Raw genomic sequence first — 56,662 nt, 5'->3', positions numbered from 1 at the left:
TTGCCAACGGCGTCTGGTGGACAGACGACGCTGTGACCCGCATCGCTCGCGGCGCGTAAGCGGCGCAGCACTTCTCCTCCCTGAAAACTCCCTGAAGACAAGGACCAAGACCATGACCAAACTGACCTTTGCCGCCGCCGTCTCTGCATCTTTGATCGCGCTGGCCTCGGCCGCCTTTGCCGCCGACGAGTACAATGTCTCGAACGGGCTGACGCTGACCGGCCATCCGCTGGGCATGCACGGCTTTGACCCGGTGTCGATGTTCAAGGCTGACGCGCCGAAAATCGGTGACGCCGAATTCACCTCGGAACACGACGGCGTCGACTACTATTTTGCCAATGCCGAATCCAAGGCCGCCTTCGACGCAGACCCGGCGGCCATGCTGCCCCAGTTCGGCGGGTTCTGCGCCTTTGGCGTCTACGCCGGCAAGAAGCTGGACGGTGACGTGCGTTATGCCGACATCGTCGATGGAAAGCTGTACCTCTTTGTGAACAAGGCCATCTTCGACAAGTACCTGGAAGACCGTGACACCGTGATCTCCGGCGCCTTTGCCAAGTGGCCCGAGATCATGGAAACACCGATCGACGAACTCTGATCGCTGCAGTTCGGCAAACAGGCCGGGTCGCGGGACATCCCGCGGCCCGATCCAGTACACCCTAGCCTTTGACGCCGGCAGAAATCATCACCGCCTCGGTCACGCGTTTCTGAAAGACCAGATAGCCGATGATGACCGGCGCCGCCGCCAGAAGGGCCAATGCCATCATGCGGGCATAGGCGACCCCGAAGCTGTCGTTGACCTGCGTAATGCCGACCGGGATCGTCATCATGTTTTCGCTGGTGGCGATCAGGAACGGCCAGAAAAAATTGTTCCAGGCCGAGATGAAGGTGATGATCGCCAGCGCCGCCGTGATGCCCCAGTTCAGCGGCAGGTAGAGCTTGAACAGCAGGGTGAACTCTCCACCCCCATCCAGCAGCACGGCCTCACGCATCTCGCGCGGGATGGCGTCAAAGAACTGCTTGTAGACGATCACCACCACCGGAACGATCAGCTGCGGCAGGATGATCCCCCACCAAGTGTTGACCAGGTCCAGATCGCTCATCAGCACGAATTGTGCCACGTATAGCGCCGGGACCGGCACCATGAAGCTGGCCACCACCACGAGATACAGCATCTTTCGCCCGGGAAACCGCAGTTGCGACAGCGCATAGGCGCACATCATGCCCGTCACCAGAACAATGATCGTGATGATGAGAGAGGTCCCCACCGAGTTGAGATACCAGATCGGCAGCTTGGAATTGGACAGCACCGACAGGTAGGCGGAAAAGTTCAGCTCGTCGATGAGAACACCGGCATCCGACACGATCCGGTTCTCGCTGCGAAGGGACGTGGTCAGCGCCCAGTAGAGCGGAAAGATCCAGATCGCGGCGGCGATCAGCACAATGCCCGAAAAGGCAAGATCCCTGGCGCGTTTGACGGTCATTTGCGGCCTCCGATGCGCAAGAGTTGGAACTGCAGGACAGAGACGATCACGATGAAGAGGAACAACACCATCGCGATGGCAGAGGCGTAGCCACCGTTGTTCAGCTGGAACGCCTCTCGGTACATCTGCATCAGGACGACGTAGGACTGGTTGAAGGGGCCACCGTTCGACAGCAGGTACACCTGGTCAAAAAGCTTGAGTTGCAGGATCAGTTGCAGCGTCAACACCAGCGCGGTGATCGGCCAGAGCAGCGGCCAGGTCACCCGCCAGAAGCGCTGCCAGGAGGTCGCGCCATCCAGCGCCGCAGCCTCGTAGAGGTCGGGCGGAATATTGCGCAGACCGGCAATCAGCAGCAGCACGTTGAACCCGTTGGTCCACCAGATCGTGACAACGGCGATCATGGGCATCACCCAGTGGGGGTTCTTGAACACCGGCACGGGCTTGCCCGTGATGGCCGCGATCAGCGGCTGCAGGATGCCGAACTGGAAATCCAGCATCCAGGTCCAGATCATAGTCACGACAGAAACCGGCAGGACGTAGGGCAGGAAAAACAGCGTCAGCACCAGCGCCTGCATCCGCCCTTTCAGCTTGCTGACGGCCAGCGCGATCAGCAGGGCGATCACCGTCGTCGGGATGACCGTCAGCAGCACGAAATAGAGGTTGTTCCAGAGCGAGGTATAAAACAGCCGGTCGTTCAGCAGCTTGGCGTAGTTGTCCACACCGATCCACTGTCCCTCACCGATCAGCGGCGCGTCGGTAAAGCTGAGCGCAATCACGCTGAAGGTGGGGTAGAGAAAGAAAACGATGAAGATGAACAGGAACGGCGCGGTCATCAGGAACGACGCCCGCAGTTCGCGGCGTCGGCGCTTTGGTATCGACATCAGGGCCTCCCTTTCCCCTCCCATGTGGGGCCGGGGACCGGCATGGCAGGTCCCCGGCTGTCAGTCTCAGTCAAGCAGGGACTGCAACTGTGCCTTCATCTGCTCGGCGGCATCCTCGGCGCTGAGGAACCCGTGCACGGCCGGGGCGATCAGGTTGTCCACTGCGTCATAGACCGGCGAAGCAACCCCCGCGATCTTGGACCGCGGATCAAAGGCCGCGTTGTCCGCCAGCGAAGCATAGGTCGCATTGGGCTGCAGCGCCGCGTAGTCGTCGCTTTCGACGGTGGGCTTGTAGGCCGGGATATGGCCGGCACCGGCCCAGGCCAGCGAATGCTCCTGCATCCAGCCGATGACCGTCAACACGGCGGTGCGCTTTTCGTCGGTCATGTCCGGGTCGTTGGGAATGGCGAAGGCGTGGGAATCCGCCCAGGTCGCCGGCATGCCCATCATCTGCGGCACTTCGTTGGCGAACCAGTCAAAGCCCAGCGAACCATCGTCGGTCGAGTCCTTGAAGGTCGGAACCTCCCAGACACCATTGATGTGCAGCACCGATTTCCCGCCCGAGAACAACGCCACCGACGCCTCGTAGGCGGCCTGCTCGGGGATCAGCCCTTCGGCGCGCCAATCCGCAAGGGTCTGGATCGCGGTCACGGCCTTGTCCATGTTGTCACCGGCCAGCACCTCGCCATCGGTCAGCATCTCGCCGCCCTGCTGGCGCAGCAGCGTGTAGAACATGCGCCAGGTGCCGCCACCGCCTTCGGACTGAAAGCTCAACGGATCGGAAAAGCCCTCTTCCTTGGCCCAGGTCAACAGTTCGGTCATCTCCGCGATGGAGGAAATGCCCGTCAGATTGCCGTCAGCGTCCAGCCACTTGGTGCCGTCCAGCGCCGTGCGGTTGTAGTGAACAACGACGGCGTGAATGTCGAATGGCACGGCCATCAACTGCCCGTCATCGGTCGACGCGGCGGTGATTGACGCCTCGAAGAAATCGTCTTTGGACAGCCCCGCCGTCTCGAGGTCGGCATCGCTGATCGGGGACAGCACGTCCTCTTCCAGTGCCAGCGGCAACCGCGACAAGTGGTAGGTCATGATATCGGGACCCTGGCCAACCGCAACCGCGGTGCGCACCTTGGTATAGAAGGGCAGACCCCATTCCAGCGTCGTACCGCTGATCTGGATATCGGGGTGTTCCGCGTTGAACTGGTCGATCAGCGCCTTCATGCGCACGCCATCCCCACCGGCCAGAAAGTCCCACCACTCGACTTCGACCTGGGCCCAGGCCGGACCGGAGAGTCCCAGCGCCACCGCGGTTGCCGCGGCCAGCTTGCCAAACTTCATAGTCATTTCAGTCCTCCTCCTGACTGTCGTTGTCTCATCGAATGCGATCGCCTTTGCCGTCGAAGACGAAAATGCGCCCGATCTCGGGCGTCACCGTCTGGACCGTTCCGTGCATCCCGTGCCGGGCGCCGGTCTGCTGAAAGATCACCGGCTCGCCACCTTCCAGGGTGCCGTGCTGGTAGGACACGCCGCCCAGTTCCTCTGCCACGTCGACCGTGACCCGAAGACCCCGCCCCTCAGTCACCTGCAGGTGTTCGGGGCGCATCCCCAGCGCGATCCGCGCACCCTGCGCGGGCTTGTCGGCCAGCGGTATGTCAAAGCTGATGTCCGGCTGGCCGGTCAGCGTCGCGCTCACACCGTCGTCCCTGTGCCCCGACACCGTCGCATCTAGGAAATTCATCGACGGCGACCCGATGAAACCCGCAACAAAGCGGTTCGACGGGTCGTCATACAGGTCCAGTGGCGCGCCGCTCTGCTGCACATGCCCGCCCTGGAGAACAAAGATCGTATCGGCCAGCGTCATCGCCTCGACCTGGTCGTGCGTGACGTAGATCATCGTCGCGCCCAGCGCCTTGTGCAGCCGCGCCAGTTCCAGGCGCATCTGCACCCGCAATTCGGCATCCAGATTGGACAGGGGTTCGTCGAAAAGGAACACCTCTGGCGCGCGCACAATAGCCCGCCCGATGGCCACCCGCTGACGCTGGCCACCAGAGAGTTGCGCCGGCTTCTTGTCCAAGTGTTCGACGAGTTGCAGGATACCGGCGGCCTCGCGGACCTTTTCATCCACCTCGGCCTTGGGCCGCTTGGCCAGCCGCAGGCTGAATGCCATGTTTTCATAGACCGAAAGGTGCGGATACAGCGCATAGGACTGAAAGACCATCGCCACGCCGCGATCCGCCGGATCCTCATGCGTCACGTCACGGTCACCGATGGCGATCTGGCCGCCGCTGGTTTCTTCCAAACCTGCGATCATCCGCAACAGCGTGGACTTGCCGCATCCCGACGGGCCGACGAAGACCGCGAACTGACCGCGCTGGATGTCCATGTCGACGCCACGGATCACGTCGATCGCACCAAAGCTCTTCTCGATCCCTCTCAGATGAACGCCTGTGTCCTTCATCGCGCCTCCCCCTCTTTCGTTGCTCCCGGGCCGGGCACCCCTGCCTCAGCCGACCGAAAGCCGGATCATGCTGTAGGAAAAGGCCGGCAGCTCGCCCTTGAGACCTCCCTCGCCCACGGCCAGCCTGTCCCCCTTGCGCGGGGTGACCTTGTTCGGCTCGGCGCAGGTGTTGGCGACGCGCGCCAGGCTGCTGTCGCCGCCCATCACCTGGTGGTCGATCAGCTTGAGATCGTCAAAACCGTGCAACGCAAGATCAAGCTCCATCGCCTCGTCCGGGCTTCGGTTGATGGCGAACACCGTGATCGATCTGCCGTCCGGCGCCAGCACCGCGGCCACGTCAAGGTAGTTCACATCCTGCGCCACCGCCTCGTCGTAGCGCGGGCAGTCCACGGCGACATTCAGCGCCGTGCCGCGACCGTAAAGGCTTGCAAACTGGTAGGGATAGTAGATCGAGGTCGCCCAGGCCTTGCCCCCGCGTTCGGTACGGATCGGGGCGATCACGTTCACAAGTTGCGCGATACAGGCGATCTTGACCCGGTCGGACCGGCGGATGAACTCGTTCAGCAACCCGCCGACAAAAATCGCGTCCTCGAGGTTGTAGTCCTCTTCCAGCAGCGCCGGCGCCTCGGGCCAGTCCCAGCTGTGCCAGTTTTTGCTGTCCTGTTCGCGGTTGTGATACCAGACGTTCCACTCATCAAAGCAGATGTAGATGTCGTTCTTGGCCCGCTTCTTGGCCTTGACGTAGTCGATCACCCCGGCAATCGACTGGATGTAGCGCCCGGTTTCCTCGACCTTGGCAAAGTAGTTCAGGCTGTTGCGGCTGTTGTTGCCGAAATACTTGTGCAACGAGATGTAGTCGACATTCTCGTAACACTCTTCCAGCACCTGCCGCTCCCAGTCCGGGTAGGTTGGCATCTGGTCGTTGGAAGAGCCGCAGACCACCGTCTCGATCCCCTTGCCGAAGGCCTTGACCGCCTTCGATGTCTCGTCAGCCAGGCGTCCGTATTCCTTGGCCTCCATGTGCCCGATCTGCCAGGGGCCGTCCATTTCATTGCCCAGGCACCACATGTTGACGCCATAGGGGTCTTCGACGCCGTGGCTGCGGCGCAGGTCGCTCCAGTAGGTGCCGGAGGGGTGGTTGCAGTATTCGACAAAGTTGCGCGCCTCTTCGATTCCGCGGGTGCCGAGGTTCACGGCCAGCATCATCTCGATCTCGGCATCCCTTGCCCAGCGGGCAAATTCGTTGATACCCACCTGGTTGGTTTCCTTGGACCGCCAGGCCAGGTCCAGCCGGACCGGGCGATCCTCTTTCGGGCCGACGCCGTCCTCCCACTTGTAGGCCGAGACGAAGTTGCCGCCCGGATAACGGATCGCCGGGATCTTCAACGCACGCACGAGATCTAGCACATCGCTGCGGAACCCATTGGCGTTTGCGGTGGGGTGATCGGGTTCGTAGATGCCGCTGTAGATGGCCCGCCCCATGTGCTCGATGAACGCCGAATAAAGACGGTCATCGATCTGCGCGATGCTGAAATCCCGATGTATCGAAGCGCGGCCCTTCATGTCCCCTCCCAGGTACGAATGTCGTGTTGGGGGCACAGTAGGGTCGCCGCGCGTTTACATTCAATTTACATCTCAGTCTATCGCGTTGACAGAATTGGTAATGATTGTCGGGTCCGAATTTCCTTTGCCCAGCCGCTTTTCGACAAGCCCAAGCAGCCGCCGGGCGGCCGCCGACATCAGGCGATCCCGTGGACAGAGGATGTGGTAGGGTTCGATCGGGATGGGCCTGATCGTGTCCAGAAGGACCAGATCGGCGCAATAGGGCGGCGACAGCAGCAGGTCGGCCACCTCCTGCGTGACCACCGCGATGACATCGGAATCGCGCAGCAGGGCCATGATGGCCACCACGGAGGCGGTCTTGATCAGGTTGTCGGGCAGGTCCGTGCCTTCCTCGTGAAAGGCGATTTCGAGGGCATGCCGGATCGGCGCGCCCCGGTCCTGCATCGTCCAGAGGCTGTCGGACAGATCCGCCAGCGATACCTGCCCCACGGCGGCCTTCGGATGGCCGCGCCGGACCATCAAGAGAACTTCCTCGTCATGGGCGGGCCGGATGTCGAAGTCGCGAGAGTAATCGTGCGGGCCGACCCGACTCAGCGTGAAATCGTAGTCGCCGCGTTCCAGCCCCCGCATCAACTGCGACGACGATGAGACATCAAGCGACACGTCGATGCCCGGCGCCACGGACTTCAGCTCGAGGATCGCCGGGATCATGGCGGCAAGCGCCCCTCCGGTCACGGCCCCCACCCGCACCGAGCCTCCCATGCCGCCCAGGTGCGCGGAGAAATCCTGTGACATCCGGTCGATATCGTGGACCAGCTTGCGCGCATGGGTCACAAGCACCGTCCCCTCGGGCGTGGCGCGCATCCCCTTGGGTGTCCGTTCGAACAGGACCGAACCGATGTTCTCTTCCATGTCAGCCAGCATCCGCGAGGCGGCGGGCGTGGTCATCCCGCAGACATCCGCCGCAAGCCGCAGTTTGCCATGACTGGCAATCGCACTGATGAGGCGCAGCTGAACCGGCCGAAGAGAGCGAAGATAATGTGACACGGCCGCGGCCCCCAATACGCACCCGACCGCCGCGCCGGGCAACTTGCGCCAGACTCGCGCTGCGCCCAATGTTTAGCAACCCCGCAAAGGAAAAGGCGCGCCATAAGGCACGCCTCCCCTTTGTCGGATCCGTGCCGGGATCACTCGGACAGAGTGAAGGGCGCGGTGTACTTGTCGACGTTGTCCGGCGTGATCAGGGCGCAGTCGAACAGCTGCTTTTCCTGGGCCACTTTCGGTTCGCCGTTCTTGATGTAGTAATCCGCCTGGATCACCGCCTCGCGCGAGAAGACGGCGACCGGCTGCAACACGGTATAGGCCATCTCGCCGGCGCGCACCGCCTCGACCGCATCGGGCGAACCGTCGAAACCGCCGACGATGGTGCCTTCAAGCTTGCCGGCTTCCTTCAGCGCGACGATGGCCCCCAGCGCCATTTCGTCGTTACCCGAGATGACGGCGTCGATGATCGGGTTCGCCTGGATGATCGACTGCATCTTGGTATAGCCTTGGGTCCGGTCCCAGTTGGCCACTTCCTGTGCGACCTTCTCGAGGCCCGGGTACTGGCTCAACACGGTGTTGTACCCGTTGGAGCGTGTGGCCGCGTTGTTGTCGGCCGGGTTGCCGAAGAACTCGACGTATTTGGCCTCGTCTCCGACCAGCTCCTGCCATGCCACGGCGCCCAGCGCGGCACCCTGCGCGTTGTTCGACACCAGCTGCGCGATGGCGATGCCGGACTCGTTGATCTCGGCGTTCACCAGGAAGACCGGGATGCCGGCCTCGGTTGCCTTGCGCACCACGCCCACGGACCCGTCCGCATTGGCCGGGTCAAGGATGATAGCCTTGGCACCATTGGTGATGGCCGCGTCGATCAGATTGGATTCGACGTTGGTGTCGCCCTTGTGCGCGGCAACGGTGGCTTCGTAGCCCAGCTCTTCGGCGGTTTCCTTGGCGACCTGACCTTCGGTGAACCAGTAGGGGTTCGCCGGGTCGGTCACGATGATGGAGATCAGGCCCTCGGCCCAGGCCGAGCCTGCCATCAGGGGCAGCGACGCGGCGGCGGCCAGCAGGGCGCGTTTGGTGAACTTGATCATGAGAATTCTCTCCCTTGGGTTGATTGTTGCCGGGGTCCGGCTTGACTTCGCGTCGGGTCTCCTCTTGCCCGAGAAACCGCGAAACTTGGGTGGGGCGGGCCTAGCCTTTCTTGGCCTTGCCCCCGTATTGGATGGAGTTCAGCATCACGGCGAGCACGATGACCGCGCCGGTAAAGACCGTCTGCCAGTAGGACGAGACGCCGATGATCACGAGGCCGTCCGACAGGAAACCGATGACGAAGGCGCCCAGCAGCGTGCCGCGTACGGTGCCGCGTCCACCCATCAGGCTGGCGCCGCCCACCACGACCGCCGCGATGGCCGTCAATTCGTAGGTGGTGCCCGCGGTGGGCCCGGCAGAGGTCAGCTGAGAACTGAGGACGAGCCCCGCGATCGCCGCGCACATGCCCGACAGGACGTAGACGGTGATCTGCACCTTCTTGACCGGCACGCCGGACAGTTCGGCGGCACGTTCGTTGCCGCCAGAGGAATAAAGCCAGCGGCCAAAGGCGGTCCGCGACAGCAGCAGTCCGGCGGCAATCGCGACCACGGCCAGGATGATGACCCCGATCGGCACGCCGCCGATACGGTTGAAGCCAAGCCAGTCAAAGCCGGTATTGCCCAGGCTCTCGTTGCCGGACAGGTTGTTGAACGTCAGGCCGTTGGTCATCAGCAGCGCGACACCGCGCGCTACGTAGAGCGAACCAAGCGTCGCCACGAAGGCCGGCACCCGGAAATAGGCAACCAGCACGCCGTTGACCGCGCCGACGAAGGCGCCCAGGCCCAGCGTCAGGACCACGACAGCCCAGACCGGCGGGTACAGGATCACCCCGGCGGCTTCCAGTTCGACGCCCTGCATCAGGAAACCGGCGAAGACCCCGGTCAGGCCCAGGACAGAGCCGACCGACAGGTCGATCCCGCCGTTCAGGATCACCAGCATCATGCCGATGGACAGCAGCCCGAAAATGGCGACGTGATTGGCCATGATAAGGAAGTTCGACACCGTCGCGTAGTTCGGCGACAGGATCGAAAAGATGATGATGATCGCGATCAGGGCAAAGAAGGCGCGACCTTCCAGCAGGATCTGAACGAGATTGGCATCCTCGCCAAAGATCGAGGCGATCAGCCCGCCTGACCCCTGTTTCTTGTTGGTGGTGACATCGGTCATTTCCGCGATCTCCAGTTCAGTGCTGCGCCGTGTCGGGCTTGTCCATGTCGACAATTGCCCGGGCTGTATGTTCGTCGATGATCAATCCGCTGAGCAGTCCGCTTTCGAGAACGGCCTTGATCGCCTGTGTCTTGATTTCACCCCCGGCCACGGCGACGATGCGGCGGCCCTTCAGCCGCTCCAGCGGCTGGGTCAGGATGCGGTCGGTGATCTCGCGGCCCACGGGTTTGCCACGCTTGTCAAAGAAATGCCCCAGCATCTCGCCGACGCCGCCGGCCTCGGCAATGGCAGCCATTTCCGCTTGCTCGATCATGCCGGTCGTGACCAATTCCGCCTGCGTCCCGGTTGTGCCGATCCCCACGACCATCAGATCGGCCTCAGCGGCCAGGTCCGCGGCCTGCTGCGCCGCCTTCTGGCCCAGCAACACGTCGCGGTCCGCGGTGGAATTGGCGATGAAGGGAACGGGCATCGAGGCGGCATCGGCCCCGGTCTTGTCCGCAAGTCGGCTGACGACCGCGTGCGGGTTCACGTCCGCCCCGGCGGTCAGCGCACCCATCAGCGAAACGACTCGCAGGTTCGGTGACGATTGCGGCGCCAGGTTCTCGACACAGGACAACAGGGTCCGCCCGTGGCCGACCCCGATGACTTTCACGCTGCCCTCTCCGATGACATCGGCCAGGAAACGCCCCCCCGCCGCGCCCAGGGGGCCAAGCGCCAGGTCTTCCTGGTGCAGGTCGGTGACAACCTCGCAATGATCCAGGCCAAAGGCCGCGGTCAGGCTTTGCTGCAGGTCCACCTCGCCCGAGGCGGCCATGATCTGTTCCTTGGTGGCATCCGGGCCGAAGGTGGCCGAGATCTTGCCCTTGTGCATGACGATGATGCGATGGGCGATGGACAGGCACTCGCTGACCTCGGATGTGGAATAGACCACGGCGAGGCCCTCTTTCGCCCCTTCGGACAACAGGCGGAACACCTCGGCCTTGGCGCCGATGTCGATGCCTCGGCTGGGTTCGTCCAGCAGCACGACAGAGGGTTTGGTGGCCAGCATCTTGCCGATCACGACCTTCTGCTGGTTCCCCCCCGAGAGCGAGCCGATGGCCGCGCCGCCGCCATCGGTCTTGATCGTGACCTCGCGGATGGATCGTTCGATGATTTCCTGCTCATCCGCCTTCGACGTCAGCAGGCGCCGGGTAAAGGCCCCGATCGACGCCAGAGAGAGGTTCTGACCCACGGTCATGGTCTGCACCAGCCCATCCCGCTGACGATCTTCGGGTGTCAGGACCAGGCCCGCCTCGATCCGTTGGGCAATGGTCATTCCGGCCAGGTCCTGCCCATGAAGCCGGATCTTGCCGCCAGAGGCAGGCAGGCGGCCCGCGATACATTCCATCAACTCGGTGCGCCCTGCGCCCATCAGTCCGTAGATGCAGACGATTTCGCCCTGCCGCACGTTCAGCGACAGGCGATCCACGACCGAATAGCCGGACCCGCCGGGCGCAGGCACGCTCAGCCCCTCGATCGACAGGGCCGTTTCGCCGAACGCGTAACCCGTCGGCGGCGAGCCAAGGTCAAAGTTCTCGCCCACCATGTTGCGGACGATCCATTCCAGGTCGATTTCCGCGCGGGGCGCATAGGCGGTCATGACACCGTCGCGCAGGACGACCGCGTGATCGGTGATGGTCAGCGCCTCTTCGAGGTGGTGCGAAATGTAGACGATCGAGACGCCGCGCGCCTTGAGGTCATGGATCACCTTGAACAGCACCTCGACTTCGGCCGCCGACAAGGCCGAGGTCGGCTCGTCCATGATCAGGATGCGGGAATTGACGCTCAGCGCGCGGGCGATCTCGACGATCTGCTGCTGGCCCAGGCGCAGATCCTCGACCGGGGTCAGCGGGTCGATGTCCTCTTCCAGCTCTTCCATCAGGATGCGGCACTGGCGCTCTTCCTCGGCAAAGTTGACGCCGCGCGGCCCCATGATCTCGCGCCCCAGAAAGATGTTGTCGCGCACGTTCATGTTGGGGGCGAGCGAGAGTTCCTGGTGAATGATGGAAATGCCCAGTTCGCGCGCCTCGACGGTCGAGCGGATCTCGACCGGCGCGCCGTCCAGGATCAATTCGCCCGTCGTGGGCATGTGCACGCCGGACAGGATCTTCATCAACGTGGACTTGCCGGCGCCGTTTTCGCCAAAGAGCGTCGTCACCTGGCCGCGGTGAACGTCAAAGTTCACCCCCTTCAACGCATGAACCGCCCCAAAGCTCTTGGTCACGTCGCGCGCGGCCAGAACCACCTCGGCCTTGTCCGGCGTGGCGGTCGGCGTTTCGTCGTGCTCTGGCGCCTTCATCACTGCACCTCAAGCGCGACTGGCGTGACCAGCCAGTTCTTCGGGTTGATCATGGTGAAGGCACCGGTAACCGAGATGGTCTTGCCCTGCAGGCTGTCGCGGTCGAGATCGGCCAGCACATCCGCCGACATCGCCCGGTTGATGCCCGCCCCCGCGTCCTGGTACTCGATCTGGTTCTTGAAAGCGCCGAATTCGATGTCGCCGACGATGTCCCGCAGTTCAGTCCCGTTGATCGCCGGGCCGGTCTGAACGCGGATCCCTGTCCCCTCCGGCATGTCCGGCACGTCGATGTTGAAGATGCCGGATTTCCCTTCGCCCACGGTGCCGGTGAATTTCACCGTCATGACCGGAAAAGCCCCCGCCATCGTGCCGTAGGCCGCCGTTGCCGCCGCCTTGTCCTCGGCCAGTTCGCGGGCAAGATCGGCCGCCTCGGGGGCACGGTCCATCACGAACTCGCGGATTCGGGGAAACTCGTCGACGCCAAAGCGATCCGGGTCAAAGGCCTGCTGTCTCAGGTCTTCCTCGCCTCCGATGGCCACGACCTTGGTGTCGAGCGCGATCGCGCCCAGCAACACAACCCCTGCGATCGCGATGATTACATTCCTGCGCTTGGCCTTGCTGGCGCTGGCAGATGCTGTGCCGGTGGTAGCCATGTCAGGCGTGCCCCCTCTTGCGATTCTGCCCGGCGGACCGGGCGGTTCCGTTTCTTCCTGCCAAACGACAGAAACCTGTCTGTAAAGGGAACTGCAACCAATTGAAGTTGCTTCGCTCCTCCCCTTTCGCCGTGCCCGGAACTCCTCAATTCCCTGGATGGGCCGACGATTCGTCGCCGTGAAACCACTGCGACCGTTTGAACCAACCATAAGTGAAAAAAATTACGTTGTCTGCAAAAAAAATCACTGCGTCGTGATTCTTTGTGTTACACCAATTGCAACCGGGCGGAGTGCGGACGGGCGTCAGACCGCCCTGAAAACGCGCGGCGCATGGCTGCCCCGAGGGCAGAAAAATACAAGTGTCACAAGGGGGAGGCCGAGGTGACCGAACGTGAAAAGGGAGGCGGTGATGTCCGATTCGTCTGACGTGATCATCGGCGTCGATGCGGGCACCTCCGTGATCAAGGCCGTCGCCTTCGATCTTGCAGGGCGCCAACTGGCCGCCTCATCGGTGCGCAACAGGTACACAATGGGCGCCGATGGCTCTGCGACCCAGTCCCTGCCTCAGACATGGGCCGATTGTGCCGCCGCCCTTCGTGGCCTGGCCGAAAAGATGCCCGGGTTGGCACCGCGAACCGCCGCACTCGCCCTGACCGGCCAGGGTGACGGCACCTGGCTGGCAGGCAAGGGCAACGCAGCAGTGACTGACGCCTGGCTCTGGCTGGACGCGCGGGCCGCGCCCACGGTCCGGCGGCTGTCAGCAAGTACAGACGAACGCGCGCGGTTCGAGGCGACGGGAACCGGGCTTAACACCTGTCAGCAGGGCAGCCAGCTTGCGCATATGGCTGCGACCTGCCCTGAGCTGCTGGACCGGGCCGAGGTGGCCCTGCACTGCAAGGACTGGCTGTTCCTCAACCTGACCGGCGTGCGCGCGACCGACCCTTCGGAAGCAAGCTTTACCTTCGGGGACTTCCGCAACCGGCGCTACAGCGACACGGTGATTTCTGCCCTCGGGCTGCAGGCGTACCGCCATCTTCTGCCAGAGATCATCGACGGCGCGCAGGAAACCCGCCCGCTGACCCCCGAGGCGGCAGAGGCCACGGGGCTGCTGGCCGGAACGCCGGTTTCGCTGGGCTATGTCGATATGGTCATGACCGCACTTGGCGCGGGTGTGCACACGGGCGACGCAGGCGCGGCCTGCTCCACGGTCGGGTCCACCGGCGTGCACATGCGCGCCGTGAACTCGGACCAGGTGCACCTGAACGCCGAAGGCACCGGGTATGTGATCTGTCTTCCGGTGCCCGACATGGTGACACAGGTGCAGACCAACATGGCCGCAACGCTGAACATCGACTGGGCGCTGGCCCTGGCCGAAGACCTGATCGGCGAGTTCGGCGAAAAGCCGACACATGCCGATCTTGTCGCCCGAATTGACGGCTGGATGGACAGGTCGCGCCCAGGCGCGCTGGTCTATCACCCCTATATCTCCGAGGCCGGAGAGCGCGGCCCCTTCGTCAATGCCGATGCGCGGGCAAGCCTTGTCGGGCTCAACGCCGCACACAGGTTTCCGGACGTGATCCGCGCCGTCGTCGAGGGGCTCGGGATGGCCGCGCGGGATTGCTATGCCGCGATGGGCGAGATGCCCAGCGAACTACGCCTGACCGGCGGCGCGGCACGATCTGCCGCCCTGCGCCGTGTCCTGGCGGCCTCGTTGAACACGCCCGTCCGCGTCTCTGCCCGCGAGGAAGCTGGCGCCGCGGGCTGTGCGATGATGGCTGCCGTGGCGATCGGCGCCTATGCCGACATGGACGCCTGCATCGCGCAATGGACAACCCCCCTGCTGGGCGGCTCCGAGGCGCCCGATCCGGGCCTCGTGCCCGTCTACGACACCCTGTTCACCACCTATCGCCAGGCACGCGACGGCCTTGCCCCCGTTTGGGACGGGCTGGCCGCGGCGCGTGCGGCTGAAGGAGCTTGAGAGATGACTGATATGTCCAAGGTCGACCTCTTCGTGATCGGCGGCGGTATCAACGGCGCGGGCATTGCCCGCGACGCCGCCGGCCGGGGCCTGAGCGTCGTGCTCTGTGAAAAGGACGACCTGGCCGAGGGCACCTCGTCCCGGTCCGGCAAACTGGTCCACGGTGGGTTGCGCTACCTTGAATACTACGAGTTCCGGCTGGTGCGCGAGGCACTGATCGAACGCGAAGTGCTGATGAAAAATGCGCCGCATATCATCTGGCCGATGCGCTTTGTCCTGCCGCACAGTCCCCAGGACCGGCCGGCCTGGCTGGTCCGGCTGGGTCTGTTTCTTTACGATCATCTGGGCGGGCGCAAGAAACTCCCGGGCACCCGGACGCTGGACTTGCGTCGCGACCCCGAAGGTGCGGCGATCAAGGACAAGTACACGCGCGGCTTCGAATACTCGGACTGCTGGGTCGATGACGCGCGGCTCGTGGTTTTGAACGCGGTCGATGCGGCGGAGCGCGGGGCCGAGGTACTGACACGCTCTCCCTGTATCTCGGCGCGGCGCGAAAACGGCGCCTGGCGGGTGACGACGAAAAACTCCGTCACCGGCGAGACACGGGAATTCGAGGCCAAGCTGCTGGTCAATGCCGCCGGACCCTGGGTGACGGACGTGGTGACCCGTGTGGCCGGATCGAACAGCGCGCGCAACGTGCGGCTGGTCAAGGGCAGCCACATCATCGTGCCAAAGTTCTGGAAAGGAGAGAATGCCTACCTGGTCCAGAACCACGACAAGCGCGTGATCTTCATCAACCCTTACGAGCGCGACAAGGCGCTGATCGGCACCACCGACATCGCCTACGATGGCCGCGCCGAAGATGTGACCGCCGACGAGAGCGAGGTGCAGTACCTGATCGACGCGGTGAACCGCTACTTCAAGGAAGAGCTGACCCGCGACGACGTCGAAACCACCTTTTCCGGGGTGCGGCCGCTGTTCGACGATGGACAGGGCAACCCCTCGGCCGTGACGCGCGACTATGTCTTTGACGTGGACGAGACCGGCGGCGCGCCCCTGCTGAACATCTTTGGCGGCAAGATCACCACCTTCCGCGAGCTGGCGGAGCGCGGGATGCACAAGATCGAGAAGTTCTTTCCCAAGATGGGCAAGGACTGGACCGAAAACGCCCCCCTGCCCGGCGGCGATCTTCAGGGCGCCGACTACGAGCTGTTCCGCAACACGATGAAACAGGAATACCCCTGGATGCCGCGCGAATTGCGCCGTCACTACGGGCGCTGCTACGGCAGCCGGGTGCGCCAGATCGCGGGCGATGCGACCTCGCTGGAGGGGCTGGGGCGGCACTTTGGCGGCCAACTCTACGAGGCCGAGGTGACTTATCTGGTGAACCACGAATGGGCGCAGACCGCCGAGGACATCCTGTGGCGGCGGACAAAACACCGCCTGCACATGACCGAGGCGGAACAAGCGGCCTTTGCCAAGTGGTTCGATGCCCGGCAGGAGGCCGCGTGACATGGCGCTGACCCTTTCGCTGAACACCAACCCGCTGGTGAACCGCTTTGCCGAGCCGGACGACCTGATCGACGCCATCGCGCGCGACATCCGGATCCGCGACATCCAGCTGACGCATGAATTCATCAATCCCGGCTGGCCCGCGCCGGTGATCCGGCGGCTGACCCGGCAGATGGGCGCCGCACTGACGCGCACCGGCGCCCGCGTGACCAGCGGCATGACCGGCCCTTACGGACGGCTCAACCATTTTGGCCATCCCGACCGCGACGTGCGGCGCTACTACGTCGACTGGTTCAAGACATTTGCCGACATCATCGGTGATCTGGGCGGCACCTCTGTCGGGACACAATTCGCGATCTTCACCTTTCGGGACTACGACGACCCCGCCCGGCGCGAAGAGCTGTTGCAGATCGCCATCGACTGCTGGGCCGAGGTGGCGGAGCACGCGAAGGCCGCCGGTCTGGACTACGTCTTCTGGGAGCCGATGAGCGTTGGCCGCGAATTCGGCGAGACCATCGCAGAATGCATCAAGCTGCAGGACCGACTGAGTGCGGCGAACATGGCTGTCCCGATGTGGATGATGGCCGACATCGACCACGGCGACGTGACCTCGCCCAATCCGGATGACACAGATCCCTACGCCTGGGCACGCGCGGTGCCGAAGGTCAGCCCGATCATCCACATCAAGCAGTCGATGATGGACAAGTCCGGCCACCGCCCCTTTACCTCCGAATTCAACGCGAAAGGGGCGATTCAGCCCGACCCGCTGCTCAAGGCCCTTGCCGAAGGCGGCGCCGTGGACAACGAGATCTGCCTTGAACTGTCCTTCAAGGAACGCGAGCCGAACGACCGCCAGGTGATCCCCCAGATTGCCGAAAGCGTGGCCTTTTGGGCGCCACATATCGACAGCGGGGTGAATGACCTGAATGTCTGATCGGGGTCGCCGATATCGCGAACCTGTCGCAAAGGCGCTTGCCTTTTCCGCCGCTTGGCGCCAAACCTTGCCGCGTTCTCAGGGCGGGGTGCAATTCCCCACCGGCGGTGATAGCCCGCGAGCGCCTTTCGGCGAAATCCGGAAGGGTCCAGCAGACACCGGTGAAATTCCGGGGCCGACGGTAACAGTCCGGATGAAAGAGAACCAGCCGACGGGCCGTCCGGCCTGCGCGGATGGCATCGCCTTGGGACCATTTGTGAAACGCAAAGGATGGTTCCATGTCTGAAACATTGAAAATCGCCTTCATCAAGGCCCGCTGGCACGCCGATATCGTCGACAATGCGCTGGTCGGGTTCGAAAAACGGATCGCCGAGGCCGGCGCGTCCGCCGAGGTCACGCCCTTTGACGTGCCCGGCGCCTTCGAGATGCCGCTCCTGGCCAAGAAGCTGGGGCAGAGCGACAAGTACGACGCCGTTGTCTGCGCCGCGCTCGTGGTCGATGGCGGGATCTACCGCCATGACTTCGTCGCCCAGGCCGTGGTTGACGGGTTGATGCAGGCGCAGCTTGAAACCGGCGTCCCGACCTTCTCGGTCTCGCTGACACCGCATCACTTCCAACCGACCGAGGAACATGTCGGCTTCTTCCGCGACCACTTCGTCAAGAAGGGCGCCGAGGCGGCGGATGCGGTCCTGATGATTGCCAAGCTGGAGGTCTGAGCCATGTCCCTGCCCGCTTTCTCCTTTGCCACGGCCACGCAAATCCGCTTTGGCCGGGGAGAGGCCGGGCGGGCAGTGCCCGACCTGGCCGCCCGCGGACAGCGCGTGCTGCTGGTTCAGGGCGGCACCCCGGCGCGGGCCGACTGGCTGTGCGCCGCGCTCGAGGCCGAGGGATGTTCCGTCGACCGCCTGAGTGTCTCGGCGGAACCCGATCTGGCGATGATCAAGGCCGGCGTGGCCGCAGCCCGCGACGGCGGGGCCCAGATGGTCGTCGCCCTTGGCGGCGGCGCGGTCATCGACGCGGGCAAGGCCATCGCCGCGCTTGTTCCCGCGACGCGTCCGCTGCTGGATCACCTGGAGGTGGTCGGCAGGGGCCTGCCGTTGGACGCCGCTCCCCTGCCCTTTGCCGCCATTCCGACCACTGCCGGAACCGGCGCCGAGGTCACCCGCAACGCGGTGATCGCCGTGCCCGAGGCGCAGCGCAAGGTCAGCCTGAGGGACGCACGCATGTTGCCCTGGATGGCGATTGTCGACCCCTCGCTGACGGACAACTGCCCGCGCGGCGTGACCCTGGCCTCGGGGCTGGATGCGGTGACGCAGGTGATCGAACCCTATGTCTGCACCCGGGCCAACCCGATGACCGATGCCCTGTGCCGCCCCGCGATCTCCTCGGGACTGTCGGCATTGGTGACGCTGATGCAGGAGGAGGACCCCGACGCGCGGGACCAGATCGCCTTGACCAGCCTGTTTGGCGGACTTGCGCTGGCCAACGCGGGACTGGGGGCCGTGCATGGCCTGGCCGGTCCGCTAGGCGGCCTGTCCGGCGCCGCACACGGCGCGATCTGCGGCATCCTGCTGCCCCATGTGCTTGAAGAAAACGCGGCCCGCGCGACAGGCGATGCCGCCCGTCGCCTTGCCGCCCTGCGCGATGACCTGGGCCAGGTTCTGGGCACAGAGCCCGCGCAGGCCTTTGCCGGGCTGGCGGAATGGTCACGACGGGCCGGGCTGCCGGGTCTCGACGCCCAGGGTGTGAACCGGGAACATAGGGCCGAGGCCGCCCGGATGGCAGCCAGCTCATCGTCGATGAAAGCCAACCCCGTTCCCCTTGATGCCGAGGCGCTGACCGGGATCATGGAGCGAGCGCGGTAGACGCCGCAGTGTGGAGGACATGAGATGGCGAAAGATCGGATGTCGGGCGATGCCGAGCATTCCTTGGCGATCCGCGCCGCATGGCTGCACTATGTCGGCGGCATGCGGCAGGCCGAAGTGGCCAAGCGGCTGGGCGTGCAATCGGTCAAGGCGCATCGCCTGATCGCCCGCGCGGTGGCCGAGGGCGCCGTCAAGGTCAGCATCGAAGGCAACATCATCGACTGCTTCGAACTCGAGCAAGCGCTTTGCCTGCGCTACGGGCTCTCCACTTGCGAGGTCGCGCCCGATCTGGACGAGGAGGACATACCGCTGCGAGCGCTTGGCGCCGCCGGGGCTTCCTGGCTGCGGCGTTGCCTGGAAAATGGCGAGGATCAGACCATCGCGCTCAGCCACGGCCGCACGTTGACCGCTGCCGTCCGGACCATGCCGCACATGTCTCTGCCAAATCAGCGTTTCGTCTCTCTTCTGGGGGGCCTCACGCGAAACTTCGCCGCCAATCCCCACGATGTCATGCACCTTTTGGCCGAAAAGACCGGGGCGCAGGCCTACGTGATGCCGGTGCCCTTCTTCGCCAATTCCGCAGAGGATCGAACGGTTCTGCTGGCACAACGCGGGATATCGGAGGTTCTGCAAATGGCCGAGGCGGCACCTCTCAAGCTCGTCGGGGTCGGCACTGCATCCTATGACGCGCAACTTGTCGTCGCCGGGTTGATCCAGTCGAGCGAGATAGAAGCGATATCGGCGGAGGGCGGTTGCGGTGAAATCCTGGGGCATTTCTTCGATGCCGAGGGCAATATCCTCGACACGCCCCTGACCAAGCGAACCATTGCAGCGTCGCTGGGCGACGGAAAGGACCGCAAGGATCGCATCATCGCGCTGGCGGGCGGGCCGCACAAGGTTGGCGCGATCCGCGCCGTACTGAACAGCGGTCGGCTGTCCGGCCTCATCACCGACGAACGCACCGCCAGAACCCTGATGGAGGGATAGGCAGGCCCGCCGCGACTGCGCCGGACCCGCCAAAAGGACTCACAGGATCGACTGTCCGGTCGCGGCCCAGTCCTTGGCGAACTGGTCCAGGCCCTTGTCGGTCAGCGCATGTGCCGCCAGCCCCTTGATGACGCCCGGCGGGATCGTCGCCACGTCCGCGCCCGCGATGGCAGCCTCCTTGACGTGATTGGCCGAACGGATCGAGGCGGCCAGGATTTCCGTCTTGAAGCCGTAGTTGTCAAAGATGGTACGGATCTCGTGGATCAGTTCCATCCCGTCGATGTTCAGGTCGTCCAGCCGTCCGACAAAGGGCGAGATATAGGTCGCGCCCGCCTTGGCCGCCAGCAGCGCCTGGTTGGCCGCAAAGCAAAGCGTGACATTGGTCTTGATGCCCTTAGACGTGAAGTGACGGCAGGCCTTCAGCCCGTCCAAGGTCAGCGGCAGCTTGATCACCACGTTATCGGCGATCTTTGCCAGGTGCTCGCCCTCGGCGACCATCCCGTCGAAGTCCATTGCCGCGACCTCGGCCGAAACCGGTCCGGCCACGACGTTGCAGATTTCCGCGATGACTTCTTTGAAGTCGCGCCCCGACTTGGCGATCAGCGAGGGGTTCGTCGTCACGCCATCCAAGAGCCCGTAGTCGTTCAGCTCCTTGATGTCGTCGGTATTGGCTGTGTCCACGAAGAATTTCATAGCTCGGTCTCCTTTCGGGGGATCAATAGGCCATGGCCATGTCGGACAGCGAGCGCGTGCGGATGCGCTCGGCCTGACCTGCGGTGCCGAAGGCCTCGAATTTCTCGATGCATTGCGCCTTCATGCCGTCCATGGCCGGTTTCAGGTACTTGCGGGGGTCGAACTCGGCGGGGGCGCTCATCAGGGTCTTGCGGATCGCCGCCGTGGCCGCCAGCCGCAGGTCGGTGTCGATGTTGACCTTGCGCACGCCGTGGCGGATGCCGCGCCGGATCTCGTCCAGGGGCACGCCCCAGGTCGGCTTGATCTCGCCGCCGTACTCGTTGATCAGCAGGCGCAACTCCTCGGGCACCGAGGAGGATCCATGCATCACCAGGTGAGTGTTGGGCAGGCGCTGGTGGATTGCCTCGATCACCTCCATCGCCAGCACGTCCCCATCGGGTTGGCGGGTGAACTTGTAGGCGCCGTGACTGGTGCCCATCGCCACCGCCAGCGCGTCGACGCCGGTATCGGCCACGAAACGTTCTGCTTCTTCGGGATCAGTCAGCAGCTGGTCCTGCGACAGGGTGCCCGTCGCGCCATGCCCGTCTTCCTGGTCGCCCTGCCCGGTCTCCAGCGAGCCCAGAACTCCCAGCTCCCCCTCGACCGACACACCGGCGGCATGGGCCATCTCAACCACCGCGCGGGTGATCCCCACGTTGTAGGCATAATCGGCAGGCGTGGTGCCGTCTTCCTTCAGCGACCCGTCCATCATGACAGAGGTGAACCCGTGCTGAATGGCGGTGACGCAGGTCGCCAAGGTATTGCCGTGGTCGAGGTGCATGCAGACCGGGATATGCGGGTAGATTTCCACCAGCGCGTCGATCAGCTTGGCCAGCACCGTGTCGTTGGCATAGCTGCGTGCGCCGCGACTGGCCTGCAGGATCACCGGCGACCCGGTTTCATTGGCCGCGGCCATGATCGCCAGCCCCTGTTCCATGTTGGACATGTTGAAGGCGGGCACGGCATAGCCGTTGTCCGCCGCGTGATCGAGCAGCTGGCGCAGGGTGATACGGGGCATCTGGGGCTCCTGTCAGTCGGAGGGGGAAAGGTAGTCGCAGAGCTTTGCCACCTCATCGCGGCTGCCAAAGATCAGCGGCACGCGATCATGCAGGTGGGCGGGCGACAGGTCGAGGATGGCTGTCCGCCCGTCAGTCGCCGTGCCGCCCGCCTGTTCGATCAGGTAGGCAATCGGGAAGGCCTCGTAGGCAAGCCGCAGAAAGCCGTCTTCGTTGCCCGGGCGGGTATCGCCAGGATACATGAACAGCCCGCCCCGGCGCAGGATACGGTGCAAGTCACCGACTGCGGCGGCGATCCAGCGCATGTTGAAATCCCGCCCGCGCGGCCCCTCGGCCCCGTGCAGCAGGTCCTCGGTATAGCGTTGCAGCCCCTCGGACCAGCGTCGCCGGTTCGAGGCATTGAAGGCCACGGTCGAGGTCTCGGGCTTGATCGTGACGGCGGTGGTATCGACGTGAAAGACCCCGGTCACCGGGTCCAGCGTGGCGATGTCGACACCCGCCCCGGTGCTGAAGCCGAAGTCGACCGAATGTCCAAAGGAGACATAGCAGGCAGCAATCATCTCGCGCCCCTTGCGCAGGAAACTGTCGCCCGCCGGGAAAATCGCAAAAAGCGCGCCAAGCGGTGCACCGATGCCAATGCTGCCGGAGCCGTCGATCGGGTCCATCGCCAGGTCGAATGCGCCGTCCGGGTCGATGGTCTCGACCTCCTCGGCCTCTTCGGACAGGACCCGCGCCACCGACATGCCGCGCAGCATCTCGATGAAATGGTCATGCGCGCCCATGTCCAGCGCCTTTTGCTTGTCGCCGGAATCGTTGGTGCCGATCACATGCGTCGGGTCGCCGGTCAGATGCCCCTGCGCCAGGCGTCTGGCCAGCGGCACGCTGGCCTCCGCGAGACGGTTCAGAAGTGCCGCCAGCGCGCCGCGCGCAGGGTCGTCGCCCGCCCAATCCGCCAGATGCGCGGTCAATGTGGGGGCGGTGACGGCCGTATCGCCGTCCAGTTTCAGGGGCGCCTGCATGGCCTCAGCCCTTCCCATTCAGCAATGCATCCGCCTTGGCGACGATGGCCTCGCGCGTGATGCCGAAACTGCGGTACAGATCTTCTGCCGGGCCGGAGGCCCCAAAGCCCCGCATGCCGATCACGTCCTCCTCGGAGGCGACATACCGGGTCCAGCCATAGGTGCTGGCTGCCTCGACGGCGATACTGGGCGCGGTGCCCAGAACCTCGGCGCGGTACTCTGCCGGTTGCGCCTCGAACAGCTCCCAGGACGGCATCGAGACGACGGCCACCCCCAAATCCCGTTCCGCCAGCGTCTCGGCAGCCTCGACCGCTAGGCTGACCTCCGTGCCCGTGGCCAGCAGGGTCAGGTCGCGCCCTGCACCGTAGCTGCGCAGGACATAGGCGCCCTTCGCGCTCAGGTTCTCGTCGCCGGCCTCCAGCCGCAATTGCGGCACGCCCTGCCGGCTGAGCGCCAGCAGCGAGGGGGTGCCGCGTGACCGGATGGCGATGTCCCAGCATTCCAGCGTCTCGACCGCGTCGGCGGGCCGGAAAGTATGGAGGTTCGGGATCGCGCGCAGCGAGGTCAGGTGCTCCACCGGCTGATGGGTCGGACCATCCTCACCCAGGCCGATGCTGTCGTGAGTCATGACATAGATCGTGCCAACCCCCATCAGCGCAGACAGCCGGATCGCGTTCCGGGCATAGTCCGAAAAGACAAGGAAGGTGCCGCCGTAGGGGATCAGACCACCGTGGGTGTTCATCCCGTTCATGGCCGCCGCCATGCCGAATTCTCGCACACCGTATCCAACGTAACGGCCGGGCTGCTGGCGCGAGAACTGACTGTCCACCGCCGGGACCCGGGTCAGGTTGGAACCGGTCAGGTCGGCCGAACCGCCGATCAGCTCTGGCAATGCGGGCGCCAGCGCCTCCAGCGCGACCTGGCTGGCCTTGCGGGTGGCGTTCTTTTGCGGTTCCGCAAAAAGCGCCGCGCGGGCCTGTGCCACCGCCGCGTCATATCCTCCGGGCAGCTCGCGCGTCATGCGGCGCGAGAACTCTGCCCGGTCGGGCGAGGCGGCAAGCCGGGCTTCCCACTCCTCGCGGGCAGCACTGCCCCGTGCCCCGATGGCCCGCCATTCGGCGACCAGCTCTGCGGGCACCTCGAAGGGGGCGGCCTCCCAGCCCAGTGCTGCCTTCGTGGCGGCGGCCTCTTCGGCGCCCAGCGGCGCACCGTGCGCCGAGGCCGTGCCCGCCTTTGACGGCGCGCCAAAACCGATGGTCGTCGTCATGGCGATCAGGGTCGGCTTGCCCGTTTCCGCCTTGGCATCTGCGATAGCGGTCGAAACGGCAGAAATATCATGCCCGTCACATTCCAGCACATGCCAGCCGCAAGCCCGCAGGCGCGCTGGCACATCCTCGGAAAACGACACCGAGGTCGGCCCGTCGATGGTAATCCGGTTGTCGTCGTAGAGAACGATCAGCTTGCCCAGCCCCAGGTGCCCGGCCAACGAGATCGCCTCCTGCCCGATGCCCTCTTGCAGACAGCCATCACCGAGGAACACATAGGTGTGGTGATCGACAAGGTCGGCACCGAACTCGGCGCCCAATGCGCGTTCGGCCATCGCCATGCCGACGGCACTGGCAATACCCTGCCCCAATGGCCCGGTCGTCGTCTCGATCCCCTTGGCATGGCCGTATTCCGGATGGCCCGCGGTGCGGGCGCCAAGCTGGCGGAAGTTGCGCAGCTCTTCGATGGTCATGTCGGCATAGCCGGTCAGGTGCAGCAGCGAATACAACAGCATCGACGCGTGGCCGTTGGACAGCACCACCCGGTCACGGTCCGGCCAGTCGGGGGCGGAGGCATCGAACTTCAGGTGATCGCGGAACAGCGCAGTGGCCGCATCCGCCATGCCCATCGGCGCGCCAGGATGACCCGATTTCGCAGCTTCGACCGCGTCGATCGAAAGCGCACGGATACAGTTCGCCAGGGCAAAGCCCCCGGGGTCCAGCGCAGCTTTGGCAGCAATCGCCTGCGGCATCGAATCTTTGGGCATCATGTCCTCCTGCGTTGCCCCGGTGTTACGCGAACCTGATAAAAATCACAACATGAAATCCCAAAATAACATAATTGACGGTAAATCTGTGATGTGAGATGTTACGTTCAGGAGGTGACCGGTGAAGAGAGACGACAGGCAACAGGCGATCATGGACCTGCTGGTCACGGACGGAGAGGTTGAGCTTGATGCGCTTGCCGATCGTTTCGCCGTGTCCCGCATGACCATCCATCGCGACCTCGACGACCTCGAAAGCGCGGGGCTCTTGCGCAAGATCCGCGGTGGCGCCACGATCCGCTCCGGCACCCAGTTCGAAAGCGATTTCCGCTTTCGCGAACGGCAGGGCGCACCGGCCAAGATGGCGATGGCCCGGGCCGCTCTGCGCCTGGTCGAGCCGGGCATGACGGTCATGATCAATGACGGTTCGATGGCCGCGATCCTGGGCCAGCAGCTTGCCGCGTGCCGTCCGCTGACCGTGATCACCAACAACGCGGCGGTGATGGACGCGCTGAGAGCAGAAGCCGGGGTCACGCTGATCGCCCTCGGCGGCGTCTATTCCGCCAAGTTCAACGCCTATCTCGGCAAGGTGACAGAGGATGCGCTGGCGCATCTGCGCGCCGACGTGGCCTTTATCTCCTCTCCCGCCGTATCGGGGCTGGAGGTGTTTCACATGGATGAAACCGTGGTCCGGTCAAAGCTGGCGATGATGCGGCAGGCGGCGTGCCGGGTGCTGCTGGTCAACCACAGCCGCTTTGGCAATGCCGCCCTGCACCGACTGGCCGCCCTGTCCGAGTTCGACCACATCATCACCGACCAGCCCCCCGCCCCCGAGGCCCGCGCGGCCCTGGAGCAGGCCGGGCTGCCCCTGACATTCGCAGACACCCAAGAGGCCGAGGCATGACACACCCGCAGTTCTGGATCGGAACCAGTTGGAAGATGAACAAGACGCTGGCAGAGGCACAGGCCTTTGCCTCCGCGCTGGCAGGGGCGGACGCGGATCGCGACCCGCGCATCCAACGCTTCGTCATCCCGCCCTTCACCGCCGTGCGCGAGGTCAAGCAGATCCTTGCGGACAGTTCGGTCAAGGTCGGCGCCCAGAACATGCACTGGGCCGACCAGGGCGCCTGGACCGGGGAGGTCTCTCCGCTCATGCTCACCGATTGCGGGCTGGACATCGTCGAACTGGGCCATTCCGAACGACGTGAACATTTCGGCGAGACCGACGAGACCGTGGGCCTCAAGACCGAGGCCGCCGTGCGCCATGGATTGATCCCGCTTATCTGCATTGGCGAGACCTTGGCCGAGCGCGAAGGGGGCCGTGCGCAAGAGGTGCTGGAAGCGCAGGTGCGCGGCGCCCTGGGCAAGCTGGACGACACCGGGAAAACCGCGCCGATCCTGCTGGCCTATGAACCCGTCTGGGCCATCGGAGAGAACGGCATCCCCGCCACATCGGACTATGCCGACGACCGGCAGGGTGAGATCATCGCAGTTGCCGAAGAGGTTCTGGGACGCCGCGTGTCCTGTCTCTACGGCGGGTCGGTCAACCCCGGCAATTGCGAGGAACTCATCCAGTGCCCGCATATCGACGGGCTTTTCATCGGGCGCTCTGCCTGGAATGTCGAGGGTTACCTCGACATCCTTGCCAGGTGCTCCACCGCCATCTGAACGAAAGGACACGATCCCATGAAGATTGCAGTTGCAGGCGACAGCGCAGGCGAAGAACTGGCAAAGGTCCTCGCCGACCACCTCAAGGACAAGCACGACGTCGCGGAAATCTCGCGCACCAGCGAAGGGCCGGACCCGTTCTATGCCAATCTCTCGGACCGCGTGGCCAGCGCCGTCATGGCAGGCGAATACGACCGCGCGATCCTGATCTGCGGCACCGGCATCGGTGTTGCCATGTCGGCCAACAAGATCCCCGGCATCCGCGCCGCGCAGTGCCATGACACCTATTCGGCGGGCAAGGCCTCGACCTCGAACAACGCGCAGATCATCACCATGGGCGCACGCGTGATCGGGGCGGAACTGGCCAAGGACATCGCCGATGCCTTCCTGTCGACCTCCTTCGACCCCGAGGGCCGCTCGGCCGGAAACGTGAAGGCGATCAACGAGGTCGACGCGAAATACAACAAGGCGTGATGCCGGCGCGCCCACGGGCGCCAAGCATGCACGCCACATCCGGAGCCCGGCCTTCCTCCCCCGGGCTCCGTCCTTTTCCCGGACAAACCCGAGGGGCATGACATGGACCGGATCCTGGCCATCGACAGCGGCCTTACCGTGACCAAGGCGGTGATCTTCGACCTGAAGGGAACGCAGCTGGCCGTCGTACGCCGCAACGTGACCCAGCTGAAACCCGCCCCACGCCGGGTCGAGCGGGACATGGACGACTTTTGGCGGCAGACCGCCTCGGCCATCCGCGACGTGCTCGAATCCAGCGGGACCGACCCGGCGCGCATCGTCGCCGTGGCTGCCACCGCACATGGCGACGGGATCTACCTGCTGGACAAGGCGGGCGCCCCGCTGGGGACCGGCATCCTGTCGCTGGACAGCCGCGCCTTTCGGATCGTAGAGGACTGGCAGGCCGACGGAACGGATCAGCGCGCGCTGGCCCTGACCGGACAGGTGCCGCATGTCTCGGCCCACTCCGCCCTGCTTGGCTGGATTCAACGGCACGAACCGGACCGCTATGCGCAGATCGGTCATGTCCTCGCCTGCAAAGACTGGCTGTGCTATTGCCTCAGCGGTCGCATCGGCACCGATCACACCGAGGCCAGTACCTCCTTCACCGACGTGCAATCACAGGTCTGGTCGCAAGAAGCCCTGGATCTCTTCGGCCTGGGCAAATTGCAGGATGCCCTGCCCCGCGCCGACCATTCCGCCAGCCTCGTCGGAGAGATCACGCAAGAGGCGGCAGAGGCAACCGGTCTGCGCCCCGGAACCCCCGTGGCGGCAGGTCTGCATGACGTGACCGCCTCGGCGCTGGGGGTCGGCGCGCATCGGCCCGGAGTCGTTGGGATCGTTGCGGGCACCTATTCGATCAACGAAAGCGTCTCGACCCAGCCGATCGTGGATGCGCGATGGTTCTGCCGCAATGCCATCGACGGGGGCCAGTGGAACAACATGTCGATCTCGCCCGCCTCGACCACGAATTACGATTGGTTCCTGGATACCTTCTGCGCCGTGGAGCGCGCGCAAGCCCGAGCCGAGGGCCAGGATATCCACGCCCTGCTGCGCCCCGAGATCGACGCGGCGCTGAGCCGCCCCTCCTCGATCCTCTATCACCCCTATCTCTTTGGCTCACCGATGGGTGCGGCGCCCAGCGCCGGTTTTCTGGGCCTGCGGGGCTGGCACGAACGTGGCGACCTGCTGGCCGCGCTGCTCGAAGGCGTGGCTTTCAACCACCGCGATCACGTCGATGCACTGCGGGACAGTTTCGGCGGCAGCGAGGCCCGGTTGACCGGCGGCGCCTCGCGCAACCCGTCGGTGGCACAGCTTTTTGCCGATGTTCTGGACATGCCCGTGACCGTCACCGACACGGACGAGGCCGCCGCCTGGGGCGCCGCACTTTGTGCCGGGGCCGCGGTGGGCGCCTTCGCGGGCTGGAACGCGGATCCGCGTGACCTGGCCGCGCTGGAAACCACCTATCTGCCCGCGCCCGAACGCGTCGCGCATTATGCACGGCGCTACGCCGTCTACCACGAGATTGCCGAAGACATGGGGGCGGCCTGGGATCGCCTGAACAGCCTCGAAACCCTTGCCCGGGGCAACACCGATGACTGACCCCGAGGCAGAAGAGTTTGACGTTCTGATCATCGGCGCCGGGGTGAATGGCGCCGGCGTGTTCCGCGATCTCTGCGCGCAGGGGCTGAAATGCATGATCGTCGACAAGGGCGATTTCGGGTCAGGCACCAGTGCGGCCCCGTCACGCCTGATCCACGGCGGGCTGAAATACCTCGAGACCGGGGAATTTCGCCTGGTCGCGGAATCCACCTATGAACGGAACCTGCTGCTGAAGAACGCGGCACACCTCGTCCGGCCCCTGCCCACCGTGATCCCGATCCAGTCCTGGACAAAGGGCGTCTGGGCCGCGCTACGCACCTTTTTCGGCTCCAAGACCGCGCCACGCAGCCGTGGGGCGCTGCTGATCAAGGCCGGGCTGGCGATCTACGACTTCTACGGTGCGAAAGCGCGCCAGATGCCCCGGCACAGCATGTTGGGCCGGGCGCGCGCCCTTGCCCAGATCCCGGCGTTGACACCCCGGATCGTCGCCGTGGGCACCTACTACGACGCCACCGTGACCGCCCCGGAACGGCTGGTGATGGAGCTGGCCTCTGACGGGGTCGCCCTGTCGCCCGCGTCAGAGGCACTGAACTGGACCGCCGTCGAGGGACACCGTGACGGCGCCGTGTCCCTGCGCGGGCCGCAGGGACAATCCCGTGTCGTTCGCCCGCGTTTCGTGGTCAATGCCGCGGGGCCCTGGATCGATCGCGCGAACGCAATTCTGGGGCTGGAGACCCGGCTGATCGGCGGCACAAAGGGTTCGCATATCCTGCTGGATCACCCCGACCTGCTGGATCAACTGGACGGGCGGATGATCTATTTCGAAGGGGACGACGGGCGCATCCTGCTGGTCTTTCCCTTTCACGGCAAGGCACTGGTCGGATCCACCGACATCCCGGCGAAAGACCCCGATGCCGCAGTCTGTACCGAGGCCGAGACCGACTATTTCATCCAGAGCCTGCGCGACCTGCTGCCCGGGCTTCACTTCGATCACGACCAGATCGTTTATGCCTACGCGGGCATTCGCCCCCTGCCCAACTCCGAGGGCGTGGCCCCGGGGCTCATCAGCCGCGACCATTCCGCTCCGCTGGAGCCGGCGACATCACGGCGCGCCTTTCCGGTCATGTCCCTGGTGGGCGGCAAATGGACCACCTTCCGCGCTTTTTCGGCAGAGGTCAGCGACCGGATCCTAGCCGAGCTTGGCAAGCCGCGACAGCAAACGACCGACGACCTGCCCATCGGCGGCGGGCGGGACATGCCCCGGACAGAGGACGCGCGCCGGGACTGGATCGCAGACGTAGCGGCAGAAACCGCCGTTGCACCGGACCGGTTGGCCGTGCTGCTGGAACGCTACGGGACCACCGCACGCCAGATCGCCGCGCATGAGGGCGTCGAGGCCACCGCCCTGCCCGACGCGCCGGACCACTCCGACCGCGAGATCGACTGGATCGCACGGCACGAGTCGGTCCAGCACCTGTCCGACATCCTGTTGCGCCGCACATCGCTGGCCATCAGTGGTCGCCTGACACCCGCCCTGTGCCGCGCGGTCGCAGAGATTGCGGGCGGCGCCCTGGGCTGGGGCCCTGACCGGACGCAGCAGGAACTGGCGGATCTGGCGACCCTCCTGTCCGAAAGGCATGGCGTTCACCTCGACTTGCGCTAGCCTGCGCCGACAGGGAGGCCGCATCATGTCGCAGAAGCACCGCAAGCTGATCAACGATCCCGACCACCTGATCGAGGACCTCGTGGCCGGCATGGTCTCGGCCCATCCCGACCTCATCTGCGTCGAAGGCGATACCGGCCGGGCCATCGTCGCGCTGAACGGCCCGCGCGACGGCAAGGTCGGTATCGTCATCGGGGGTGGCTCGGGTCACGAACCTGCCTTCGCGGGCTATGTGGGCAAGGGGCTGGCCGATGCGGCCCCCCTTGGCAACATCTTTGCCTCTCCCTCACCGAAGCAGATCATGGACGCGGGATTTGCCGCCGATGGCGGCGCGGGGGTGCTGTTCCTCTACGGCAATTACACCGGGGACGTGATGAATTTCGGCATGGCCGAAGAGGGACTGGCAGAACACGGGATCACCGCGCGCTCTTTCCTCGTGACCGATGACATCGCCTCTGCCCCGCCGGACCGGGCAGAAGAGCGTCGCGGGATCGCCGGGGATTTCTTTGTCTTCAAGGTCGCCGGGGCGGCGGCGGATCTTGGCCTGCCATTTGATGCCGTCGAACGGGCCGCCGCGCGCGCGAACGCGGCCACGCGAACGATGGGCGTGGCGCTCTCTGCCTGCATCCTGCCCCAGACCGGGCGCCCCAATTTCGACCTGCCCGTGGGCGAGATGGAGATCGGCATGGGCATCCACGGCGAGCCGGGCATCGAACGCGGTCCTGCCGAGGGGGCAGACGCCGTCGTGGACCGCCTGCTGCCGCCGATCCTTGATGAATTGGCCTGCACGGCGGGCGACCGGGTTGCCGTGCTGGTCAACGGGCTGGGCTCGACCAGCCTGATGGAGCTTTACCTGCTGCATCGGCGTGTCGCGCACCTGCTGGACGACCGACAGATAACCATTCACCACAGCTGGGTCGGCGAATACTGCACCTCGCTGGACATGGAAGGCGCCTCGATCACGCTGATGAAGCTGGACGCAGAGCTGCAGGAATGGCTTGACCATCCCTGCGAGACACCCGCCCTGCGCGTCGGCAAACCCGATGTGACCCGCACCGCCCGCCCGCGCAGGCATAGACACAGGGCCGATCGCGTGGCGGACGCCAGAGATCGTGCCAACCTGCGCACCGATGGCGACGTCACCCCGGCAGAGTTTCGCGCCATGATGCGGGCGGGGGCCGAGGCGATCTTTGCGGCGGTTGACCGGCTTTGCGCGCTCGACGGAGAAATCGGCGATGGCGATCACGGCATCACGATGGAACTCGGCTGGAAGGCCGTGCTGGACGCGATGGACGACGCCGATCGCGACATGACCATCACCGGCCTCTGCGAAGTGATCGCCAACAGCTTTCTTTCTGCCGTCGGCGCCTCAGCCGGGCCGCTCTATGCCTCGGGCTTTGGCGCGGCCGGACGGGCTGTCTCCGACCGCTGGGCGCTGGATGCCGGGGCGCTGGCCGCCTGGCTGGATGGCATGGCGCAGGGCATCGCGGGACGTGGTGGCGCGACACTTGGCGACAAGACCATGCTGGACGCCTGGCTGCCCGCCACAGAGGCGGCAAAGCTTGCGACCAACGAGGGGGCCTCATTGCGCGAAACGCTGGAACGCGCCCGCGACGCAGCCCGACGTGGCGCAGAGGCCACCGCGCAGATGCAAAGCGCCAAGGGCCGGTCCCGGAAACTGGGCGAGCGGTCCATCGGCCATGTCGACCCGGGCGCGGACTCGGCCGCTTTGCTGCTGGCCGCCTGGGCGGATGCGCTGTAGCACCGGACCGACCGTTGAAAGACTGTCACATTGCTCTGATAGCCCGTCGCCGATGTAACCAAATCATGGAGACCCTCATGCGTTTCGCCCTTACCGCGCTTGCTGCCGCGCTGCTTTCGACTTCGGCGATGGCCGAGGTGTCGGGCAAGCTGGTGCTGTATACCTCGCAGCCCAATGCCGATGCACAACAAACGGTCGACGCCTTCCAGGCCAAGTACCCGGAGGTCGAGGTCGAATGGATTCGCGACGGCACCACCAAGGTCATGGCAAAGCTGCGCGCCGAATTTGCCGCCGGCGCCCCGCAGCCCGACGTCCTGCTGATCGCCGACATGGTCACGATGGAAGGGCTCGAGGCCGAAGGTCGCCTGATGGCCTACCCCGAGGCCGACACCAGCGCCTATGACCCCGCGCTGATGGATGCCGAAGGGCATTATTTCTCGACCAAGCTGATCACCACCGGCATCGTCTACAACACCGGCGCCGAGATGGTCCCGACCTCTTATGCCGACCTGCTGAAAGAGGCGGCCAAGGACAAGCTGGCGATGCCTTCGCCGCTGACATCCGGCGCGGCGACCATCCACATGGCCGCCATCACCGCGCATCCCGACCTGGGCTGGGATTTCTACGAAGGCCTGGCCGCACAGGGCGCCATCCCCGAAGGCGGCAATGGCGGCACCTACAAGGCCGTCGCCGGGGGCGAAAAACTCTATGGGTTCGTGGTCGACTTCCTGCCGATCCGCAACAAGCTGGACGGCGCCCCGGTTGAGTTCGTCTTCCCCGAGGAAGGCGTCTCGGCCGTGACAGAGCCGGTCGCGATCCTGTCGACCGCGCAGAACCCGGACGCCGCCAAGGCCTTTGTCGACTTCCTGATCTCGGAAGAAGGCCAGCAACTGGCCGCCGACATGGGATACCTGCCCGCGCATCCCGCCATCACCCCGCCCGAGGGGTTCCCGGCGCTGAACGACATCAAGCTGCTGGACTTCGACCCGGCCAAGGCCCTGGAAAACGACCAGGCCAACAAGATGAAGTTCACCGAGATCTTCGGCGGCTGACCTCTTGCGGCTGTTGAACTTCCTGCGCAGCGGCGAGGGCCTGACCCTTGCCGCTGTCACCTTTTTCGCGCTGGCCCTGCTGGTCTTTCCGCTGGGCCTGCTGGCGCGTGTCGGTGTGACACAGGACGACGTCCTTTCGCTGGCGCCCCTGTCGGATGCACTGTCCTCGCGCTCGGTCTGGCGCGCCTTCACGCATTCACTGGAAAGCGCCCTTTTCTCGTCGCTTATCTCGCTGGTCGCGGGCACCGGGATCGCGCTGGCCATCGGTCTGACCGATATCCGCTGGAAAGGTATCTTCACCTTTCTCCTGCTGATCCCGATGATGATTCCGCCGCATGTCACGGCGATTGCCTGGATCCAGGCGATGGGCCCGTCCTCTCCGATCCTGCGCAGCCTGGGGATCGCGCCGGAACTGGGCACCACGCACCCCCTCTATTCCCCCGGCGGGCTGATCTTTCTGCTGGGCGTCCAGCATACGCCGCTGGTCTTTCTTGTTGTCCTGGCCGCGCTCCGCGCCCTGCCGCGCGAGATGAGCGATGCCGCACGGATCGCCGGCGCCGGTGGCGGCAGACTGCTCCGGCGCATAATCCTGCCGCTGCTGGCCCCGACACTGATCGCCGGATATGCGCTGGCCTTCGTCTCGGCGCTGGGGAATTTCGGCATTCAGGCGCTGCTGGGCATTCCCGCGCGCTACATCACCCTGCCGGTGCTGATCTGGCAACGGCTGGCCAGCTTCGGCCCCTCTGTGCTGACCGACGTGGCGGTGATCGCCTCGATCCTGGCGCTCCTGGCGGTGATGGTGATCCTGCTGCAGATGCTGCTGCTGCGGAATGCCCGCAGCACACTGATCGGCCCGCCTCAGCCGCCGCTGCACATCCGCCTGGGACGCATGCGCGGCTGGACCGAGGCCGGGCTGTCCCTGCTGGTGCTGGGCACGCTGGTTCTGCCCATCGCGGCGCTGGTGGCGACGGCCCTGGTGCGCACCTACGGCCTGCCGCTGAACGGCAACACGATCACGCTGGACAATTTTGCCGAGATCCTGTTCCGGCAATCCGTCACCGCGCGCGCCTTTCTGAATTCTTCGCTGACGGCCGCCACGGCTGCGGGAATCATCGCCCTGGGCAGCATCCTTGTCGCGCATTTCATGTCCTCGCCCCGGCGTCCCGTGCGGGGCACCGGCCTGGGCATCGCGACGCTGAGCGAGATGACCTACGCCATTCCGGGCCTCGTGATCTCGATCGCCTTCATCCTCGCCTTTCTCAAGCCCCTGCCGCTGTTCAACGTCTCGCTCTACAACACGCTGGGGATCATCCTTGTCGCCTATCTCTGCGCCTTCTTCTCCATCGCGCTGAAACCCGTCAGCGCCGCCTTCGTGCAACTGGACCCCGCGCTGGACGAGGCCGCCCGGATCTCTGGCGCGTGCTACGGACTTCGGATGCGACGGATCTTTCTGCCGCTCATCGCACCGGCGGCAGCCTCGGGGGCGATCCTTGTCTTTCTGACCGCCTACAACGAGGTCACGGTTTCGGCCCTGCTGTGGTCCAGCGGTAACGAGACCATCGGCACGACGATCTACAATTACGAGGATGGCGGTTACACGACCCTTGCTGCCGCGATGGCCAGCGTGACGGTGGTGGCCACGATCCTTTTGATGGCCGCATTGGATCGGCTGGGACGACAGGCGCCGCGCGGCGTGGTGCCCTGGCGGATGTGACCCGCCTCAGGACAGGAGCGGCGCGAATTCGACGTCGATCCGCTCGAACAGGGGCAAGTGGTCAGCGGTCGTTTCCAGCAGCGCGGGATTGCCCGCGTGTCTTTGGCGTATGTCCGCGATCCGCTGGGACAGGGTCAGGGCCTCTCCGTTCGGGCCGGACCGGTTGTCGCAAAAGGTCAGCGCCCGGCTGAGCGCCGTATCCATCATCCGGCAGGTCGGCCCGTAGTGCTCGGCGAGATCCGGCCGCGTCCGCAGGCAGAGCCCGCGCGCGCCGGAATGGTGCAGCACCGCATCGACAACCTCGGCATCGCAGCCGTCGGACCGGGCCAGAATGGCCCCGTCGACCGGGTGAAAGCCTGTCTTGGCAAAGGTCTCGGCATAGCCGATGTCATGGTAGGCGGCAGCAATGACCAGCCGCCCGCCGAAATCCTGCCGCGCCTCGACCCTTCGGGCCAGTTCCATAACCCGCCTGATATGGGCCAGTCGGGGCGCGTCCGGTGGAAACCAGTCTTCGGGCGCCTTCATCCCGGCAGGACCCAGGCCCGCTTGATCCGCAGGGCCAGCCGGTCCCCGACCCGCATCGGCGCATGATAGGCCACCGTCAGGCTGGCGCCCGCATCGAGGTCCAGAGCCGCTTCCCAGATTCCGCCGCGATAGAGGACATTGCGCACCGTTCCTGCCAAATGCCCTTCGTCGCCGTCCTCCAGGATCTCGATCCCCTCGGGGCGCACCAGCGCCTGTGCCGGCCCCTCCGGCTGTCCGGGTGCGGTGGTGACATCAAACCGGCAGCCGGACAGTTCTGCCATGCCGTCGCGATAGAGGACGTCGACGACGCTGCCATGACCGATGAATTCCGCCACCTCGACGGACCCGGGCCGTTCGTAGATCTCCTGCGGCGTTCCCACCTGCAGAAAGCGCCCGCCTTTCATCACCGCCATGCGGTCCGCCAGGGCCATCGCCTCGCGTTGGTCGTGGGTGATGTACAACGTGGTCGCCCCGGACGAGCGATGGAAATGCAGCAATTCGCGTTCCATCGTCCCGCGCAGGTGTGGATCGAGATTGGCCAGCGGTTCGTCCATGAGGATCGTCCGCGCCCCGCCCGCCAGGCAGCGCGCCAGCGCCACGCGTTGACGCTGGCCGCCGGACAAGGCCTCGGGCTTGCGCCCCGCCATGTCCTGCAAGGAAACGGTTTCAAGGTGCGTCTCGACCGAGCGCGCCGCCGCCTTGCGCGACATGCCTCCCGCTTCCAGCGGAAAGGCCACGTTGTCCCGGACGGTCATGTGCGGCCAGAGCGCATAGGACTGAAAGACAAACCCGGTTCCGCGCTGTTCGGGCGGCACCATCGTGCCCTGCCCTGCCACCCTGTCGCCGTGGAGGAGGATCTCGCCGCGATCCGGCGTTTCAAGACCCGCGATCAGGCGTAACAGCGTGCTCTTGCCACAGCCGGATTCCCCGACGATGACAAAGAGTTCGCGGTCGGCCACCGTGAATGAAACCTCGGCGACGGCCGGTTTCCCCGCATAGTCCTTGCCGATGTTTCGGACCTCGATACCCGTCGTCATGCGCCCCTACCTCGCTGCGCGCAGGCCCCGGTGATTCCGGCGGATCCCGGCGTCTGGTGGCGGACACCCGGCGTCCGCCTTGCTGGCCGATGCTTACGACCGGCACCGGCGCAACCGCAACCCGATGCCGCGGAAATGCCTGCCCCGCAGCCGAAAAACCCCAGCTGCATGCCATTTTGCTCCGGGTACCGGGCAGTCATCGCCTTGGGGTTGGACCACGATGCGGCACGATGGGTAAACTGGGCCGCATGGGCTATGTGACATCCCTTTTCCCGCGCAAGGTGATCGCGGCCGTCGGACCGGCGGTCGACGGCCCCGGCTTGCTGCGCGGGCTGGGACTGGACCACGACACGCCCTGGGATCCCAAGATCATGGTGCCCGTGACCGTCTATTACGACATGCTGGAACGGATCGCCGAAACGGTCGACCCGACCGACCTGCCGCTGAAGGTCGGCGCCTCCATGCGTTGTGACGAATACGGGGCACTGGGCCTGGCCTGGAAGGCCGCGCCCGACCTCATGGGATCGCTTTCGCGGATCGAACGCTATGCGCGTGTCTGGACCAGCGTGGTGGAATACGAACTGCGTCCCGATCCGCGCGGCGTCCTGCTGGTCCTGCAACGGGCCGGGATGCGGCGGCTCGGTCTCAGGCTCTCGAACGAGACGTCGCTGGCCAGCGCGGTCTCGATTGCCCGGCAGGTCAGCCCGGTGCCCTTTGCCCCGCTCGAAGTCCGGTTTCAACATCCGCCGCCGCGCACCCTGTCCCACCACGAAAGCTGGTTCGGCTGCCCTGTCCGTTTCGACAGTGATCAGGACGCGCTGCTGATTTCCCACGAGTCGGTCAGACAGCCGAATATCCTGGGTGATGAGGGCATCACGCGCTTCCTGATCTCACATCTGGACGAGGAACTGTCCGAGATTGTCGGGGCGGATACGCTGGAATCCCGGTCCAAGGCCGCCATCGCCCGCGCACTGAGCGAGGGCTTGCCCAGAATGGGCGATATCGCCCGGGGCCTTGGCCTCAGCGCGCGCAGCTTTCACCGGCGGCTGTCCGAACAAGGGCTGAGCTTTCAGACCCTGACCGACGAGACCCGCCGCGAACTGGCCGAGGGGTTGCTGCGCGACGAGGGGTATTCGCTGGCAGAGGTCGCCTTCCTGACCGGGTTTTCCGAGCAGAGTTCCTTTACCCGCGCGTTCAAGCGCTGGGTCGGGCGCACCCCGGCAAGCTACCGCAAGGCTCACGGCGCGGGCTGACGCCCCATTGGCAACAACGGTCAAAATGCTGGCGATGGCGGTCAATACTCGCTGCCCGCCGCCGGTCTATTCCCTTGTCATCACTTCCAGACAAGGAGACAGACCATGCACCCCATTCACGTCATCGGCGCAACCGGCAAGACAGGTTCGCGCGTCGCAAGCAAACTTCAGGCGCTTGGCCATGCCGTGCGTCTTGGATCGCGCAATGCGCCGATCCCCTTCGATTGGGAGGCGCCGGAAACCTGGGCCCCTGCCCTGTCCGGTGTCCGCGCCGCCTATGTCACCTATTTCCCCGACCTGGCCTTTCCCGGCGCCGTCGACAAGCTGGACGCGCTGTGCCGCACCGCCCGCGCCGCCGGCGTCGAACACCTCGTGTTGCTTTCGGGGCGGGGCGAACACCACGCCCGTCTGGGTGAAGAGGTTGTGCGCAATGCCGGTCCGGATTTCACCATCGTGCGCGCCGCCTGGTTCGCGCAGAACTTCAGCGAAGGCTACCTGCGCGATCCGGTGCTGGCCGGCGTCCTGCCGATGCCTGGCGGTGACGTCGTGGAACCGATCATCGACGTGGAAGACATTGCCGCCGTCGTGGTCGCCGCACTGACCGAAGGCGGCCACGAAGGCGAGTTGTACGAGGTGACGGGCCCCCGCCTGATGAGCTTTGCCGACATGGCCGGGGAATTGTCCACCGCCATCGGTCGCCCGATCCGGCACCTCCCGATTTCATTCGAGGAGTTCCACGCCAACGTGGCCAGCGCCGGGGGCGAGTTCGTCGCTGACGTCTTTACCGCCATCGCGCGCGAAACGCTGGACGGCCGCAACGCCAGTCTCGGTGATGGCGTGCAGCGCGCTCTTGGCCGGGCGCCCCGGGACTTCGCCGACTTTGCGCGCGCGGCAGCCCAGGCCGGCAAATGGCCGCTCGCGGCCTGACCTTCACCCTGTCGCAGGAAAGGATCTCAAATGGCTTTTTCACCTTTTCAGAAGATCACGCTCGGGATCGCGGGCATCACGGCGCTGGCCATCGGTCTCTGCATCCTTGCCATCCCGCACCGGTTCTATGCCGGCTACGGCATCACCTTGCCACATGACGCGAGCCTGCTGAGCGAGCTGCGTGCGCCCGGGGCCGGGCTGGCCGTGCTGGGCGGTCTGATGCTGTGGGGCATGGTGAACAGTGCCATGCGCCGGGTTGCACAGGTGGCCGCGCTGACCGTGTACATCGGCTTCCCGGCGGGCCGGTTGATGGGTCTGCTGGCCGACGGAGTGCCCTCTGGCAGCATCCTCGGGGCGCTGGCCTTCGAGATCGGCATCGCCGTGCTTTGCCTTCTGGCCTTTCGCCGGGGGCTTTGGACCTCTGTACCACGAGGCGCCGTCCAGACGACCTGACACCGCCTTGGCGGGACGGTGTCTGCCGTCCCGCCCCGAGATTGCCTGAAAAAGGACCCCTGACATGACGACGATCTTCCTGGCCCTCCTGCAGGGCGCCATTCTTGCCTATGCCCTGTTGGCCGGCGTTTTCCTGGCCTTCTCCGATTTCATCATGCGCTCGCTTTCCCGGACCAGCGGGTCCGGCGGCGTCGAGGCCATGCAGGTCATCAACCGCGAGGTCTTCCGCTGGGTCTTCATGATCCTCTTCATGGGGATGGCCCCCGTGTCGCTGCTGCTGTCGGGATTTGCCGTGCTGAGCCTGGACACCCCTGCCGACAGGCTGATCCTGCTTGCCGGGCTGGTCTACCTGGTCGGGTGTTTCGGTGTCACCGTGATCCGCAACGTGCCGATGAACGAGCGGTTGGCGGCAATGGATCCGACCGGCGCAACGGCGCAGGAGTATTGGACCGGGACCTACCTGACCCGCTGGACCTTCTGGAACACGGTACGGACAATTGCCTGTGCGCTGTCCTCTGTCCTGTTGATGACCGCCCTGATCTGGATGGCCGGGGCGCCCTAGCGGCCCGATGGGCGGGTCAGACGGCCGTAAACCGCATAGCCCCGGTACAGGCTGCATGCGCTCAGGGCTGCGGTGCCTTCTGACATCTCCTGCAACGCCGCCCCCAATGTATCGCGCGGCGTGACATGGAACCGCGCCAACCAGCCGCGCAAACCACGTTTGAACCAGTCCGGCAGGCGCCCCTGGTCGCCGAAATCCACGACATGCAGGGTGCCGCCCGGGGCCAGGTGGCGCATGGCCTCGTCCAGCGCGCCTTGCCAGTCGGGGATCATCGACAGGCTGTAGGAGAACACGATGTGGTCGAATTGCGCCTCACCGAACAGCGCCTCGGGGTCGAAAGAACAGGCGTCGGCCTGTGCCAGACGCGCCGCGCCGTCCAGTTTGCGGCGCGCGGAGATCAGCATCTGGTCCGAGATATCCAGCCCGAAGAGCAGTGCGCGCGGATGCCGCTTGCGGATCGCGGCCAGGTTGCGCCCGGTGCCACAGGCCACTTCCAGCACCCGGTCACCCGGCTGGACCTGCATGTTGGCGATCAGGTGGTCACGGCCCAGCAGATAGTACTTGCGGCTGATGTCGTAGAAAAGACGCTGGTAGCGATAGACATCGTCCATCAGCCGCCCGTGATCCGCGACCTCGCTCATCCGCTCACGCCTTCCGACGATAGAGGTGGACGCCGCCGTAGATTGCCGAGCGATCCTCGGCACAGGCGCGCTCTGACGCGGTGGCGTCGTAGGCCCACTGATCCAGCAGCTCTGCCGGGACCCGCCCGGGCAGGATGTCCGGACCACCGCCGGTGCGGAAAAGGACCCGCGCCCCGGGCATGGCCGTGCGGGTGATTTCGCGCCACAGGGCGGCCAGCTGGTCGTCCGTCATCCAGTCCTGCGCATCCAGCAGGACATAGACCGATTTCGACGCTGCCGGGGCCTCTGCCAGCACATCGGTGATGGAGCGGTTCAGCACCGTCGCGCGGCCCGCCGTGGCGCGCAGCGCCTCGAAATTCCGCTTTTCCAGGTATGGGGGCACAGGGCCGGTGCCGTCTTCCTTGTAGCCGCGATTGGCGGCCTGCCAGGCAAAGTAGTTCTCGCCGATCGGGAAGTCGCAAAACAGCTTGCGCGTGCGTTCCTCAAGCACCTTGACGATGTCGCCATCGGCGTCGGCGGCCAGCTTGTCGTATTGCGCTGGGGGAATGCCCAGCCCGAACAGCGAGGCCCGGCGTCGGGCGGCAAACCGGACAAGGCGCGAACGGTAGAGCGGCTTGATCTCGTCCTCGAAAAAGGCGCGCTGGTCGTCCAGCGTCCGGGCGTTCAGAAGCCGGGTGAAATCCACGCCGCCGATCCGCGCCACGAGATGCACCGCCCCCAGGAAGGTGCCCAGCACGCCGAAACGGTAGAACCCGCGTGCAAACATGGACTTGCGGCGGCGGAAACGCTCGCGCCCGTTCCAGAAGGCGCGCGCCTGCGGGTCAAGGTAGGGCAAGACGTAGCGATCCAGCAGCGCCGGGTTTTCCGCCCTGTCCGCATGGCCGAACAGCGCGTAGTAACTCGCGTGATCGGGCAGGCGCTGCGCGGCCTCCAGTTTCAGCCGGTTCAACTCGACGTGCCAGGGCGACAGGTCCACCGCGGTGACCGATGCGGGCCGCGCGGTCAGATAGCTCATCATGTTGCAGCCGCCCGAGGCGATGCAGACGACGTGATCCTCGCGGCCAAGGTTCAAGGCTGTCATGTCGCAGACCGGATCCTCCCAGATCTGCGGATAGACCAATCCCCGGAACAGCCGTGCAAAGACCCGGTCGGACAGGGACGCGAGTGAGAAGGACCGGTTCTGGTAGACCGCTTCCCCGATCAGTTCGCTGGTCGTGTCGCTCATCATGCTTCCTGTCTGGTCTGTCTTTTCTGGCCGTTTCGGGCCCGGCGTCTGGCGCGCTGTTTCAGCATGTGTTGACGGTTGTTCCGGGCTTCCCAGTCGACCAGCCGCATCTCGCCTGCGTGGTTCTCGATGATCGCGGTGCAGCTTTCGACCCAGTCGCCGGTGTTGATGTAGCGGATCTCGCCGATGTCGCGGATCGCCGCGTGGTGGATATGGCCGCAGATCACCCCGTCATAGCCTTTTTGGCGCGCGTCCTGGGCCAGCACTTCCTCGAACTTGCAGATGTAGTTGACCGCCTGCTTGACCTGCTGCTTGCTCCACTTGGACAGCGACCAGTAGCGGCGGGACCACAGGCGGCGGACCCGGTTGATCCGGGGGTTCAGCCAGATCAGCATGGCGTAGGCGCTGTCGCCCAGGTGGGCCAGCCACTTGGCGTTCATCACTACCGCGTCGAATTCGTCGCCATGCGTCACCAGGTAACGCCTGCCATCGGCGGCGCGGAAATCGTCCTGGTTCTTGACCTCGATGCCCCCGAAATGGACGCCGAAGTAGTTGCGCATGACCTCGTCGTGGTTGCCGGGAATGAACACGACGCGGGTGCCGTTGTGCGCCTTTTCCAGCACCGCCTGCACGACGTCGTTATGCGCCTCCGGCCAGTGCCAGCCGCGCTGCAACCGCCACCCGTCGAAGATATCCCCGACCAGGTAGAGTGTCTCGGCGTCGTGCTTGTTCAGGAACTGGACAAGCAGTTCGGCCCGGCAGCCCCGGGTTCCCAAATGGACATCGGACAAGAAGATCGTGCGGTCGGACACCGGTCTGCCAGCTTGTTGTTCGCGTTCCGGCAGCGCCTAGGCCTTCAGTGCTTCACCCAGGTGACAGATTTGTTGCGTTCCTGTGAAGCCTGCCCACCTGCGGCGATCTGGCCGCTTCAGCCGTCCTCCTCCGCAAGTTGACGGCGCAAGTCTGTTTTCAGCACTTTGCCATAGTTGTTCTTGGGCAGCGCCTCGGCAAAGCGGTAGTATTTCGGACGCTTGAACCGCGCAATCCGGTCAAGGCAGAGCCTGTCCAGTTCCGACGAATCCACGATCTGTCCGGGCTGGCAGACGACAAAGGCCACCACGACCTCTCCCCATTCCGGATCCTGTTGGCCAACGACGGCAACCTCGCTGACCGAGGGATGCGCCAACAGCACTTCCTCGACCTCGCGCGGGTAGATGTTCGACCCGCCAGAGATGATCATGTCCCTGGACCTGTCGTGCAGGGTCACATAGCCCTCGGCATCCATGCGGCCCATGTCGCCGGTCCAGAGCCAGCCGTCGCGCAGCGCGCTTGCCGTGGCCTCGGGATTGCGCCAGTAGCCGGGCATCACGGTGGCACCGCGCACAGCGATTTCCCCCACTTCGCCAGCGGGCAGTTCCGCGCCTTCGTCGTCCAGGATCGCGACCTCGACCAGGCTTTGCGCGCGCCCGACAGAGTTCAGCCGTGCGCGCCAGCCCGGCGTCCGGCGGTCAGCCACGTCTGCACGCGGCAGGGCGGTGATTCCCATCGGGCATTCCCCCTGCCCGTAGATCTGCACGAAACGCGGCCCCATTTGCTGAACCGCCTCCAGAATATCCGCCTCGTACATCGGTCCTCCGGCATAGACCACGGTGCGCAAGCCCTCGCCGGTACTGCCGTTTGCCTTGGCCACGTCCACCAGCCGGCGCACCATCGTGGGCGCAGCGAACATCGACACGGGACCGATTTCGGGGGCGATCCGCAGGATTTCCCCAGCGTCGAACCCGCCGCTTTCGGGAACAACGTGACGGGCCCCGCGCAGCACATGCATGAAGTTGTACAGACCGGCACCGTGGCTCATCGGGGCGGCATAAAGGATCGCATCCTCCGCATGTACGTCGTCCACATCCGCGAAATAGCTCATCGTCATGGCGGCGATGTTTTCGCAGGTAATCATCACCCCCTTGGGGCGTCCGGTCGTGCCGGAGGTATAGAACAGCCAGGCCATGTCATCCCGGGCCAGGGATGCAGGGCCGCCCAAAGAGGCCATTGCGCGCAAGTCATGAAACTCAACACCCTCGGTCGAGATCATCGGCGCCGGGCTCATCCCCGTCAGTGCTTTGGCGCTCTTGTCATCGGTAAAGACCAGCGCCGCCTCCGCGTCCTTGACGATCCAGGCCGCTTCGCGCGGATGCAGTTTTCCGTTGATCGGCACCGCGGCGACCCCGGCCCACCAGACGCCATAGAGCGCCTCTAGGTACTCGGTGCGGTTCGCCATGAAAAGCGCCACCCGGTCGCCGCGACCAATCCCGCGCGCCGCAAGAGCCGCGCCAATGCCCGCAGCCCGGGCGGCAAAGGCGCCGTATTCCGCATCGCAGGCCATGCCCTTGAACAGCGCCGGACGCGCGGGCCAGCGGGTCGCAGTGCGGTTCAGCCATTCGGCAGGGTTCATGCCACGGTCTCCCCCCTCGAAACGAAATGCCCCCGCCGGATCGCTCCGGCGGGGGCCATTATCCGGCTGACTGGTTCAACCGCCCTTGAGCCGCTGCATCAGCACGACCTCAGCACCCTCGGGCACCTTGGTATGCCGGTTCGGAGCGACTTCACCGTCGACGACGACCGAAACGCCTGCCTCGATGATCGGTTCAAGCCCCGGATAGTCCGCGACCAACCTATCCAGTGCGCCGCCGACAGTCTCGGCCTCGACCTCGACCACGCGGGCGCCCTCGGTAAAACGTGTCAGGCTGGACCAAAGGTTGATGGCAACCATCAGCCCCCCTTTGCCTTGATCGCCGCCAGCACTTTGGGCGGCGACATCGGCAGATCGCAAAGGCGCGCGCCGGTTGCTTCCTGGATTGCGTTGGCGATGGCGGGCAGCGGCGGCGTGATGCCGGTCTCGCCCACACCGCGCACGCCGTAGGGGTGGCCCGGGTTCGGCACCTCGACGATGACCGTGTCGATCATCGGCAGGTCAGAGGCCACCGGCACGCGGTAATCCAGGAAGACCGAGTTCTGCAGACGCCCGTCCTCGCCATAGATATAAGCCTCGTTCAGGGCCCAGCCGATGCCCTGCGCGGCACCGCCCTGGTACTGGCCCTCGACATAGGCGGGGTGGATGGCGCGACCCGCGTCCTGCACGACCAGGTAGCGCAGGATCGTGGTGCGCCCGGTTTCCGGGTCGACCTCGACATCGACGACGTGACAGCCGAACGAGGCGCCGACGCCCTCGGGCACGGATTCGTGGTGGCCCGAGATCGGCCCGCCGGTCGATCCCATCTTGCCCGCGATCTCGGCGATGGTCATGGGCGGGAATTTCCCCGCGTTGTCACCCGCCGGCTGCGCCGCACCGTCGACCCATTCCACGGCCTCGGGATCGATGCCCCATTCATTCGCCGCGCGCTTGCACATCTCGGTGATGGCATGGCCCGCCGCGACCACCGCGGCCTTGCCACTGGCAAAGGTCGCACGGCTGCCGTGGGTCGGCTCGTTCACGCCCAGGGCGCCGGTTTCGACCACGTTCACGCGCACGTCCTCGTAGGGGATGCCCAGTGTTTCCGCCGTCATCAGCGCGATCGAGGCACGGCTGCCGCCGATGTCCGGCGTACCCACCGACACCTGCGCGGTCCCGTCCTCGGAAATCGCAAGGCTGACAGAGGTCTCGCCATTGTGGTTGAACCAGTACCCGGCTGCGATCCCCCTGCCCTGGTTCGGCCCCAGCGGGATAGAGAGGTTGGGATGCGCCTTGGTCGCCTCCAGCGTCTCGACCAGCCCGATGGAGCCGTATTTCGGCCCGTAGCTGGCGGTATCGCCTTCGCGCACCGCGTTCTTCAGGCGCATTTCCAGCGGGTCGACGTCCAGTTCGCGGCACATCTCGTCCAGTAGGCTTTCAACCGCGAAGGCGCCCATCGGCGACCCCGGCGCGCGGTAGGCGGCGCATTTCGGACGGTTGGCCAGCACGTCATAGCCAATGTGTTCGACGTTCTCCAGCTTGTAGGGCGCAAAGCAGCAGTACAGCGCCATGTCCACCGGAGAGCCGGGAAAGGCGCCGCCCTGCATCCGGAACTCTGCCCGGGCGCCAGTGATGGTGCCGTCCTTCTTCATGCCGATCTTGACGTCCATCGAGGCCGAGGCCGTCGGTCCGGTGGCGCGCAGCACCTCGGACCGGCTCATGACCAGCTTGACCGGTTTGCCACCCGCCTTCTTCGACAGCGCCAGAGACAGCGGCTCCATGAAGATGGTGGTCTTGCCGCCAAAGCCGCCGCCGATTTCGGACGGTGTCACGCGCAGCTGAGAGGTTTCCAGCCCCAGCACGGCGGCGCACATCTTGCGGATGAACCACTGGCCCTGGGTACAGACCCACATCTCGCCTTTGCCGTCGGCGCCCATCTGGCCCATGCAGGCGTGCGGTTCGATATAACCCTGGTGCGTGGCCTCGGTCTTGTAGGTCTTTTCCATGACCAGATCAGCCTCGGCAAAGCCCGCTTCCACGTCGCCGCGGCCGAACTCCATGTAGCGCACGACGTTGGGTGGCATGCCCTCGGGCACCGTGGCGTCGGCTGCGCCTTCGCGGATCACCGGCGCGTCGGGTTTGATCGCATCGTCCACGTCGATGACATGGGGCAGGACCTCGTATTCGACCTCGATCAGGCGCACGGCCTCTTCGGCCCGCAGCTTGGACGTGGCGGCGACGGCGGCGACGGCATGACCGTCATAAAGCGCGCGTTCCCCGGCCATCGTGTTTTCCTGCAGGTTCCAGTCCTCGCCGGTCAGCCCGGTGGGAAAATCGGCCCGCGTGATCACCGCCTTGACGCCGCTCAGGGCCTCGGCCTTCGACGTGTCTATCTTGACGATCCGCGCATGGGCATGCGGGCTGCGCAGCACCGCGGCCCAGAGCATTCCCGGCGCCGAGATATCGGCACCGTAACGCGCGCGGCCCGTGACCTTGTCCAGACCGTCCGGGCGATCGGGGCGCGTGCCGACCAGCTTGAATTCCTTGAACTCGTCCTTTGCCATCACGCAGCCTCCTGCCGAAGTTCCGCAGCCGCATCCATGACGGCGCGGATGATCTTGTCATACCCGGTGCAGCGGCAGAGGTTGCCCGCCAGCCAGTAGCGGACCTCTTCCTCTGTCGGGTTCGGGTTCGTTTCCAACAGCTTCTTCGCCGCGACCAGGATGCCCGGCGTGCAGAAACCGCACTGCAGGGCCGCATGTTCGATGAACTTGCGCTGCAGCGGGTGCAGCTCTGCGCCGTCTGCCATGCCCTCGATGGTCTCGACGCGCTTGCCGTCCGCCTCGACCCCCAGGACGAGGCAGGAACAAACCAGCGCGCCGTCCAGCGTGACAGAACAGGCACCGCAGTCGCCGGTGCCGCAGCCCTCTTTCGAGCCGGTCAGGCCGATGTGATCGCGCAGGCAATCCAACAGCGTTTCGCGCGGATCGGCCAGGAACTCGACCTCGTCGCCGTTCACGCTCGTGGTGACATGAACCTTGCTCATGCGGTGTCTCCTTTTGCGCGGGCCTTGGCGATCAACGCCGCCCGTTTTGTCAGCACGCCGGCCACCTCCGTCCGGAAGGCAACGGTGCCGCGTTTGTCGTCGATGGGCGAACAGGCGGCGCTGGCCGCCTTGGCCAGTGCCTCCAGCGCCGATTCATCCAATGTGGTTCCGATGATGGCCTCTGCCGCCTCGGGCACCAGCTTGACCGTTGGTGCGACGGCGCCCAGCGCAACGCGGGCGTCGGACACGGTGTCGCCGTCAAGGCGCAGGCTGACCGCGCTGCCGACCACGGCAATGTCCATTTCCGTGCGCGGGATGAACCGAAGGTAGGCGTCACCCGCGTTCTGGCCGCGCGGCGGCAGCAGGATGGCCGAGATCAGCTCTCCGGCCTCCAGAGCGGTCTTGCCGGGGCTGACGGGGATGTCCTCGACCGGCACTGTGCGGGTTCCATCCGGTCCGGTGATCTCGACAGAGGCGCCCGCCGCGACCAGCCCGGGCACCGAATCCGCCGCAGGTGATCCGTTGCAGAGGTTGCCCGTCAGCGTCGCGCGCCCCTGGATCTGGGTCGAGCCGACAAGCTCCATCCCTTCGACCACGCCGGGCCAGTCGGCGCACAGCCCCTCATGCGCGCCCAGCGCGATGCCCGGAACCGCGACTCCGATGCGCCAGCCGCCATCGTCCGTGGCCGTGATTTCGGAAACGCCGGCGATCTTTTTCAGGTCGATCAGGTCATCCGGCTGCACCATGCCGGCCCGCATCTGGACCAGCACATCGGTGCCCCCGGCCAGAAACCGCGTCAGCCCCTTGGCCCGTGCGGCCAGTTGCGCGGCATCCTCGAATGTCGTTGGTGTGTGATATCGCAAGGTCACCTCCCTTTGTCGGTTGCCGCGGCGCTGTGCATGACCGTCGCGGATATGCCGGGTGTCGCGCCGTTTTCGCGCCCACCGTTCATGGCTGTCAATTACAAGATCTAAGCACCCATTCAGTTCGCCGCCAGTTGGAATTCACCAAGAGGGCGGAGGCCGGGCAGCCCGGACAGTCGTCTCGGCCGCAATGTTATGCAGTCCGAGCAGCAAAGGGCAAGGCACCGCAAACAGAGAAGGCCGCCGCGTCGCGCAAAAGCTCTCGGCCCGTCCGAGCCAGAACCGTATCCAGGTGGCAGTCCGCCAGTCGCCGGGCCGTGCGGGCAAAGTTGGGGTCGCCTGAATGCTGAGCGGCGACCCGGTCCTCCAGCACGTCGAAAACCGCAGGCAGGCGGTTGCGCGCAGGCCCTTCGACCTGAGACAGCCGCCAGAAGAACCAATCACGCCAGGTGTCGCCCTCGGCCTGTAAAACCGCCGAGATCAGCTATTCCTTGGAGCGGAAGTGATGATAGAGCGGCGCCTTGGCGGTGCCTGCCCGGTCCAGGATGGCGTCGATCCTCTTGGCGTCGAACCCGTGGCTGCAAAAAGATGCGAGACCGAGCTCATGATGCGGTCACGCGCGTTCCTTGCCTGCATCGACGCAAAGCTCCAGCCGCCGCTGTCATCCAGGCAGACCTCGTTCAGTCCATCATCCAGTGCGGCACCTTTCGCTTGCGGCCCGCGCCCGTCGCGCGCGGACGAGCCGATACCCGCGTCCCGCATCAGGAGGCAAATACAAGACAGATTGGTCCGATTTTCCACTGACGCGGTGACAGAGGCACATTTCGCGGCATCTGGGTGATTCTGGCGGATACGCATTTTCAAACATATATCGACAAGGTTTCCATCCGCCTGAACCGCTCAAAAAATCCGCGTTTTTACCTGACTGCAAAATGCCTTAGCCCGAATACGGGCAGTCCACCTGATTTCATGACCAAAAAATTGACCGGTCTGAATACTTCGGCGTCACCTCCGGGCTTGGCTACGCGATCAACGATGTCCGCGACACGCTGGATTACTCGCGGCTTGTCGCCGGCCCTGCTGGGCGACGGCACGGCGCCGAACCCCTCCGAGGCCTCGCCGACCGCGCTGAGATCCTGCATCGCAGTCGGTCTGCACGCCAATGCGGTGGCCGCTACATCACTGTGCAGAAGCTGGAACTGCAGCTGGAAGGCGATTTGAGCATCACTGCCGCCTGGGGCACCGGCGAGATCCAGGGCGGCCCCAGCGTGTCGGACCCGATGAAGGCCATTGCCGAGATCGAAAGACTGAAGCTCAAGGCGGTCCGCGTCGACGGCGGCTATCGCGTCAAGGGCGCCCTGCCCTGGATGTCGAATCTGTTGGCCAATGGCTGGTTCGGCGTCATGTTCTCGGTCGTCGGCGAGGACGAGACTGGCATGGCCATCGCCCACGCGGACGAGACCGAAGGCATGAAACTCAAGCTGATGACCCATGAATGACGGCGACCCGATGTAGGCCGCCGCCCCCTCTCACTTTGCCAACTGGAAAGAACTGACCTCATGGAAAGCCCACTGATCTCACCTGCCGAACCGCAGCCCCTCATGCCTGGCAGCAACATCGTCCTGATCGATGGCGGGATTTCACCGCGACCCGAAGCCGCCGCCGACAGGGGCATCCCGCTCAAGCGCCTGGCGCTGAACCCCGCCGCCTGAACGACAGCGGCGTCAGCGCGTCGCGTCGCGGTACCATGCCACGATCGTTGCGCGACTTTCGGCATCCATGGTCGAGATCGCGTTGGGCGGCGGCATCGCGTGGCTCACCCCGGACTGCAGGAAGATCTGCTTGGCATGGCGGGCCACGTCGGACTCCGTCTCCAGCACCACGCCCTTGGGCGGCCAGAGCACGCCGTCCCAGACGGGTTCACGCGCATGGCACATCGAGCAGTTGCCCAGAACCACGTCGTAGGCCTCCGAGAACCCCTCGGCCGAGGCGAATTGCTGTTCATAGGGCGAGAGCGGGCGCGCCTCGGCCTCGTCATAGGTGTCCAGCATCGGCGCGGTCGACAGCCAGGCGATGACGATGAAGAGCACCACCGTGACGGCCCAGGTCCAGTTCGGCTGACCTTTGCGGGCATGCATCGAGTTGAAGTAGTGCCGGATGGTGACCCCCATCAGGAACACGAGGCTGGCGATGATCCAGGCGTAGTCGGTGGCAAAGGCCAGCGGATAGTGGTTCGACAGCATCAGGAAAATGACCGGCAAGGTCAGGTAGTTGTTGTGCGTCGATCGCAGCTTGGCGATCTTGCCGTACTTGGGATCGGGGGTGCGGCCTTCTTGCAGGTCCTTCACCACGATGCGCTGGTTCGGCATGATAATGAAAAAGACGTTGGCCGTCATGATCGTCGCCGTGAAGGCCCCCAGATGCAGCAGCGCGGCGCGTCCTGTGAACACCTGGTTCAGACCCCAGCTCATCACCACGATGATCAGGAACAGCACCAGCATCATGGCGGTCGGGTAATCGCCCAGTTTCGACTTGCACAGGAAATCGTACAGCAGCCAGCCCACACCGATCGTCGCGGCCGAGATCAGGATGCCCTGCCACAACGACAGGTCCGCCTTGGTCGGGTCCAGCAGGAACAGCTCTCCGCCGACCCAGTAGACGATCATCAAGAGCCCCGCGCCGGACAGCCAGGTGGCGTAGCTTTCCCATTTGAACCAGGTCAGGTGGTCCGGCATCTGCTCGGGCGCGACCAGGTATTTCTGGATGTGATAGAAGCCGCCGCCGTGGACCTGCCATTCCTCGCCATGTGCGCCGACAGGCAGATGCGGCACCTTCCGCAGGCCAAGGTCCAGCGCGATGAAATAGAACGATGAGCCAATCCAGGCGATGGCAGTGATGACATGCAGCCAGCGAACGGCAAAGGCCGCCCAATCCCACATGATGGCCAGGTCGTACATGGCAAGCCTCCTAAAGGGTCGAATCCTCCGCAGACTATGCGGAGCCAAATTGTTCTGGTATCGCTGCCGAATACCAAGCAGCATCAAAAATAGCAGAACAATGTCCTATCTCGACAATATCCGCACCTTCGTGCGTGTCTATGAACTCGGCAGCATGTCGGCAGCGGGGCGGGACTTGCGCATTTCACCGGCTGTAACTTCATCACGAATATCCCAACTTGAGGAACATCTCAGCGTTCGGCTGTTCCAGCGCACCACGCGCAGCCTGACACCCACGGAACATGGTCGGGCGTTTTACAGCGGTGCCTGCGAGATACTGGAATCGGTCGAGAACGCCGAGGCTCAGGTGGTCAGCATCACCGAGAACCCCAAGGGATCGCTGTTCGTGGCGGCCCCTCTGGGGGTCGGACGGCGCCTGATCGCACCACAGGTCCCGGACTTCCTGGAAACCTACCCGGAGGTCAACGTGCGCCTGCGCCTGACCGACCGCAAGGTCGACCTGACGACCGAGGGCCTGGACCTGGCGTTCTTTCTTGGCCAGCCAGAGGACAGCAACCTGCGCATCCGCAAGATTTCGGATGTCGAAAGGGTGCTCTGCGCCGCGCCGTCCTACCTGGAGGCGCGCGGCACGCCGATGACCGGCGACGAGATCCTGGAAAAGGGGCACGAATGCCTGAACCTGCGCTTTCCCGGCGCGACCGAATTCCAGTGGCGGCTGAAGACCCCGGAGGGTGTGCGCAAATTCCCGATCGCGGGCCGCTACGAATCCGATGACGGGGACGTTTTGACCGACTGGGCGCTTGGGGGACATGGAATCGCGCTGAAGCCGATCTTCGAGATCGCGGATCACCTTGAAGCCGGTCGTCTGGTTCCCGTCGCGACGCAGACGCCGCCGGAGCCCATCCAGATGGCCTGCCTGTTTACCCATCGGCGCAGGCAGGACCCCAAGACACGGATGTTCATGGAATTCGTGATAGACCGCATCGGCGCCGTCGTCCGCGACGCCGAAAAGCGGGTTCAGCTGCCGCGATAGGTACTCATGCCGAAAGGCGACAGCAACAGCGGGACATGATAATGGGCGTCGGGATCCGACATGCCAAAGCGAATGGGCACCTGATCCAGAAACAGGATCTCGTCGTTCGCCTGTCCGGTCCGACGCAGGTAGTCGCCGGCAAAGAAAACCAGCTCGTAAGTGCCGGTCTTGAATTTCTCCGCCGGAAGGATCGGCGCATCGGTACGGCCGTCGTCATTGGTTACGGTCTCGGCGATCTTCCGGTGCGAGTTTCCTGAAACCCGGTAAAGGGCGATCTTGATGCCCTCTGCGGGGCACCCGCGCGCAGTGTCGAGAACATGGGTCGTCAGGTATCCGGCCATTGCTGCAAACTCCCTTGCTTGCCGTCTTATAAGGCGGGTTCGCCCCCTGGTGCAAAACTTGCGGGGCTTAAGGCTCCTTCAAACGCTTTTTGAAAAACCGCCCGATTATTCTGGTTTATGAATGCCCAAATTCGATGAGGGCAGAAGTGACACGTTATCCAAGAGACATGACCGGCTATGGCGCCACGCCGCCCGCCGCAAATTGGCCGGGCGGCGCCAGGATCGCCGTCCAGATCGTTCTGAACTACGAGGAAGGCGGCGAGAACTGCACCCTGCATGGCGATCCCGCCTCCGAGGCCTTCCTGTCTGAAATCACCGGGGCGCAGCCCTGGCCGGGGCAGCGCCACTGGAACATGGAATCGATCTATGAATACGGCGCGCGCGCCGGGTTCTGGCGGGTACATCGCGCCCTGCGCGACCTGCCGGTGACCGTCTACGGCGTCGCAACGGCACTGGCTCGGGCCCCGGAACAGGTCAAGGCCATGAAAGAGGCCGGTTGGGAAATCGCCAGCCACGGGCTGAAGTGGATCGAACACAAGGACATGACCGAGGCAGAGGAGCGCGCGCAGATTCGCGAGGCGATCGCACTGCACACAGAGGTCACCGGCACGCCGCCGCGCGGCTGGTACACGGGGCGGTGCTCCATGAACACGGTCGATCTTGCCGCAGAAGAAGGTCAGTTCGCCTATATTTCAGACAGTTACGCGGATGATCTGCCCTATTGGCACCGGGCGAATGGCCGCGACCAGCTGATCGTGCCTTACACTATGGATTGCAATGACATGCGCTTTGCGATCCAGGCCGGCTTTACCCACGGCGACCCGTTCGAGGCGATGCTGAAGGATTCCTTCGACATTCTCTACGCCGAGGGCACGGATGGCGCACCCAAGATGATGTCGGTCGGCCTGCATTGCCGGCTGATCGGACGGCCCAGCCGGATGGCCGCGCTGAAACGCGCGCTGGACTACATGCGATCGCACGAGGGTGTCTGGTTCGCCACCCGCCTGCAGATCGCCGAACACTGGACGAAGGAGCACCCGCCGATGACCCGCCAACGCCCCTCCGACATGGACCGCGACAGCTTTGTGGCGGAATTTGGCGGCGTCTTCGAGCACAGCCCCTGGATTGCCGAGGGTGCCCATGCGCTGGAACTGGGGCCGACCCATGACACCGCCGCGGGAGTGCATTCGGCGCTGGCGCGGGCGTTCCGTGCCGCGGACGAGGACAGGCGCCTGGGCGTGCTCACCGCGCACCCCGACCTTGCCGGCAAACTGGCCGAGGCCAAGCGTCTGACGGCGGAGTCGACGGCGGAACAGGCCTCTGTCGGGCTGGATGCGCTGACCGACGAGGAACGCGCTGCCTTTACCGAATTGAACACCGCCTACACCGAAAAGTTCGGCTTTCCTTTCATCATCGCGGTCCGTGACAACACCAAGGCCACGATCATGGAGGCCTTCAAGCGCCGCGTTGCCAATGACCGCGACACCGAATTCGCCGAGGCCTGCCGCCAGGTGGAGCGGATCGCCGAATTGCGCCTGGAGGAGAAATTCACCGCATGAGCCGCAGCATCGTCGCAGCCCCCCTGACCCACGAGGCCTTTGCCGGTTTCGGCGACGTGATCGACACGGCGGGCGAGGCCGACAAGATCATCAACCAGGGGCTTTGCGGCCGTTTCCATGACCGCGCGCAGCTTGACTTTGCCGGGGGGCGCCCGGGCGTCAGCCTGTTCAAGGCAGAACCGCGCAGCCTGCCCCTGTCGCTGGAGATGGTCGAACGTCACCCCGAGGGCAGTCAGTGCTTCATCCCGATGAGCATGGACGGTTTCCTGGTTGTCGTCGCCAAGGATGACGACGGCAAACCGGGGCGGCCCCGCGCCTTTTTGACCACACCGGGGCAGGCCATCAACTTTCACCGCGGAACCTGGCACGGCGTCCTGACGCCGCTGGCGGCTCCGGGTCTTTTCGCGGTTGTGGACCGGATCGGAGAGGGTCCGAACCTGGAAGAACACTGGTTCGAGGAGCCTTACGAAATCGAAACCTGAACGGGCCGCCGGAGGAGGAGCCGGCACCCGCATCCAACGGAGGAAACATCATGGCCGACACATCCATCGGGACACCGGCGCAGCTCCGCGACCCGAATTACACCCCACCCTTGCACAAGGCGGTGCCACTGGGCATCCAGCATGTGCTGGCCATGTTCGTTTCGAACGTGACCCCTGCCATCATCGTCTGCGGCGCGGCGGGCTTCGGCTTCGGCTCGAACTCACCCGATTTCCCGCAGATGATCTACATGATCCAGATGTCGATGTTCTTTGCCGGCATCGCGACGCTGTTCCAGTCCATCGGCCTTGGCCCGGTGGGCGCGCGTCTGCCGATCGTCCAGGGCACATCCTTTGCCTTCATCCCGATCATGATCCCGCTGGTCGCCGGCAAGGGCGTGGACGCCATTGCCGTACTGATGGGCGGCATCCTGGCAGGCGGCATTTTCCACGCCTTCCTGGGCCTTTTCATTGGCAAGATCCGGTTTGCCCTGCCGCCGCTTGTCACCGGGCTGGTGGTGACGATGATCGGCCTGGCCCTGGTCAAGGTCGGGGTCCAGTACGCGGCTGGCGGCGTTCCGGCCATCGGAACACCTGAATACGGATCGGGCATCAACTGGCTGATGGCGGGGACGGTGATCATCGTGACGCTGGGGCTGAAATTCTTTGCCCGTGGCATGCTGTCGGTCTCGGCGGTGCTGGTGGGCCTGCTGGTCGGCTATGCGCTGGCTTTCATGTTGGGACAGGTCAATCTTGGCAACGTCGGCCGGGCGGCCTCTTTCGCGCTGCCGAACCCGCTTCACTTCGGGCTGGAATTCTCTGTCGCGGCGGTTGTCGGCTTCTGCCTGATGTCCTTTGTCTCGGCGGTGGAAACCGTGGGCGACGTGTCGGGCATCACCAAAGGCGGCGCGGGTCGCGAAGCGACGGACAAGGAAATCCAGGGGGCGACCTTTGCCGACGGGATCGGCACGGCGATTTCCGGCCTGTTCGGCGCCCTCCCCAACACTTCGTTCAGCCAGAACGTCGGTCTGATCGCCATGACCGGCGTCATGAGCCGGACCGTCGTCACCATCGGCGCCTTCTTCCTGATCCTCTGCGGCCTGGTGCCGAAGATCGGCGCCGTCATCTCCTCGGTCCCGATCGAGGTCCTGGGAGGCGGCGTGATCGTGATGTTCGGCATGGTGGTCGCGGCGGGTGTCTCGATGCTGTCGGACGTGCACTGGAACCGCCGCAACATGGTGATCTTTGCCATTGCCCTGTCGCTGGGCCTTGGCCTGCAACTCGAACCCGAGGCGCTGCAGTACCTGCCCAGCACCGTCAAGGTCCTGGCAACCTCGGGCATCCTGCCCGCGGCCCTGATCGCCATCGTGCTGAACCTGCTCTTGCCGCAGGAACTGGCCGATGAATCGACCGAGGAGGTCTCGGGGGGCTTGGCCGGTCACGGCGACGGATCGCTGAAGCAGAACTGATCCACTCTACGAGAAACGACCAAGGCCCGCTGGTGTCCAGCGGGCCTTTTTTCGTGCCACGCAGTGCGACGGCATCCATCGCATAATAAAAGGGCCGGCATGGAAACCATGCCGGCCCTTCTTGGTCCCGCCTTGGTACGGATCAGCCGCGCGCCGTCAACCGCAGCGGCATGTGCCGGTTCACATCCTTGTAGAGCAGGTAGCGAAAACGCCCCGGCCCGCCCGCATAGCAGGCCTGCGGGCAGAAGGCGCGCAGCCACATGTAATCCCCGGCCTCGACCTCGACCCAGTCGGAGTTGAGCCGGTAGACCGCCTTGCCTTCGAGAACGTAAAGCCCGTGTTCCATGACATGGGTTTCGGCAAAGGGGATCACGCCGCCCGGTTCAAACGTCACGATGGTCACATGCATGTCGTGGCGCAGATCAGCCTGGTCGACGAACCGCGTGGTCGCCCATTTGCCATCCGTGCCGGGCATGGCGGCGGGCGTGATGTCCCTTTCGTTGGTCACAAAGGCCTCGGGCGCGGGCAGTCCCTCGACCGCCTCATAGGCTTTGCGGATCCAGTGGAACTTCAGCAACGCGTCTCCCGTGTTCCGCAAGGTCCAGTCGGTCGCGGGCGGCAGGAAGGCATAGCTGCCAGGTTCCAGCGCATGGGCCGTCCCGTCGATGGTCAGCGTGCCCGTGCCCTCGACAACGAAAATCACGGCCTCGGCGCCGGGATCGGTTTCGGGCCTGTCGGACCCGCCCCCGGGCGCGACTTCCATGATGTATTGCGAAAACGTCTCGGCAAAGCCGCTCAGCGGACGCGACAGCACCCACAGGCGGGTCTCTTCCCAGAAGGGCAGAAAGCTGGTGACGATGTCGCGCATCGTGCCCTTGGGGATTACCGCATAGGCGTCGGTGAACACGGCGCGGTCCGTCATGATCTGCTCTTGAGGAGGATGTCCCCCCATCTGTGCATAGTAGCGTGCGGTCATAATAGCCTCTGGGACATTAGGATTTCCCCGAAACTAGCCTGACGCCCGACAACGGGCCAGCAAGTGGATGCCGACAACTCTATTCCGGAAAACTTGATAATGGGCCGGATTTCCCCGTTCGAGCAGGGTTGTCGGGGGGCCGGGCTGATC

General features: G+C 64.9%; 54 protein-coding genes, 1 pseudogene and 1 riboswitch (1 of these 56 cut by a window edge). Of the genes and pseudogenes, 27 read left to right on the top strand and 28 right to left on the bottom strand.

Features of this window, described 5'->3' with window-relative positions:
• Together RBB42_RS11020 and RBB42_RS11015 are read left to right on the top strand one after the other, a co-directional pair.
• Positions 1-59: the 3' portion of a cysteine hydrolase family protein gene (locus RBB42_RS11020; RefSeq protein WP_305967761.1), read on the top strand. It extends 790 nt beyond the left edge of the window; 59 of the gene's 849 nt are visible here — the last part of the coding sequence; its start codon lies off the left edge, out of view; it ends in the stop codon at positions 57-59.
• Between the two features lie 53 nt (positions 60-112).
• Positions 113-595: a YHS domain-containing (seleno)protein gene (locus RBB42_RS11015; protein WP_305967760.1), complete on the top strand. Its 483-nt coding sequence runs from the start codon at positions 113-115 to the stop codon at positions 593-595.
• Between the two features lie 61 nt (positions 596-656).
• Here the strand turns inward: RBB42_RS11015 and RBB42_RS11010 are convergent, their stop codons facing one another.
• The 10 genes from RBB42_RS11010 to RBB42_RS10965 form a co-directional block, all read right to left on the bottom strand.
• Positions 657-1,481 carry a carbohydrate ABC transporter permease gene (locus RBB42_RS11010; RefSeq protein WP_305967759.1) on the bottom strand — a complete coding sequence of 275 codons (825 nt, stop codon included), beginning with the start codon at positions 1,479-1,481 and terminating at the stop codon, positions 657-659.
• Positions 1,478-2,362 (bottom strand): carbohydrate ABC transporter permease, encoded by an 885-nt coding sequence (locus RBB42_RS11005; protein WP_305967758.1) that lies wholly within the window; start codon positions 2,360-2,362, stop codon positions 1,478-1,480. The genes RBB42_RS11010 and RBB42_RS11005 overlap by 4 nt, the downstream gene beginning before the upstream one ends.
• A 66-nt stretch (positions 2,363-2,428) precedes the next feature.
• The gene (locus RBB42_RS11000) at positions 2,429-3,706 is read right to left on the bottom strand and encodes an extracellular solute-binding protein (protein ID WP_305967757.1); all 1,278 of its coding nucleotides are present in this window, start codon (positions 3,704-3,706) and stop codon (positions 2,429-2,431) included.
• A gap of 28 nt (positions 3,707-3,734) precedes the next feature.
• A complete protein-coding gene (locus RBB42_RS10995; protein WP_305967756.1) occupies positions 3,735-4,820 on the bottom strand; it encodes an ABC transporter ATP-binding protein in 1,086 nt (361 codons plus the stop codon).
• A 45-nt stretch (positions 4,821-4,865) separates the two neighbouring features.
• Positions 4,866-6,383 carry an arabinosylfuranosidase ArfA gene (gene arfA / locus RBB42_RS10990; protein WP_306043679.1) on the bottom strand — a complete coding sequence of 506 codons (1,518 nt, stop codon included), beginning with the start codon at positions 6,381-6,383 and terminating at the stop codon, positions 4,866-4,868.
• A 72-nt stretch (positions 6,384-6,455) separates the two neighbouring features.
• The gene (locus tag RBB42_RS10985) at positions 6,456-7,430 is read right to left on the bottom strand and encodes a LysR family transcriptional regulator (protein ID WP_305967754.1); all 975 of its coding nucleotides are present in this window, start codon (positions 7,428-7,430) and stop codon (positions 6,456-6,458) included.
• Between the two features lie 140 nt (positions 7,431-7,570).
• Positions 7,571-8,518, bottom strand: a complete 948-nt coding sequence (locus tag RBB42_RS10980) for a D-ribose ABC transporter substrate-binding protein (protein ID WP_305967753.1) — start codon at positions 8,516-8,518, stop codon at positions 7,571-7,573.
• A gap of 100 nt (positions 8,519-8,618) precedes the next feature.
• The gene (locus RBB42_RS10975) at positions 8,619-9,683 is read right to left on the bottom strand and encodes an ABC transporter permease (protein ID WP_305967752.1); all 1,065 of its coding nucleotides are present in this window, start codon (positions 9,681-9,683) and stop codon (positions 8,619-8,621) included.
• Positions 9,684-9,699: 16 nt separating this feature from the next.
• Positions 9,700-12,021, bottom strand: a complete 2,322-nt coding sequence (locus RBB42_RS10970) for a sugar-binding domain-containing protein (RefSeq protein ID WP_305967751.1) — start codon at positions 12,019-12,021, stop codon at positions 9,700-9,702.
• The gene (locus RBB42_RS10965) at positions 12,021-12,674 is read right to left on the bottom strand and encodes a DUF2291 family protein (RefSeq protein ID WP_305967750.1); all 654 of its coding nucleotides are present in this window, start codon (positions 12,672-12,674) and stop codon (positions 12,021-12,023) included. The genes RBB42_RS10970 and RBB42_RS10965 overlap by 1 nt, the downstream gene beginning before the upstream one ends.
• A gap of 409 nt (positions 12,675-13,083) precedes the next feature.
• On the opposite strand from RBB42_RS10965, the gene RBB42_RS10960 reads away from it, so the two are divergent.
• The 6 genes from RBB42_RS10960 to RBB42_RS10935 all read left to right on the top strand — a co-directional run bounded on the left by RBB42_RS10960 (position 13,084) and on the right by RBB42_RS10935 (position 19,950).
• Positions 13,084-14,652 (top strand): FGGY-family carbohydrate kinase, encoded by a 1,569-nt coding sequence (locus RBB42_RS10960; protein WP_305967749.1) that lies wholly within the window; start codon positions 13,084-13,086, stop codon positions 14,650-14,652.
• 3 nt (positions 14,653-14,655) lie between these two features.
• Entirely contained in the window at positions 14,656-16,164 is a 1,509-nt protein-coding gene (locus RBB42_RS10955) for a glycerol-3-phosphate dehydrogenase (protein ID WP_371931723.1), read from the top strand.
• Position 16,165: 1 nt separating this feature from the next.
• On the top strand, positions 16,166-17,098 hold the full coding sequence (locus RBB42_RS10950) for a sugar phosphate isomerase/epimerase family protein (protein WP_305967748.1): 933 nt from the start codon (positions 16,166-16,168) through the stop codon (positions 17,096-17,098).
• A 70-nt stretch (positions 17,099-17,168) separates the two neighbouring features.
• Positions 17,169-17,307, top strand: a riboswitch (FMN riboswitch).
• A gap of 69 nt (positions 17,308-17,376) precedes the next feature.
• Positions 17,377-17,814: a 6,7-dimethyl-8-ribityllumazine synthase gene (locus RBB42_RS10945; protein ID WP_305967747.1), complete on the top strand. Its 438-nt coding sequence runs from the start codon at positions 17,377-17,379 to the stop codon at positions 17,812-17,814.
• A 9-nt stretch (positions 17,815-17,823) separates the two neighbouring features.
• Positions 17,824-18,963: an iron-containing alcohol dehydrogenase gene (locus RBB42_RS10940; protein ID WP_371931725.1), complete on the top strand. Its 1,140-nt coding sequence runs from the start codon at positions 17,824-17,826 to the stop codon at positions 18,961-18,963.
• 24 nt (positions 18,964-18,987) lie between these two features.
• Positions 18,988-19,950, top strand: coding sequence for a sugar-binding transcriptional regulator (locus tag RBB42_RS10935; protein WP_305967745.1), 963 nt, complete (start codon positions 18,988-18,990; stop codon positions 19,948-19,950).
• 39 nt (positions 19,951-19,989) lie between these two features.
• Here RBB42_RS10935 and fsa read toward each other — a convergent pair whose 3' ends face one another.
• The 4 genes from fsa to tkt are packed head-to-tail and all read right to left on the bottom strand — an operon-like array spanning position 19,990 to position 24,734.
• Entirely contained in the window at positions 19,990-20,643 is a 654-nt protein-coding gene (fsa, locus tag RBB42_RS10930) for a fructose-6-phosphate aldolase (protein WP_305967744.1), read from the bottom strand.
• A gap of 22 nt (positions 20,644-20,665) precedes the next feature.
• On the bottom strand, positions 20,666-21,700 hold the full coding sequence (gene fba / locus RBB42_RS10925; RefSeq protein ID WP_305967743.1) for a class II fructose-bisphosphate aldolase: 1,035 nt from the start codon (positions 21,698-21,700) through the stop codon (positions 20,666-20,668).
• A 12-nt stretch (positions 21,701-21,712) separates the two neighbouring features.
• Positions 21,713-22,717 carry a class 1 fructose-bisphosphatase gene (locus RBB42_RS10920; protein WP_305967742.1) on the bottom strand — a complete coding sequence of 335 codons (1,005 nt, stop codon included), beginning with the start codon at positions 22,715-22,717 and terminating at the stop codon, positions 21,713-21,715.
• A gap of 4 nt (positions 22,718-22,721) precedes the next feature.
• Positions 22,722-24,734 (bottom strand): transketolase, encoded by a 2,013-nt coding sequence (gene tkt, locus RBB42_RS10915; RefSeq protein WP_305967832.1) that lies wholly within the window; start codon positions 24,732-24,734, stop codon positions 22,722-22,724.
• A gap of 136 nt (positions 24,735-24,870) precedes the next feature.
• Here tkt and RBB42_RS10910 point away from each other — a divergent pair, with 136 nt between their 5' ends.
• The 8 genes from RBB42_RS10910 to RBB42_RS10875 all read left to right on the top strand — a co-directional run bounded on the left by RBB42_RS10910 (position 24,871) and on the right by RBB42_RS10875 (position 34,720).
• Entirely contained in the window at positions 24,871-25,650 is a 780-nt protein-coding gene (locus tag RBB42_RS10910) for a DeoR/GlpR family DNA-binding transcription regulator (RefSeq protein ID WP_305967741.1), read from the top strand.
• Positions 25,647-26,414 carry a triose-phosphate isomerase gene (locus RBB42_RS10905; RefSeq protein ID WP_305967740.1) on the top strand — a complete coding sequence of 256 codons (768 nt, stop codon included), beginning with the start codon at positions 25,647-25,649 and terminating at the stop codon, positions 26,412-26,414. The genes RBB42_RS10910 and RBB42_RS10905 overlap by 4 nt, the downstream gene beginning before the upstream one ends.
• 18 nt (positions 26,415-26,432) lie before the next feature.
• Complete coding sequence (derI, locus tag RBB42_RS10900; protein WP_305967739.1) at positions 26,433-26,888, top strand: D-erythrulose-4-phosphate isomerase; 456 nt, start codon at positions 26,433-26,435, stop codon at positions 26,886-26,888.
• A 102-nt stretch (positions 26,889-26,990) separates the two neighbouring features.
• Positions 26,991-28,529 carry an FGGY-family carbohydrate kinase gene (locus RBB42_RS10895; RefSeq protein WP_305967738.1) on the top strand — a complete coding sequence of 513 codons (1,539 nt, stop codon included), beginning with the start codon at positions 26,991-26,993 and terminating at the stop codon, positions 28,527-28,529.
• On the top strand, positions 28,522-30,192 hold the full coding sequence (locus tag RBB42_RS10890; RefSeq protein WP_305967737.1) for a glycerol-3-phosphate dehydrogenase/oxidase: 1,671 nt from the start codon (positions 28,522-28,524) through the stop codon (positions 30,190-30,192). The genes RBB42_RS10895 and RBB42_RS10890 overlap by 8 nt, the downstream gene beginning before the upstream one ends.
• Positions 30,193-30,217: 25 nt before the next feature.
• Complete coding sequence (gene dhaL / locus RBB42_RS10885) at positions 30,218-31,954, top strand: dihydroxyacetone kinase subunit DhaL (protein WP_305967736.1); 1,737 nt, start codon at positions 30,218-30,220, stop codon at positions 31,952-31,954.
• Positions 31,955-32,031: 77 nt separating this feature from the next.
• Positions 32,032-33,006: an ABC transporter substrate-binding protein gene (locus RBB42_RS10880; RefSeq protein WP_305967735.1), complete on the top strand. Its 975-nt coding sequence runs from the start codon at positions 32,032-32,034 to the stop codon at positions 33,004-33,006.
• A gap of 4 nt (positions 33,007-33,010) precedes the next feature.
• Positions 33,011-34,720, top strand: a complete 1,710-nt coding sequence (locus RBB42_RS10875) for an ABC transporter permease (protein WP_305967734.1) — start codon at positions 33,011-33,013, stop codon at positions 34,718-34,720.
• Positions 34,721-34,726: 6 nt separating this feature from the next.
• Here RBB42_RS10875 and RBB42_RS10870 read toward each other — a convergent pair whose 3' ends face one another.
• A complete protein-coding gene (locus tag RBB42_RS10870) occupies positions 34,727-35,245 on the bottom strand; it encodes an HD domain-containing protein (RefSeq protein WP_305967733.1) in 519 nt (172 codons plus the stop codon).
• Entirely contained in the window at positions 35,242-36,282 is a 1,041-nt protein-coding gene (locus RBB42_RS10865) for an ABC transporter ATP-binding protein (RefSeq protein WP_305967732.1), read from the bottom strand. Before RBB42_RS10865 ends, RBB42_RS10870 begins: the two co-directional genes overlap by 4 nt.
• A 230-nt stretch (positions 36,283-36,512) precedes the next feature.
• Between RBB42_RS10865 and RBB42_RS10860 the strand changes: the two genes are divergently transcribed.
• From RBB42_RS10860 to RBB42_RS10845, 4 genes are all read left to right on the top strand, one after another.
• Positions 36,513-37,535: an AraC family transcriptional regulator gene (locus RBB42_RS10860; RefSeq protein ID WP_305967731.1), complete on the top strand. Its 1,023-nt coding sequence runs from the start codon at positions 36,513-36,515 to the stop codon at positions 37,533-37,535.
• 105 nt (positions 37,536-37,640) lie between these two features.
• Positions 37,641-38,462, top strand: a complete 822-nt coding sequence (locus tag RBB42_RS10855; protein WP_305967730.1) for an SDR family oxidoreductase — start codon at positions 37,641-37,643, stop codon at positions 38,460-38,462.
• Between the two features lie 30 nt (positions 38,463-38,492).
• Positions 38,493-38,915, top strand: a complete 423-nt coding sequence (locus RBB42_RS10850; protein WP_305967729.1) for a DUF4345 domain-containing protein — start codon at positions 38,493-38,495, stop codon at positions 38,913-38,915.
• A 64-nt stretch (positions 38,916-38,979) separates the two neighbouring features.
• The gene (locus RBB42_RS10845; RefSeq protein WP_305967728.1) at positions 38,980-39,477 is read left to right on the top strand and encodes an anthrone oxygenase family protein; all 498 of its coding nucleotides are present in this window, start codon (positions 38,980-38,982) and stop codon (positions 39,475-39,477) included.
• On the opposite strand, the gene RBB42_RS10840 is transcribed toward RBB42_RS10845, so the two are convergent.
• From RBB42_RS10840 to RBB42_RS28110, 9 genes and pseudogenes are all read right to left on the bottom strand, one after another.
• Positions 39,474-40,118, bottom strand: coding sequence for a class I SAM-dependent methyltransferase (locus RBB42_RS10840; RefSeq protein WP_305967727.1), 645 nt, complete (start codon positions 40,116-40,118; stop codon positions 39,474-39,476). The genes RBB42_RS10845 and RBB42_RS10840 overlap by 4 nt on opposite strands.
• A gap of 4 nt (positions 40,119-40,122) precedes the next feature.
• Positions 40,123-41,343, bottom strand: a complete 1,221-nt coding sequence (locus RBB42_RS10835; protein WP_305967726.1) for a BtaA family protein — start codon at positions 41,341-41,343, stop codon at positions 40,123-40,125.
• Positions 41,343-42,134, bottom strand: a complete 792-nt coding sequence (locus RBB42_RS10830; protein ID WP_305967725.1) for a UDP-2,3-diacylglucosamine diphosphatase — start codon at positions 42,132-42,134, stop codon at positions 41,343-41,345. The genes RBB42_RS10835 and RBB42_RS10830 overlap by 1 nt, the downstream gene beginning before the upstream one ends.
• Before the next feature lie 137 nt (positions 42,135-42,271).
• Entirely contained in the window at positions 42,272-43,792 is a 1,521-nt protein-coding gene (locus RBB42_RS10825; RefSeq protein WP_305967724.1) for an AMP-binding protein, read from the bottom strand.
• 75 nt (positions 43,793-43,867) lie between these two features.
• Entirely contained in the window at positions 43,868-44,110 is a 243-nt protein-coding gene (locus RBB42_RS10820; RefSeq protein WP_305967723.1) for a MoaD/ThiS family protein, read from the bottom strand.
• Complete coding sequence (locus tag RBB42_RS10815) at positions 44,110-46,353, bottom strand: xanthine dehydrogenase family protein molybdopterin-binding subunit (protein WP_305967722.1); 2,244 nt, start codon at positions 46,351-46,353, stop codon at positions 44,110-44,112. Before RBB42_RS10815 ends, RBB42_RS10820 begins: the two co-directional genes overlap by 1 nt.
• Positions 46,353-46,835, bottom strand: coding sequence for a (2Fe-2S)-binding protein (locus RBB42_RS10810; RefSeq protein WP_305967721.1), 483 nt, complete (start codon positions 46,833-46,835; stop codon positions 46,353-46,355). Before RBB42_RS10810 ends, RBB42_RS10815 begins: the two co-directional genes overlap by 1 nt.
• Positions 46,832-47,698, bottom strand: coding sequence for an FAD binding domain-containing protein (locus RBB42_RS10805; protein ID WP_305967720.1), 867 nt, complete (start codon positions 47,696-47,698; stop codon positions 46,832-46,834). The genes RBB42_RS10810 and RBB42_RS10805 overlap by 4 nt, the downstream gene beginning before the upstream one ends.
• Positions 47,699-48,182: 484 nt before the next feature.
• A pseudogene (locus RBB42_RS28110) lies at positions 48,183-48,278 on the bottom strand (helix-turn-helix domain-containing protein); the annotation flags it as partial.
• 257 nt (positions 48,279-48,535) lie between these two features.
• Between RBB42_RS28110 and RBB42_RS10800 the strand changes: the two are divergent.
• From RBB42_RS10800 to RBB42_RS10790, 3 genes are read left to right on the top strand one after another with little or no spacing between them, the layout of a single operon-like run.
• The gene (locus RBB42_RS10800) at positions 48,536-48,919 is read left to right on the top strand and encodes a hypothetical protein (RefSeq protein ID WP_306043364.1); all 384 of its coding nucleotides are present in this window, start codon (positions 48,536-48,538) and stop codon (positions 48,917-48,919) included.
• A complete protein-coding gene (locus RBB42_RS10795) occupies positions 48,916-49,197 on the top strand; it encodes a hypothetical protein (protein ID WP_306043365.1) in 282 nt (93 codons plus the stop codon). The genes RBB42_RS10800 and RBB42_RS10795 overlap by 4 nt, the downstream gene beginning before the upstream one ends.
• A gap of 60 nt (positions 49,198-49,257) precedes the next feature.
• A complete protein-coding gene (locus RBB42_RS10790) occupies positions 49,258-49,410 on the top strand; it encodes a hypothetical protein (RefSeq protein ID WP_305967718.1) in 153 nt (50 codons plus the stop codon).
• Between the two features lie 12 nt (positions 49,411-49,422).
• On the opposite strand, the gene RBB42_RS10785 is transcribed toward RBB42_RS10790, so the two are convergent.
• Complete coding sequence (locus RBB42_RS10785; RefSeq protein ID WP_305967717.1) at positions 49,423-50,655, bottom strand: urate hydroxylase PuuD; 1,233 nt, start codon at positions 50,653-50,655, stop codon at positions 49,423-49,425.
• Between the two features lie 100 nt (positions 50,656-50,755).
• Here RBB42_RS10785 and RBB42_RS10780 point away from each other — a divergent pair, with 100 nt between their 5' ends.
• Complete coding sequence (locus tag RBB42_RS10780; RefSeq protein ID WP_305967716.1) at positions 50,756-51,688, top strand: LysR family transcriptional regulator; 933 nt, start codon at positions 50,756-50,758, stop codon at positions 51,686-51,688.
• On the opposite strand, the gene uraH is transcribed toward RBB42_RS10780, so the two are convergent.
• Positions 51,673-52,029 carry a hydroxyisourate hydrolase gene (gene uraH / locus RBB42_RS10775; RefSeq protein ID WP_305967715.1) on the bottom strand — a complete coding sequence of 119 codons (357 nt, stop codon included), beginning with the start codon at positions 52,027-52,029 and terminating at the stop codon, positions 51,673-51,675. The two genes, RBB42_RS10780 and uraH, sit on opposite strands and share 16 nt — an antisense overlap.
• A 146-nt stretch (positions 52,030-52,175) precedes the next feature.
• On the opposite strand from uraH, the gene puuE reads away from it, so the two are divergent.
• The 3 genes from puuE to RBB42_RS10760 are packed head-to-tail and all read left to right on the top strand — an operon-like array spanning position 52,176 to position 55,536.
• A complete protein-coding gene (gene puuE / locus RBB42_RS10770; RefSeq protein ID WP_305967714.1) occupies positions 52,176-53,588 on the top strand; it encodes an allantoinase PuuE in 1,413 nt (470 codons plus the stop codon).
• Positions 53,585-54,070 carry an ureidoglycolate lyase gene (locus RBB42_RS10765; RefSeq protein WP_305967713.1) on the top strand — a complete coding sequence of 162 codons (486 nt, stop codon included), beginning with the start codon at positions 53,585-53,587 and terminating at the stop codon, positions 54,068-54,070. The genes puuE and RBB42_RS10765 overlap by 4 nt, the downstream gene beginning before the upstream one ends.
• A 50-nt stretch (positions 54,071-54,120) precedes the next feature.
• Positions 54,121-55,536: a uracil-xanthine permease family protein gene (locus RBB42_RS10760; protein ID WP_305967712.1), complete on the top strand. Its 1,416-nt coding sequence runs from the start codon at positions 54,121-54,123 to the stop codon at positions 55,534-55,536.
• A gap of 142 nt (positions 55,537-55,678) precedes the next feature.
• Here RBB42_RS10760 and RBB42_RS10755 read toward each other — a convergent pair whose 3' ends face one another.
• On the bottom strand, positions 55,679-56,512 hold the full coding sequence (locus RBB42_RS10755) for a bifunctional allantoicase/(S)-ureidoglycine aminohydrolase (protein WP_305967711.1): 834 nt from the start codon (positions 56,510-56,512) through the stop codon (positions 55,679-55,681).
• Positions 56,513-56,662 lie beyond the last annotated feature (150 nt).

The sequence above is a fragment of the Mameliella sp. MMSF_3455 genome (assembly GCF_030733205.1).
Lineage (GTDB): Bacteria > Pseudomonadota > Alphaproteobacteria > Rhodobacterales > Rhodobacteraceae > Antarctobacter.
The sequence above is the reverse complement of the archived record's forward strand: the minus strand, read 5'-3'. Positions and strand labels throughout refer to the sequence as shown.

Excerpts from the sequence above, each read along its gene's own strand:
- RBB42_RS11015 (WP_305967760.1), top strand. The coding sequence starts at position 113 with ATGACCAAACTGACCTTTGCCGCCGCCGTCTCTGCATCTTTGATCGCG.
- RBB42_RS10780 (WP_305967716.1), top strand. The coding sequence starts at position 50,756 with ATGTCCTATCTCGACAATATCCGCACCTTCGTGCGTGTCTATGAACTC.
- RBB42_RS10755 (WP_305967711.1), bottom strand. The coding sequence starts at position 56,512 with ATGACCGCACGCTACTATGCACAGATGGGGGGACATCCTCCTCAAGAG.
- RBB42_RS10955 (WP_371931723.1), top strand. The coding sequence starts at position 14,656 with ATGACTGATATGTCCAAGGTCGACCTCTTCGTGATCGGCGGCGGTATC.
- fba (WP_305967743.1), bottom strand. The coding sequence starts at position 21,700 with ATGCCCCGTATCACCCTGCGCCAGCTGCTCGATCACGCGGCGGACAAC.
- arfA (WP_306043679.1), bottom strand. The coding sequence starts at position 6,383 with ATGAAGGGCCGCGCTTCGATACATCGGGATTTCAGCATCGCGCAGATC.
- RBB42_RS10895 (WP_305967738.1), top strand. The coding sequence starts at position 26,991 with ATGGACCGGATCCTGGCCATCGACAGCGGCCTTACCGTGACCAAGGCG.
- RBB42_RS10765 (WP_305967713.1), top strand. The coding sequence starts at position 53,585 with ATGAGCCGCAGCATCGTCGCAGCCCCCCTGACCCACGAGGCCTTTGCC.
- RBB42_RS10760 (WP_305967712.1), top strand. The coding sequence starts at position 54,121 with ATGGCCGACACATCCATCGGGACACCGGCGCAGCTCCGCGACCCGAAT.
- RBB42_RS10935 (WP_305967745.1), top strand. The coding sequence starts at position 18,988 with ATGGCGAAAGATCGGATGTCGGGCGATGCCGAGCATTCCTTGGCGATC.
- RBB42_RS10790 (WP_305967718.1), top strand. The coding sequence starts at position 49,258 with ATGGAAAGCCCACTGATCTCACCTGCCGAACCGCAGCCCCTCATGCCT.
- RBB42_RS10845 (WP_305967728.1), top strand. The coding sequence starts at position 38,980 with ATGACGACGATCTTCCTGGCCCTCCTGCAGGGCGCCATTCTTGCCTAT.
- RBB42_RS11005 (WP_305967758.1), bottom strand. The coding sequence starts at position 2,362 with ATGTCGATACCAAAGCGCCGACGCCGCGAACTGCGGGCGTCGTTCCTG.
- RBB42_RS10810 (WP_305967721.1), bottom strand. The coding sequence starts at position 46,835 with ATGAGCAAGGTTCATGTCACCACGAGCGTGAACGGCGACGAGGTCGAG.
- RBB42_RS11000 (WP_305967757.1), bottom strand. The coding sequence starts at position 3,706 with ATGACTATGAAGTTTGGCAAGCTGGCCGCGGCAACCGCGGTGGCGCTG.
- RBB42_RS10870 (WP_305967733.1), bottom strand. The coding sequence starts at position 35,245 with ATGAAGGCGCCCGAAGACTGGTTTCCACCGGACGCGCCCCGACTGGCC.
- RBB42_RS10825 (WP_305967724.1), bottom strand. The coding sequence starts at position 43,792 with ATGAACCCTGCCGAATGGCTGAACCGCACTGCGACCCGCTGGCCCGCG.
- RBB42_RS10945 (WP_305967747.1), top strand. The coding sequence starts at position 17,377 with ATGTCTGAAACATTGAAAATCGCCTTCATCAAGGCCCGCTGGCACGCC.
- RBB42_RS10890 (WP_305967737.1), top strand. The coding sequence starts at position 28,522 with ATGACTGACCCCGAGGCAGAAGAGTTTGACGTTCTGATCATCGGCGCC.
- RBB42_RS10820 (WP_305967723.1), bottom strand. The coding sequence starts at position 44,110 with ATGGTTGCCATCAACCTTTGGTCCAGCCTGACACGTTTTACCGAGGGC.
- RBB42_RS10865 (WP_305967732.1), bottom strand. The coding sequence starts at position 36,282 with ATGACGACGGGTATCGAGGTCCGAAACATCGGCAAGGACTATGCGGGG.
- RBB42_RS10785 (WP_305967717.1), bottom strand. The coding sequence starts at position 50,655 with ATGTACGACCTGGCCATCATGTGGGATTGGGCGGCCTTTGCCGTTCGC.
- RBB42_RS10860 (WP_305967731.1), top strand. The coding sequence starts at position 36,513 with ATGGGTAAACTGGGCCGCATGGGCTATGTGACATCCCTTTTCCCGCGC.
- RBB42_RS10970 (WP_305967751.1), bottom strand. The coding sequence starts at position 12,021 with ATGAAGGCGCCAGAGCACGACGAAACGCCGACCGCCACGCCGGACAAG.
- RBB42_RS10965 (WP_305967750.1), bottom strand. The coding sequence starts at position 12,674 with ATGGCTACCACCGGCACAGCATCTGCCAGCGCCAGCAAGGCCAAGCGC.
- fsa (WP_305967744.1), bottom strand. The coding sequence starts at position 20,643 with ATGAAATTCTTCGTGGACACAGCCAATACCGACGACATCAAGGAGCTG.
- RBB42_RS10975 (WP_305967752.1), bottom strand. The coding sequence starts at position 9,683 with ATGACCGATGTCACCACCAACAAGAAACAGGGGTCAGGCGGGCTGATC.
- RBB42_RS10840 (WP_305967727.1), bottom strand. The coding sequence starts at position 40,118 with ATGAGCGAGGTCGCGGATCACGGGCGGCTGATGGACGATGTCTATCGC.
- dhaL (WP_305967736.1), top strand. The coding sequence starts at position 30,218 with ATGTCGCAGAAGCACCGCAAGCTGATCAACGATCCCGACCACCTGATC.
- RBB42_RS10905 (WP_305967740.1), top strand. The coding sequence starts at position 25,647 with ATGACACACCCGCAGTTCTGGATCGGAACCAGTTGGAAGATGAACAAG.
- tkt (WP_305967832.1), bottom strand. The coding sequence starts at position 24,734 with ATGCCGCAGGCGATTGCTGCCAAAGCTGCGCTGGACCCCGGGGGCTTT.
- RBB42_RS10815 (WP_305967722.1), bottom strand. The coding sequence starts at position 46,353 with ATGGCAAAGGACGAGTTCAAGGAATTCAAGCTGGTCGGCACGCGCCCC.
- RBB42_RS10960 (WP_305967749.1), top strand. The coding sequence starts at position 13,084 with ATGTCCGATTCGTCTGACGTGATCATCGGCGTCGATGCGGGCACCTCC.
- RBB42_RS10835 (WP_305967726.1), bottom strand. The coding sequence starts at position 41,343 with ATGAGCGACACGACCAGCGAACTGATCGGGGAAGCGGTCTACCAGAAC.
- derI (WP_305967739.1), top strand. The coding sequence starts at position 26,433 with ATGAAGATTGCAGTTGCAGGCGACAGCGCAGGCGAAGAACTGGCAAAG.
- RBB42_RS10920 (WP_305967742.1), bottom strand. The coding sequence starts at position 22,717 with ATGCAGGCGCCCCTGAAACTGGACGGCGATACGGCCGTCACCGCCCCC.
- RBB42_RS10980 (WP_305967753.1), bottom strand. The coding sequence starts at position 8,518 with ATGATCAAGTTCACCAAACGCGCCCTGCTGGCCGCCGCCGCGTCGCTG.
- RBB42_RS10855 (WP_305967730.1), top strand. The coding sequence starts at position 37,641 with ATGCACCCCATTCACGTCATCGGCGCAACCGGCAAGACAGGTTCGCGC.
- RBB42_RS11010 (WP_305967759.1), bottom strand. The coding sequence starts at position 1,481 with ATGACCGTCAAACGCGCCAGGGATCTTGCCTTTTCGGGCATTGTGCTG.
- RBB42_RS10950 (WP_305967748.1), top strand. The coding sequence starts at position 16,166 with ATGGCGCTGACCCTTTCGCTGAACACCAACCCGCTGGTGAACCGCTTT.
- uraH (WP_305967715.1), bottom strand. The coding sequence starts at position 52,029 with ATGGCCGGATACCTGACGACCCATGTTCTCGACACTGCGCGCGGGTGC.
- RBB42_RS10995 (WP_305967756.1), bottom strand. The coding sequence starts at position 4,820 with ATGAAGGACACAGGCGTTCATCTGAGAGGGATCGAGAAGAGCTTTGGT.
- RBB42_RS10880 (WP_305967735.1), top strand. The coding sequence starts at position 32,032 with ATGCGTTTCGCCCTTACCGCGCTTGCTGCCGCGCTGCTTTCGACTTCG.
- RBB42_RS10850 (WP_305967729.1), top strand. The coding sequence starts at position 38,493 with ATGGCTTTTTCACCTTTTCAGAAGATCACGCTCGGGATCGCGGGCATC.